Source organism: Sphingomonas sp. 179-A 2A2 NHS, from assembly GCF_045371305.1.
Lineage (GTDB): Bacteria > Pseudomonadota > Alphaproteobacteria > Sphingomonadales > Sphingomonadaceae > Sphingomonas.
In genome coordinates this window covers 557,799-613,588 of record NZ_JBIQDE010000002.1, presented here as the reverse complement: position 1 = coordinate 613,588, position 55,790 = coordinate 557,799, and the positions used below count along the sequence as shown (strand labels likewise).

At 65.9% G+C, this 55,790-nt stretch carries 55 protein-coding genes and 4 tRNA genes (2 of these 59 cut by a window edge); 34 read left to right on the top strand and 25 right to left on the bottom strand.

Annotated features, from left to right (window positions below):
* Together xylB and xylA are read left to right on the top strand one after the other, a co-directional pair.
* A protein-coding gene (xylB, locus tag ACH0AE_RS06235) for a xylulokinase (protein ID WP_294442516.1) crosses the window boundary here: on the top strand, positions 1-987 show its 3' portion. Its footprint begins 465 nt before the window's first position; the window shows 987 of its 1,452 coding nt (coding positions 466-1,452); its start codon lies beyond the left edge, outside the window; it ends in the stop codon at positions 985-987.
* A complete protein-coding gene (gene xylA, locus ACH0AE_RS06230) occupies positions 987-2,309 on the top strand; it encodes a xylose isomerase (RefSeq protein WP_294442517.1) in 1,323 nt (440 codons plus the stop codon). The genes xylB and xylA overlap by 1 nt, the downstream gene beginning before the upstream one ends.
* A gap of 18 nt (positions 2,310-2,327) precedes the next feature.
* Here xylA and ACH0AE_RS06225 read toward each other — a convergent pair whose 3' ends face one another.
* Genes ACH0AE_RS06225 through ACH0AE_RS06205 form a run of 5 tightly spaced genes read right to left on the bottom strand, consistent with a single transcriptional unit; the run spans position 2,328 to position 7,075 of the window.
* Positions 2,328-3,776: a family 43 glycosylhydrolase gene (locus ACH0AE_RS06225; RefSeq protein WP_294442518.1), complete on the bottom strand. Its 1,449-nt coding sequence runs from the start codon at positions 3,774-3,776 to the stop codon at positions 2,328-2,330.
* Positions 3,776-4,456: an acetylxylan esterase gene (locus ACH0AE_RS06220; protein ID WP_294442519.1), complete on the bottom strand. Its 681-nt coding sequence runs from the start codon at positions 4,454-4,456 to the stop codon at positions 3,776-3,778. Before ACH0AE_RS06220 ends, ACH0AE_RS06225 begins: the two co-directional genes overlap by 1 nt.
* 11 nt (positions 4,457-4,467) lie before the next feature.
* The gene (locus ACH0AE_RS06215; RefSeq protein WP_365927657.1) at positions 4,468-4,710 is read right to left on the bottom strand and encodes a hypothetical protein; all 243 of its coding nucleotides are present in this window, start codon (positions 4,708-4,710) and stop codon (positions 4,468-4,470) included.
* Positions 4,662-5,429, bottom strand: a complete 768-nt coding sequence (locus tag ACH0AE_RS06210; protein ID WP_365927660.1) for an alpha/beta hydrolase fold domain-containing protein — start codon at positions 5,427-5,429, stop codon at positions 4,662-4,664. The genes ACH0AE_RS06215 and ACH0AE_RS06210 overlap by 49 nt, the downstream gene beginning before the upstream one ends.
* A complete protein-coding gene (locus ACH0AE_RS06205; protein ID WP_294442520.1) occupies positions 5,429-7,075 on the bottom strand; it encodes a carboxylesterase/lipase family protein in 1,647 nt (548 codons plus the stop codon). The genes ACH0AE_RS06210 and ACH0AE_RS06205 overlap by 1 nt, the downstream gene beginning before the upstream one ends.
* 182 nt (positions 7,076-7,257) lie before the next feature.
* Between ACH0AE_RS06205 and ACH0AE_RS06200 the strand changes: the two genes are divergently transcribed.
* Positions 7,258-9,801 carry a glycoside hydrolase family 9 protein gene (locus tag ACH0AE_RS06200; RefSeq protein ID WP_294442521.1) on the top strand — a complete coding sequence of 848 codons (2,544 nt, stop codon included), beginning with the start codon at positions 7,258-7,260 and terminating at the stop codon, positions 9,799-9,801.
* Positions 9,802-9,961: 160 nt separating this feature from the next.
* Here the strand turns inward: ACH0AE_RS06200 and ACH0AE_RS06195 are convergent, their stop codons facing one another.
* The 3 genes from ACH0AE_RS06195 to ACH0AE_RS06185 all read right to left on the bottom strand — a co-directional run bounded on the left by ACH0AE_RS06195 (position 9,962) and on the right by ACH0AE_RS06185 (position 12,500).
* Positions 9,962-10,864, bottom strand: coding sequence for an HNH endonuclease (locus ACH0AE_RS06195; RefSeq protein WP_294442522.1), 903 nt, complete (start codon positions 10,862-10,864; stop codon positions 9,962-9,964).
* Positions 10,865-11,292: 428 nt separating this feature from the next.
* Positions 11,293-11,367, bottom strand: a tRNA-Gln gene (locus ACH0AE_RS06190).
* 53 nt (positions 11,368-11,420) lie between these two features.
* Entirely contained in the window at positions 11,421-12,500 is a 1,080-nt protein-coding gene (locus tag ACH0AE_RS06185; RefSeq protein WP_294442523.1) for a branched-chain amino acid aminotransferase, read from the bottom strand.
* Between the two features lie 79 nt (positions 12,501-12,579).
* Between ACH0AE_RS06185 and ACH0AE_RS06180 the strand changes: the two genes are divergently transcribed.
* The gene (locus ACH0AE_RS06180; RefSeq protein ID WP_294442524.1) at positions 12,580-13,068 is read left to right on the top strand and encodes a MarR family winged helix-turn-helix transcriptional regulator; all 489 of its coding nucleotides are present in this window, start codon (positions 12,580-12,582) and stop codon (positions 13,066-13,068) included.
* A 24-nt stretch (positions 13,069-13,092) separates the two neighbouring features.
* Here ACH0AE_RS06180 and proC read toward each other — a convergent pair whose 3' ends face one another.
* The 5 genes from proC to ACH0AE_RS06155 form a co-directional block, all read right to left on the bottom strand.
* A complete protein-coding gene (proC, locus tag ACH0AE_RS06175; protein WP_294442525.1) occupies positions 13,093-13,890 on the bottom strand; it encodes a pyrroline-5-carboxylate reductase in 798 nt (265 codons plus the stop codon).
* 5 nt (positions 13,891-13,895) lie between these two features.
* Entirely contained in the window at positions 13,896-14,405 is a 510-nt protein-coding gene (locus tag ACH0AE_RS06170) for a YbjN domain-containing protein (RefSeq protein WP_294442526.1), read from the bottom strand.
* A 72-nt stretch (positions 14,406-14,477) separates the two neighbouring features.
* Positions 14,478-14,726: an accessory factor UbiK family protein gene (locus tag ACH0AE_RS06165; RefSeq protein ID WP_294442527.1), complete on the bottom strand. Its 249-nt coding sequence runs from the start codon at positions 14,724-14,726 to the stop codon at positions 14,478-14,480.
* A gap of 26 nt (positions 14,727-14,752) precedes the next feature.
* On the bottom strand, positions 14,753-15,274 hold the full coding sequence (locus ACH0AE_RS06160; RefSeq protein WP_294442528.1) for a TspO/MBR family protein: 522 nt from the start codon (positions 15,272-15,274) through the stop codon (positions 14,753-14,755).
* Positions 15,275-15,400: 126 nt separating this feature from the next.
* On the bottom strand, positions 15,401-16,135 hold the full coding sequence (locus tag ACH0AE_RS06155) for a TlyA family RNA methyltransferase (protein WP_294442529.1): 735 nt from the start codon (positions 16,133-16,135) through the stop codon (positions 15,401-15,403).
* Positions 16,136-16,313: 178 nt separating this feature from the next.
* Between ACH0AE_RS06155 and ACH0AE_RS06150 the strand changes: the two genes are divergently transcribed.
* A complete protein-coding gene (locus ACH0AE_RS06150; RefSeq protein ID WP_294442530.1) occupies positions 16,314-16,985 on the top strand; it encodes an alpha/beta hydrolase in 672 nt (223 codons plus the stop codon).
* Positions 16,986-17,000: 15 nt separating this feature from the next.
* On the opposite strand, the gene ACH0AE_RS06145 is transcribed toward ACH0AE_RS06150, so the two are convergent.
* The 4 genes from ACH0AE_RS06145 to ACH0AE_RS06130 all read right to left on the bottom strand — a co-directional run bounded on the left by ACH0AE_RS06145 (position 17,001) and on the right by ACH0AE_RS06130 (position 20,235).
* Positions 17,001-17,195 (bottom strand): hypothetical protein, encoded by a 195-nt coding sequence (locus ACH0AE_RS06145; RefSeq protein WP_294442531.1) that lies wholly within the window; start codon positions 17,193-17,195, stop codon positions 17,001-17,003.
* Positions 17,192-19,120, bottom strand: a complete 1,929-nt coding sequence (gene dxs / locus ACH0AE_RS06140; protein ID WP_294442532.1) for a 1-deoxy-D-xylulose-5-phosphate synthase — start codon at positions 19,118-19,120, stop codon at positions 17,192-17,194. Before dxs ends, ACH0AE_RS06145 begins: the two co-directional genes overlap by 4 nt.
* 62 nt (positions 19,121-19,182) lie before the next feature.
* Positions 19,183-19,653 (bottom strand): Fur family transcriptional regulator, encoded by a 471-nt coding sequence (locus ACH0AE_RS06135; RefSeq protein WP_294442533.1) that lies wholly within the window; start codon positions 19,651-19,653, stop codon positions 19,183-19,185.
* A gap of 9 nt (positions 19,654-19,662) precedes the next feature.
* On the bottom strand, positions 19,663-20,235 hold the full coding sequence (locus ACH0AE_RS06130; protein ID WP_294442534.1) for a TetR/AcrR family transcriptional regulator: 573 nt from the start codon (positions 20,233-20,235) through the stop codon (positions 19,663-19,665).
* Positions 20,236-20,335: 100 nt separating this feature from the next.
* Here ACH0AE_RS06130 and ACH0AE_RS06125 point away from each other — a divergent pair, with 100 nt between their 5' ends.
* From ACH0AE_RS06125 to ACH0AE_RS06080, 10 genes are all read left to right on the top strand, one after another.
* Entirely contained in the window at positions 20,336-21,772 is a 1,437-nt protein-coding gene (locus tag ACH0AE_RS06125) for a carotenoid oxygenase family protein (protein WP_294442536.1), read from the top strand.
* Positions 21,773-21,870: 98 nt separating this feature from the next.
* Entirely contained in the window at positions 21,871-22,650 is a 780-nt protein-coding gene (locus ACH0AE_RS06120; protein WP_294442537.1) for an SDR family oxidoreductase, read from the top strand.
* A 69-nt stretch (positions 22,651-22,719) separates the two neighbouring features.
* Positions 22,720-24,093, top strand: coding sequence for a class II 3-deoxy-7-phosphoheptulonate synthase (locus ACH0AE_RS06115; protein WP_294442538.1), 1,374 nt, complete (start codon positions 22,720-22,722; stop codon positions 24,091-24,093).
* 69 nt (positions 24,094-24,162) lie between these two features.
* Positions 24,163-24,238: transfer RNA gene (locus ACH0AE_RS06110), tRNA-Glu, on the top strand.
* A 335-nt stretch (positions 24,239-24,573) separates the two neighbouring features.
* Positions 24,574-24,759 (top strand): hypothetical protein, encoded by a 186-nt coding sequence (locus ACH0AE_RS06105; RefSeq protein ID WP_294443428.1) that lies wholly within the window; start codon positions 24,574-24,576, stop codon positions 24,757-24,759.
* 194 nt (positions 24,760-24,953) lie between these two features.
* Positions 24,954-25,913 carry an ABC transporter transmembrane domain-containing protein gene (locus ACH0AE_RS06100; protein ID WP_294443426.1) on the top strand — a complete coding sequence of 320 codons (960 nt, stop codon included), beginning with the start codon at positions 24,954-24,956 and terminating at the stop codon, positions 25,911-25,913.
* A gap of 441 nt (positions 25,914-26,354) precedes the next feature.
* Positions 26,355-28,025, top strand: a complete 1,671-nt coding sequence (locus tag ACH0AE_RS06095) for a pilus assembly protein (RefSeq protein WP_294443425.1) — start codon at positions 26,355-26,357, stop codon at positions 28,023-28,025.
* A complete protein-coding gene (locus ACH0AE_RS06090; protein ID WP_294443424.1) occupies positions 28,025-28,597 on the top strand; it encodes a TadE/TadG family type IV pilus assembly protein in 573 nt (190 codons plus the stop codon). The genes ACH0AE_RS06095 and ACH0AE_RS06090 overlap by 1 nt, the downstream gene beginning before the upstream one ends.
* Positions 28,588-29,247 (top strand): TadE family protein, encoded by a 660-nt coding sequence (locus tag ACH0AE_RS06085; RefSeq protein WP_365928237.1) that lies wholly within the window; start codon positions 28,588-28,590, stop codon positions 29,245-29,247. The genes ACH0AE_RS06090 and ACH0AE_RS06085 overlap by 10 nt, the downstream gene beginning before the upstream one ends.
* Positions 29,248-29,339: 92 nt before the next feature.
* Positions 29,340-30,596 (top strand): histidine-type phosphatase, encoded by a 1,257-nt coding sequence (locus ACH0AE_RS06080; protein ID WP_294443423.1) that lies wholly within the window; start codon positions 29,340-29,342, stop codon positions 30,594-30,596.
* 16 nt (positions 30,597-30,612) lie between these two features.
* On the opposite strand, the gene ACH0AE_RS06075 is transcribed toward ACH0AE_RS06080, so the two are convergent.
* On the bottom strand, positions 30,613-30,918 hold the full coding sequence (locus tag ACH0AE_RS06075) for a YciI-like protein (protein ID WP_294443422.1): 306 nt from the start codon (positions 30,916-30,918) through the stop codon (positions 30,613-30,615).
* Between the two features lie 117 nt (positions 30,919-31,035).
* Complete coding sequence (locus tag ACH0AE_RS06070) at positions 31,036-33,888, bottom strand: TonB-dependent receptor domain-containing protein (protein WP_294443421.1); 2,853 nt, start codon at positions 33,886-33,888, stop codon at positions 31,036-31,038.
* Between the two features lie 419 nt (positions 33,889-34,307).
* On the opposite strand from ACH0AE_RS06070, the gene ACH0AE_RS06065 reads away from it, so the two are divergent.
* Positions 34,308-36,248, top strand: coding sequence for a PAS domain-containing sensor histidine kinase (locus tag ACH0AE_RS06065; protein WP_294443420.1), 1,941 nt, complete (start codon positions 34,308-34,310; stop codon positions 36,246-36,248).
* Positions 36,249-36,407: 159 nt separating this feature from the next.
* On the opposite strand, the gene rpsT is transcribed toward ACH0AE_RS06065, so the two are convergent.
* Both rpsT and mutM read right to left on the bottom strand, forming a co-directional pair.
* Positions 36,408-36,671 (bottom strand): 30S ribosomal protein S20, encoded by a 264-nt coding sequence (rpsT, locus tag ACH0AE_RS06060; protein WP_046411219.1) that lies wholly within the window; start codon positions 36,669-36,671, stop codon positions 36,408-36,410.
* A gap of 94 nt (positions 36,672-36,765) precedes the next feature.
* Positions 36,766-37,581 (bottom strand): bifunctional DNA-formamidopyrimidine glycosylase/DNA-(apurinic or apyrimidinic site) lyase, encoded by an 816-nt coding sequence (gene mutM, locus ACH0AE_RS06055; RefSeq protein ID WP_294443419.1) that lies wholly within the window; start codon positions 37,579-37,581, stop codon positions 36,766-36,768.
* A 46-nt stretch (positions 37,582-37,627) separates the two neighbouring features.
* Here mutM and ACH0AE_RS06050 point away from each other — a divergent pair, with 46 nt between their 5' ends.
* From ACH0AE_RS06050 to ACH0AE_RS06020, 7 genes are read left to right on the top strand one after another with little or no spacing between them, the layout of a single operon-like run.
* The gene (locus ACH0AE_RS06050) at positions 37,628-38,359 is read left to right on the top strand and encodes a class I SAM-dependent methyltransferase (RefSeq protein WP_294443418.1); all 732 of its coding nucleotides are present in this window, start codon (positions 37,628-37,630) and stop codon (positions 38,357-38,359) included.
* A 34-nt stretch (positions 38,360-38,393) separates the two neighbouring features.
* Entirely contained in the window at positions 38,394-39,944 is a 1,551-nt protein-coding gene (ubiB, locus tag ACH0AE_RS06045) for a 2-polyprenylphenol 6-hydroxylase (protein ID WP_294443417.1), read from the top strand.
* A gap of 1 nt (position 39,945) precedes the next feature.
* Positions 39,946-41,070: a hypothetical protein gene (locus ACH0AE_RS06040; protein WP_294443416.1), complete on the top strand. Its 1,125-nt coding sequence runs from the start codon at positions 39,946-39,948 to the stop codon at positions 41,068-41,070.
* Positions 41,067-42,278, top strand: coding sequence for a bifunctional phosphopantothenoylcysteine decarboxylase/phosphopantothenate--cysteine ligase CoaBC (gene coaBC, locus ACH0AE_RS06035; protein ID WP_294443415.1), 1,212 nt, complete (start codon positions 41,067-41,069; stop codon positions 42,276-42,278). The genes ACH0AE_RS06040 and coaBC overlap by 4 nt, the downstream gene beginning before the upstream one ends.
* A gap of 48 nt (positions 42,279-42,326) precedes the next feature.
* On the top strand, positions 42,327-42,773 hold the full coding sequence (gene dut / locus ACH0AE_RS06030; RefSeq protein ID WP_294443414.1) for a dUTP diphosphatase: 447 nt from the start codon (positions 42,327-42,329) through the stop codon (positions 42,771-42,773).
* A complete protein-coding gene (locus ACH0AE_RS06025; protein ID WP_294443413.1) occupies positions 42,770-43,174 on the top strand; it encodes a hypothetical protein in 405 nt (134 codons plus the stop codon). Before dut ends, ACH0AE_RS06025 begins: the two co-directional genes overlap by 4 nt.
* Positions 43,171-43,932 (top strand): HesA/MoeB/ThiF family protein, encoded by a 762-nt coding sequence (locus ACH0AE_RS06020; protein WP_294443432.1) that lies wholly within the window; start codon positions 43,171-43,173, stop codon positions 43,930-43,932. The genes ACH0AE_RS06025 and ACH0AE_RS06020 overlap by 4 nt, the downstream gene beginning before the upstream one ends.
* A gap of 9 nt (positions 43,933-43,941) precedes the next feature.
* On the opposite strand, the gene galU is transcribed toward ACH0AE_RS06020, so the two are convergent.
* A complete protein-coding gene (galU, locus tag ACH0AE_RS06015) occupies positions 43,942-44,814 on the bottom strand; it encodes a UTP--glucose-1-phosphate uridylyltransferase GalU (RefSeq protein ID WP_294443412.1) in 873 nt (290 codons plus the stop codon).
* A gap of 120 nt (positions 44,815-44,934) precedes the next feature.
* On the opposite strand from galU, the gene wecB reads away from it, so the two are divergent.
* The 6 genes from wecB to aguB all read left to right on the top strand — a co-directional run bounded on the left by wecB (position 44,935) and on the right by aguB (position 50,629).
* Positions 44,935-46,053, top strand: coding sequence for a non-hydrolyzing UDP-N-acetylglucosamine 2-epimerase (wecB, locus tag ACH0AE_RS06010; protein WP_294443411.1), 1,119 nt, complete (start codon positions 44,935-44,937; stop codon positions 46,051-46,053).
* The gene (wecC, locus tag ACH0AE_RS06005; protein WP_294443410.1) at positions 46,037-47,329 is read left to right on the top strand and encodes a UDP-N-acetyl-D-mannosamine dehydrogenase; all 1,293 of its coding nucleotides are present in this window, start codon (positions 46,037-46,039) and stop codon (positions 47,327-47,329) included. Before wecB ends, wecC begins: the two co-directional genes overlap by 17 nt.
* 81 nt (positions 47,330-47,410) lie before the next feature.
* Complete coding sequence (locus tag ACH0AE_RS06000) at positions 47,411-48,196, top strand: metallophosphoesterase family protein (RefSeq protein WP_294443409.1); 786 nt, start codon at positions 47,411-47,413, stop codon at positions 48,194-48,196.
* Between the two features lie 131 nt (positions 48,197-48,327).
* Positions 48,328-48,573 carry a hypothetical protein gene (locus ACH0AE_RS05995; RefSeq protein WP_294443408.1) on the top strand — a complete coding sequence of 82 codons (246 nt, stop codon included), beginning with the start codon at positions 48,328-48,330 and terminating at the stop codon, positions 48,571-48,573.
* A 372-nt stretch (positions 48,574-48,945) separates the two neighbouring features.
* Positions 48,946-49,728: an SDR family NAD(P)-dependent oxidoreductase gene (locus tag ACH0AE_RS05990; RefSeq protein ID WP_294443407.1), complete on the top strand. Its 783-nt coding sequence runs from the start codon at positions 48,946-48,948 to the stop codon at positions 49,726-49,728.
* Positions 49,729-49,783: 55 nt separating this feature from the next.
* A complete protein-coding gene (gene aguB, locus ACH0AE_RS05985; RefSeq protein WP_294443406.1) occupies positions 49,784-50,629 on the top strand; it encodes an N-carbamoylputrescine amidase in 846 nt (281 codons plus the stop codon).
* A 26-nt stretch (positions 50,630-50,655) separates the two neighbouring features.
* Here the strand turns inward: aguB and ACH0AE_RS05980 are convergent.
* Together ACH0AE_RS05980 and folK are read right to left on the bottom strand one after the other, a co-directional pair.
* Positions 50,656-50,731, bottom strand: a tRNA-Lys gene (locus ACH0AE_RS05980).
* Positions 50,722-51,225 (bottom strand): 2-amino-4-hydroxy-6-hydroxymethyldihydropteridine diphosphokinase, encoded by a 504-nt coding sequence (gene folK / locus ACH0AE_RS05975; RefSeq protein ID WP_406875542.1) that lies wholly within the window; start codon positions 51,223-51,225, stop codon positions 50,722-50,724. The genes ACH0AE_RS05980 and folK overlap by 10 nt, the downstream gene beginning before the upstream one ends.
* Positions 51,226-51,248: 23 nt before the next feature.
* On the opposite strand from folK, the gene ACH0AE_RS05970 reads away from it, so the two are divergent.
* The 3 genes from ACH0AE_RS05970 to ACH0AE_RS05960 all read left to right on the top strand — a co-directional run bounded on the left by ACH0AE_RS05970 (position 51,249) and on the right by ACH0AE_RS05960 (position 54,024).
* Positions 51,249-51,911, top strand: coding sequence for a uracil-DNA glycosylase (locus ACH0AE_RS05970; RefSeq protein WP_406875540.1), 663 nt, complete (start codon positions 51,249-51,251; stop codon positions 51,909-51,911).
* A gap of 65 nt (positions 51,912-51,976) precedes the next feature.
* On the top strand, positions 51,977-53,047 hold the full coding sequence (gene gmd / locus ACH0AE_RS05965) for a GDP-mannose 4,6-dehydratase (protein ID WP_406875539.1): 1,071 nt from the start codon (positions 51,977-51,979) through the stop codon (positions 53,045-53,047).
* Positions 53,044-54,024 carry a GDP-L-fucose synthase family protein gene (locus ACH0AE_RS05960; RefSeq protein WP_406875538.1) on the top strand — a complete coding sequence of 327 codons (981 nt, stop codon included), beginning with the start codon at positions 53,044-53,046 and terminating at the stop codon, positions 54,022-54,024. Before gmd ends, ACH0AE_RS05960 begins: the two co-directional genes overlap by 4 nt.
* On the opposite strand, the gene ACH0AE_RS05955 is transcribed toward ACH0AE_RS05960, so the two are convergent.
* Positions 53,990-54,063, bottom strand: a tRNA-Gly gene (locus ACH0AE_RS05955). The genes ACH0AE_RS05960 and ACH0AE_RS05955 overlap by 35 nt on opposite strands.
* A 271-nt stretch (positions 54,064-54,334) precedes the next feature.
* Between ACH0AE_RS05955 and ACH0AE_RS05950 the strand changes: the two genes are divergently transcribed.
* Positions 54,335-54,895 carry a CHAP domain-containing protein gene (locus ACH0AE_RS05950; RefSeq protein WP_294442420.1) on the top strand — a complete coding sequence of 187 codons (561 nt, stop codon included), beginning with the start codon at positions 54,335-54,337 and terminating at the stop codon, positions 54,893-54,895.
* A gap of 85 nt (positions 54,896-54,980) precedes the next feature.
* Positions 54,981-55,790: the 5' portion of a VWA domain-containing protein gene (locus ACH0AE_RS05945; protein ID WP_294442419.1), read on the top strand. The gene runs 369 nt beyond the window's last position; the window shows 810 of its 1,179 coding nt (coding positions 1-810); the start codon lies at positions 54,981-54,983; the stop codon falls past the right edge of the window.

The following is a 55,790-nucleotide window of genomic DNA, read 5'->3' as shown; positions in this document are numbered from 1 at the left end:
CGGTTGCGCATGACCGGTGGGAAAGCGTCCGATCTATCGGATGCCTCGGGTACGCTGTGGGTGGATGTGGCTGCGCGCCGCTGGAGCGATACCGTGCTCGCCGCGACCGATCTCGATGAGCGCGCGGTGCCTCGGCTGTTCGAAGGCACTGAACAGACCGGCACGCTGCGCCCGGACGTCGCCGAGCAATGGGGTATCCCCGCCGTTCCCGTGGCAGCGGGAGGCGGCGACAACGCGGCCGGCGCCGCCGGCGTCGGCGTGGTGCGCCCGGGCAACGCGCTGCTGTCGCTTGGCACGTCAGGCGTAATCTTCGTCGCGACCGATCAATTCCGCCCCAATCCCGCACGCGCGGTTCATGCCTTCTGTCACTGCCTGCCCCAACTGTGGCATCAGATGAGCGTCCATCTGTCAGCAGCATCGTGCATCGATTGGGCGGCGCGGCTGACGGGCGCGAGCGGCGCGGCCGAACTGTTCGCGCGTGCCGAGACCGCGGGGCCGGGCAACCGCGGCGAGATTTTCCTCCCCTATCTCTCGGGCGAACGGACCCCGCACAACGATGCCCGCGTCCGCGGCGCCTTCCTTGGGCTGGACAACGACACCGATCCGGCGACGCTCTCCCAGGCGGTGCTGGAGGGTGTCGCCTTTGCGTTGGCGGACGGACTCGATGCGCTGCGCGACGCGGGCACCTCGATCGATCGCCTGTCGGTCATCGGTGGCGGCGCGCGCTCGGGCTATTGGGGCCGAATAATCGCCGCCGCCTTCGAAGTGCCACTGGTATACCTGCAGGGCGGAGAGGTTGGGCCGGCGCTCGGCGCGGCGCGGCTGGCTCAGCTGGCCGTCGAGGGCGGCGCGCCCGTCGACATCTGCGTCGCTCCGCCGATCGCGCGGCAGATCGATCCCGAACCCTTGCTGATCGAGCGCCTCGCCCCCCGCAGGGCGGCATTCCGCGACGCCTATCCCCGCATCACTCCGAAGAAAGAGCTCTGATGGCATCCGCTACTGATCCATTCGCCGCCCTCCCCTCGATCGCCTTCGAGGGGCCGGAAACCGGCAACGAACTCGCCTACCGCTATTATGACAAGAACCGCGTCGTGCTCGGCAAGACGATGGCCGAGCATCTGCGCTTCGCCGTGTGCATGTGGCACACCTTCAACTGGCCGGGCTCCGACGTATTCGGCGCGGGCACCTTCGATCGGCCGTGGCTGACGCACGGCGACGCGGCCGAGGCGGCGGCGATGAAGCGCGAGGCGGCCTTCGCCTTCGTTCGCAAGCTCGACCTGCCATTCTACTGTTTCCACGATGTCGACGTGATGGAGCCGGCAGCTACCGTCAGCGATTACCAGCGCCGTTTTGCCGATGCGATCGATCATCTCGAACGGTTGCAGGATGAGAGCGGGATCAAGCTGCTATGGGGTACCGCCAATCTCTTCTCCGATCCGCGGTATGCCGCTGGCGCGGCGACCAGCCCGGACCCGGAGGTGTTCGCGTGGGGCGCACTTCAGGTCCGCTCGGCGCTTGAGGCTACGCATCGGCTTGGCGGCGCCAACTACGTGTTGTGGGGCGGCCGCGAAGGCTATGAAACGCTGATCAACACCGACATGCGCCGCGAGCTGGACAACTTCGCGCGCTTCCTCAGCCTGGTGGTCGAGCACAAGCACAAGATCGGCTTTAATGGCACGATCCTGATCGAGCCCAAGCCGTTCGAGCCGACCAAGCACCAGTATGACTTCGACACTGCCACCGTGTACGGCTTTCTTCGCCGCCACGGACTGGAGAACGAGGTCAAGGTCAACATCGAGGCGAACCACGCCACGCTGGCCAGCCACACCTTCGAACACGAGATCGCAACTGCCGCCGCGCTCGGCATCTTCGGCTCGATCGATGCCAACCGCGGCGATCCGCAGAACGGCTGGGATACCGATCAATTTCCCAATTCAGTGCCCGAGCTGACGCTGGCGATGCTCGAGATCATCCGCGCCGGTGGCTTCACCACCGGCGGCTTCAACTTCGACGCCAAGGTGCGCCGCCAGTCCGTCGATGCCGAGGATCTTCTATACGGGCACGTCGGCGGGGTGGACGTGATCGCCAAGGCGCTGCTCAACGCGGAACGCATCATCGAGGACGGTCGCCTCGATCGCTTCCGCGCCGAGCGCTATGCCGGATGGGACGGCGAACTCGGTCAGCTCATCCATCGCGGAGGCACCAGCCTGGCCGACATCGCGGATCTGGCGGCGGCGCGGAACCTTGATCCCAGGCACCGCTCGGGCAAGCAGGAACGTCTGGAGAATCTGCTCAACCGCTTCGTGTGATCGCGCGCTGGTGGCGGCTCATGGCTGCATGAACCGCCACCGGCCAGCGTCGGAACGCGGATCGAACCGCGCAAGCGAGATCGTGCTGGTGCCGATCGCTACCAGCGCGCGATCCTGGCCCTTGGCCTGCGCCTTGGGGGTGATGCGGTAGGTGCCGTCGATCAATTGATCGATCCGCCACAGCTGCGCATCGGCGCCCGAATAAGCGGGTACCGCTTCCACCTCGCCCGCCGCCGTTGCCGCAAGCGCCCGCTGCGCGCCGGCCAGGGTGATGCGGTAGTAGGGAGCGCCCATAAAGCCGCCCGCCTCTGGCACCGCCGTTATCGTCCATTGCTGGTTCGGCCGGACCATATAGGCGGAAAGATCGAGGCGCGTAGCGCCAGGGGGCCATGACGACTGCACGTCCGCAAGCGTTTGGTCCGGAAGCGGTGCCACCGGATCTGTCGGCTTGGCGCGGAAGCTGCGACGGGCATCGAACGGGATGCGGGTGAAATCGACCTGTAGCTGAAGGGCATTGCCGCTCCGCTCCGACTTGATCTCATAGGTGCCCGGTCGCACGTTCGCTCCCGCGACTGGCCAGCCGTCGCGCCACAGTAGCGGCTCGATCGACAGCACGCTGCGACCGCTGCGATCCATGTCGGCCTCATAGTGCATGGAGAATTTCTCCATGTCGTTGCCAAGATCGATGAGCCCGAAGTGCCCCGCGCCGATCATCCGCCCTCGCGCGCTGACAACGAGCTTGCCGCCCCCCTTCAGCAGCGGCACCCCCATGTTGTCGACATATGGCCCTTCGACGTTGCGCGAGCGGCCGACGCGGATGTTGTAGGTGGAATTGGGTCCGTCGCAGCACGTCCCGTGAGTGCCAAGCAGATAGTACCAGCCGTCGCGGTGCAGGAGCGCAGTAGCCTCCATGTCGATTGCGATGTCGACCGGCTGGTTGCCGGCGACGCGCATGCCGGTGCGCGGGTCGAGCTCGACCAAGCGGATCGAGCCGAAATAGGTGCCGTAGCTCAGCCACAGCCGGCCGTCGGCGTAGAGGAAGGCGGGGTCGATCGCGTCATTGTTCTCGACGCCGTCACTCGACGCGATCACCCCCACCTCATGGTACCCGAAGTCAGGCGACTTTGGATCGAGAGACTTCGTCCACATGATCTTGACCTGGCTGGCATGTCCGCCGGACATGCCCCCGCCGCCAACGGCCCACGCGACATAGTAGCGGTCGCCGATCTTGACCACGTCCGGCGCCACGCCGCCACCCGGCCGCACCGGCCCGCTGCGCCACGTCCAGCCATCGTCGGACACAAGCCCGCCGCCGCGGGTCCCAAAGGTGTACCAGCGGCCGTCGGATTCGGTGACGGTGGAGGGATCGTGGATGAAAACCTCCCCGGCCAGTTGCGCAGTGACCGGCGCGGACAGCGCGACGAAGACGAACGCAGCGGCCGCGCGCCGACGGTTGAGCATCGGCATCACTTCACATCCATCTGGAGATTGCGGATCGGCTGCCCGTCCTCGTCGACGAAGCGCACGCAGAAGTCGCTCAACCCTGGTCCGTTGATCACCGCGCCGACGATGACGTTGCGCCCTTTGCGCAGCGTCAGCCGATCGGACAGCACGTCATCCATCACCATCCGCCGATCATCGTACAGGCCCGCGGCCTCGCGACCGTTGAGCCACCAGCGCGACGCGGAATTGGAGCCGACCGCAAGGCGCACGCCGCGCTGCTCGCGGGGGCTGTCGACCACCGTGACCGCCCAGAACACCACGCCATAGGTGGGCTTGCCGAGCGACTGCGCGAAGTTGAACAGCTTCACGTCCCACAATTTGCTGTCGAGTGCATGCCAGCGAAGCGGCTCAGGCTGGCGCACGACCTGGCCGTGGCGTGGCACCGTGCTGAAGCGGCCGGGAAAAGTCGCCTCGTTCAGCGCGTCGCGCACGTAGCTGCCGGTGAATAGGGTATTGGTCGCGTTCGGCTTGGTGACCGGCTCGAGAAGCAGCCAGCGCTGCAGGAAGCCGTCCGCATCGGGCGCCTTGGGCGTGGCATCGGCAGGCTGGAAGAAGGCGCTGAGCGGGGGCACGGCCGGGGCCTGTGCGGGCGCCGGGGCCGCAGCGATAGCGAGAGCGGGGGTGAAGCAAAGCAGCCGAAGCATCTGCGCCATCATCATCGTGCCACTTGCTCCTTCGTTTTTGTCCTAAGGGCAGGCCCACCGGTGATGCCGTTCGCGTCCAGCCACCGCGTGAAGGCGTCGAGCCAGCCGGAACTGGTCGTCCCCTGCTTCCCCAGCCCGAAGCCGTGGCCGCCGCCCTGGTAGAGATGGAACTCGACGGGGCGGCCGGCACGCTGCCACACGTCGATCAGGCCGAACCCCTTGCGCGCGAAGAGCGGATCGTCCGCGGCGAGCACGACGAAGAGCGGAGGGGCGCCGGGGGCACCGTCACCGGCTCCATCGACCCATAGATCGGCGCGATGAAGGCAAGCCGCGTGTCGGGCGCGGCAAGCGCGGTCGCCATCGTGGTCATCGCGCCAGCCGAAAAGCCGATCATGCCGATCCGCGCCGGATCGACGCGCCACTTCGCCGTGTTCGCGCGTACCAGCGCTATCGCCGCACGCGCATCTGCGATCTGGTCGGAAAGCCCGGCGATCGCTGCATCAGGGCTGAGACGCGAGTCCGGGCGACCCGCGCCGGCGAACATCGCTGCCACTGCCTGCTCGAACCCGGCCATGGCGGCCGGTGTCGGCTTCAGCCGATATTTGAGCACGAAGGCGGCAATGCCCCGGTCGGCGAGCGCGCGCGCCACGCGCCAGCCCTCATTCTCCATCGACAGCATCAGGAATCCGCCGCCCGGCGCGACAATCGCCGCCGCGCCTGTGGCCTCCGCAGGATCAGGCAGGAACGGCGTGAGCGTGGCGGCGGACACATTACGCACCATGGCAACGTCATATTGCGCGAACCACGACTCGGGCGCCGCTCCTCCGGCGACGCTCCCGGTGCGGAGCAGGATCGCCTCGTGTTCGGCCGGGGCAGCCATGGGCGTCATGCGTGCGTCCTGCGCCGCCGCCGGCCACGCCAGGACCAGGAGCAGCACAATCAGCGCGAGCCATGCGATTGGTGTTCGCGCCATCAACTCAGCAACACCCGCCGTGCGGGCCCTTCCGGATCGTCAACCATCCGGCAGCGATCGTCGAACACCATCGTCTGGCAGCGCTTCGGATCGGTCGGCGCCCAGTCGAGGCCGGGCTGGCTCGGGTCGCCGGTTCGCGCGAAATTTGCCCACGCCGTCGCCATCGTCCGCGCAAGCCTCTGCGCCGCCGGCGTATTGCCGGTGCCCTGCGCGCACCGCGCGGTGTTGTCGAAGCAGAAAGCGAGATCAGCAGTGTGCCACGCCCCCGCCACGCCGCCGAGTTGCGGCGACTGCCACTGGAATAGGTACTGGAACACGGGCGCGCCGCCCTGCGCATGTTTCAGCCGCACCATGTCCTGCACACGGTTGCGGTTGTGCAGCCCCTGCACCCCGTAAGCGAGCGTGCGAACCGCCTTCTGCGGATGCGCAGCCTTCATCGCAGCGATCAGGCGATCCGCCTTTGCGGCGCCCATCTGCTCGGCCAAGTCGGCGCGCCACTGTGCCGCGTCGGGGTTGTAGCCCCAGCGCATCCCTTCCTCGCTGGTGTTGCCGATCAACATCGGCACATCACGTGAAACGGCGGGTGCCTCGTCGAAGAACGAGCGGACGGTGATCACCTTGCCGTCAAGCGTCGGGTTCCAGCCGACGCGCGGCGTCATCGCGGGCCCCATCATTGGGCGCGGGCCGTTGATCGCCTCCGCCACCTTGTTGCCTGCCTCGAACAGCGGCTGCCATGCGATGCGCTGCAGCGCGCCGATGTCGCGCTGTCCCACCCCGAGTTCGCGCAGCAAACGTCGGGAAAATTCGCGCGACTGCTCCATTGATGGAAGCGCACCGCCGCCGCCTGACTGCGCAGCGGCACGATGGATCAGCCCTTTGCCCGCCGGCATGCCAAGCAGGGTTGTTACCTTCGATCCCCCGCCCGACTGGCCGTAGATCATCACGCGATCAGGATTCCCGCCGAACGCCGCGATGTTCTCGAGCACCCAGCGTAGGGCAGCAATGCAGTCGGTCATGCTGACGTTGACCGATTCCTCGTAAGGAGCCCCGCCGACCTCTGTGAGGTCGAGGAAGCCGAGCACATTGAGGCGGTGGTTGATCGAGACCTGGACGACATCGTGCTGCCGCGCCATCTGCGCGCCGTCGTGGGATGCAAGCTCGTACGACGAGCCGAAACTGAACCCGCCACCGTGGAAGTAGACCATCACCGGGCGGTTGCCCGACAGCGCCGGCGTCCAGATGTTGAGCTTCAGCATGTCCTCGCCAGTGAACCCGTCGGTCCATTGCTGGAGGAAGGTGTGCTCGATGGCGCGGAAATCGTGCGGCGTCTGCGGGCAGTTCGCGCCGTAGGCAAGCGCATTGAGCGGCTCGGTCCAGCGCTTTGGCGCACGCGCCGGCAGCCAACGGTGCTCACCACCGGTATGGTCGCCATACGGCACGCCCTTGAAGGTGAAGACGCCATCGTCGACATAGCCGCGAACGGGCCCGTATTGCGTTCGTGCCACCGCGTCGGCGGGCGTCGAGCATAGATCGGACCGGTCACCCCGCGCGCCGGCGCGCGCAGTGCCGGGGCCGGTCAGCAGGGCGCCGCCACCGATTGCAGACGCCAGCAGGGCTTCGCGGCGATCGAACAGCGCGCCTGTCATCTTCCCTCTCCCCGCACGTGCGACCTTCCCGAGCCGTCACATGACATGTGATGGCAGCCGAAACGTCTGCCGTCAAATGTCCAACAAATAAAGTGTCGATTAGCCTTTCCGCCGCCCGCCGTCGGATTGCCAAGCCTGTCTCTGAACGCCATGGTAGCGGTAACGAAAAGCGGGAGGGGATGATGACCGAAGCGGGCATGCCGTGGTGCGCGGCAGCGGCGATCTGCCTGATCGCCGGTCAGACGCAGGCTCAGGAAGCGCTCCGCCTCGACCGATCGGACTATTTCGAGGCGGCCGGCGTCAACTGGCTGGTCTTCTCGAACGTCAACGAGGGGCTGTTCGCCGACGCAAAGATCTCAGGCGTTGAATTAATCCAGCAGGGCGTCCGCACCGCTACCAACGGCGACGTGCGCCTGTCCCCGACGCCTGGGCAGTGGGATCCCGCGGCGCAATTTGTCAGCCGCCGCGTCGATCAGAAGTCGGGCGTGATCGAAGCCGTGATGCAATACCCGGAGTTCCGTTACACTGTCCGCGTCCAGCGACAGGGCACCGCTATCCGCTTGTCGGTGCTGCTCGATAAGCCGCTGCCCGCCGCGATGGTGGGCAAGGCGGGGCTGAACCTCGAAGTCGTGCCTTCGGCCTATTTCGGGCGATCGTACCTCGCGGACAGCCGCTCCGCGATCTTCCCGCGCTATCCGGCCGACGCGATGACACTGACGCCGGAACGCAACGCGGCGAGCGGGCGCAGCGACGGCCCCGGCGCCGAGCCGCTGCCCTTCGCCAGCGGAAGGCAGCTCGTACTGTCCCCGGAGGACGCCGCTCGCCGGGTGTCGATCACCGCCGGTGAGGGCACACTGGCGCTATTCGACGGGCGCAACCAGGCGCAGAACGGCTGGTATGTCGTGCGCCAGCTGCTGCCCGGCGGCCGCACCGGAAAGGTGTTGGAATGGACGGTGAGCGCGGCAATCGTGCCGGACTGGCTTCGGCCGCCCGTGATCGCGCACTCGCAACTCGGCTATGCGCCGGCCGCCCCCAAAATCGCCACGATCGAACTCGACCGCGACGACAAACGTCGGACGCAGCCCAGGCTGATGCGCGTCTCGGCCGACGGGAAGCTGACGGCAGTGCCGACCGCGGCGGCGCGCGACTGGGGCAACTATCTGCGCTATCGCTACGTTCGGTTCGATTTCAGCGCTGTGAAGGCCTCCGGAACCTATGTCATCGATTATGGCGGTACGCGCACTGCCCCCTTCCCCATCGCGCCGGGGCTGCTCGCCACCTCGTGGCACCTCACCAACGATGTCTACCTGCCGGTGGCGATGGATCATATGACGGTCAACGAAGCGTACCGCGTGTGGCACGGCGATTCGCACCGCGATGACGCGCGGCAGGCACCGATCAACCACGAGCACATCGACCTTTACCGTCAGGGGCCGACCACCGACACCCTGTTCAAGCCGGGCGAGCACATTCCCGGGCTCAACGTCGGCGGCTGGCTCGATGCCGGGGACTTCGACATCCGCACGCAGACGCAATATCAGGTCATTCGCCAACTGGTCGACGCCTGGGAACGGTTCGGCATCGACCGCGACACGGTAAGCGTCGATTGGGACACGCGGCGCGCGGAGATCCACGTGCCCGATGGCGTGCCCGATCTCCTGCAGCAAATCCGCCACGGCGCAGTGCAGCTGCTGGCACAGTTCGACGCGGTGGGGCACGCCATCCACGGCATCGTTGAACCGGATGTCGGACAATATACCCACCTTGGCGATGCCGCGAGCAAGACCGACGGACTAGTCTTCGATTCCACGCTCAAGCCCTACGAGCGCGCTTATGACGCTGCCGGTGGTCGCAGCGGGACGCCCGATGATCGCTGGGCTTTCACCAGCAAAGCCTCGGCGCTGAATTACGGCTCGGCGGCCGCGCTCGCCGCCGCCGCGCGCGCATGGAAGGGCCGCGACGACGCGTTTGCCAGGCGCTGCCTCGATCGTGCCGAGCGCGTGTGGGCGGAGGAGCACAGCCATGCGCCCGACCTGTTCCGGCACGGCAACACGACCGGCGGACCACTCGAAGCGGAGGAATTCGCGGCCGCGGTGGAGCTGCTGCTGGCGACCGGCGATGCCCGCTACGCCGGCCGCGTCGAGGTGCTCGCGCCGCGGATGCTGCAGGCATTCGGCTTCAGCGCGACTACTATGGTGAAGGCGATCCCGGTGATGCCCGCCACATATCGCGAGACGCTCATCCCGGCGGTGAGAAGCTGGGCAGCGGAGGCCGCGAACGTCCGCACTTTGAATCCGTTCGGCGTGCCGATCACGGCCGGCGGCTGGGCCGGCAGCGGCAGCGTGCTCGCCTTCGGCCTCACCGGTGATGCCCTCCACCGTGCCTTTCCTGAATTCGTCGATGCGAGCGCCGTGCAACTGGCGCTCGACTTCATTCACGGCCACCACCCGGCATCGAACCGCTCCTTCGTCTCGGGCGTGGGCGCGGTCTCCAAGGAAGTCGCCTATGGCAGCAATCGCGCGGACTTCAGCTTCATTCCGGGCGGCGTCGTGCCCGGCGTGCTGCTGCTCAAGCCCGATTATCCCGAGAACCGCGACGACTGGCCGTTCTTCTGGGGCGAGAACGAATATGTCGTGCCCGAAGGCGCCATGTACCTGACGCTCGCCAACGCCGGGCGTGCGCTGGAGAAGCAAACGAACACGGTGCCACCGGCTGCAAGCAAGTAGGGCGACCTTCCGGACCGGTCATCAGAACTGTGACCAAGACGGCGACACCCGTGCGTCTGCTCGTTACAGGTGAAGCGCGATCCCGAGGCCTATCCGGCGGCGAACGCGCTTGTGCGCTTTGCGGCTGAGCCGCCCGCGGACTCGCGTTCGCGTGCAGGCGTTAGAGCTTGAAGCAGTTCTCGCGGTGCCAGCGGACAAACTGCGGATGCGGACAGTCGCTGAGCCGTGGAGGCAGAATCGCACGCCTAGTCGGGTTGATTATCGCGCGGATGCTGTTCGGATCGTTCGCCTGGCGCGAGATCATGATGCTCGCGTCATCCGCCAGGCTGATCAGCCCTCGGTCGAACATCCAGTGCGCGGTACCGGATAGTGCCAGCCCATTGCTGAGGATGTCCGGCCCGTTCGCCTCGACCGGTCTGATATGCGCCGCTTCCACTTCGGCGCGGCCGCCTCCGTTGATGAGCTTGAGCCCGGTGATGGCGCACCGCTCGCCATAAGCACGTAGCACGATGCGACGGAACACGCGGTCACGCACCGCGCGCGAGACGAGCATGTCGACCCGCGCGCGCGCTTCGTCGAAGCCAAATGGCGTCCGCTCCTCACGGACCATTGGCAGCACATCGGGTAGTCCGACGCGCGGCAGAAGTGGAGCTGCGTCCGCCAGTCCGGTATCAACGATACGGTTGAAGTCGTATACGGACAATTCGCGCACCGCCGCCTGGGCACGCCCCGATATGCGCCCGGCCTCGTTGAGTATACCGCGTTCGATCACGTCTCCGTTTGCGACGGCAAAGGGCACCGGGGTGGAAAAGTCGAGATAGCTGCCCACCTCGATCAGCGCGAAATACATGCCCGGCGCGCTAGCGTCGGGAACGACCTGCGCCACCTTCGCGACAGCGAAATACCCGCGAGTGTTAGGCACTTTGCGCGGCTCGTAATAGATGATCCAGTCGCCGATGCATGCCCGGACCCGGCTGAGATACTGCCGCGGGAACTGATACCGCTCGGCCGGCGTGTCATTGTAGATCGAGTCAGAACGATGAATGAAGACACCGAAAGCCATGACAATGCTTAGCGCAGCGTGTCGCCGCTTCAATTCAGCTCAGATGCGATTGCAGCTCCCGCAATCCCTCGTCTGAAGCCTCGACGACGATATGTCGGTTGTCGCGAACGTGCCGTATACGTTAGCATTCCGGGAACGGAAAGGCCTGCATGTCAGTGCCGGGTGACAGTTGATCTCCCGAGCAGCGAGGACCTGCTAGCGGCCGCCAGTGCGCGTTCTGCTTAGCGAAGCGGGTACACTCGGTGCGGGCAGGTAACGGCTAAACCTCGCCTTGGGTTTTCGCCCACCCTTCTCTGTGTCTACACCGAGAACATGCTGAGGCGCGGCCCAGAGCGTTCATCTTCCCCGCCAGTCACATGGTGCAAGCGCATGCACTTGCCCTCACTGAACTGGTGTCAGCCACTAAGATTGGTGACTTATCTGTGACCTGGCTGGGGCGGCAGGATTCGAACCTGCGAATGCCGGTACCAAAAACCGGTGCCTTACCGCTTGGCGACGCCCCAACAGACGCGCGGCCCTATAACCTGGCGGCGCGAAGTGCAATTGCCTGATTGCGTCAGGCGATCGGGTGAATCCAATCGTGCGGGTCTGGCGCAAAGCCGCGCTGCATCGCGCTCAGCTGATCGAGGAAGCGCTGCGTCGTCTGGCCCGTGCCGCCGGTGCCGATGGTGAAGGCATAATTTGGCCCGGCAACCGAGCCGATCGGCGTCACCACCGCGGCGGTGCCGCAGGCGAAGCTTTCCGTCAGCCGGCCGCTCGCCGCGTCGGCGCGCCACTGATCGATGGAATATAGCTCCTCGCGCACCGTCAGGCCCGCGTCGCGCGCGATCGTTAGGATCGAATCGCGCGTGATGCCGGGCAGGATCGTGCCGGTCAGCGGGGGCGTCTGGATCGATCCGTCGTCGAACACGAAGAAGATGTTCATGCCGCCCAACTCCTCGATCCAGCGGCGCTCGGCCGCGTCGAGGAACACCACCTGGTCGCAGCCGCGCCGGATCGCTTCGGACTGGGCAACGAGGCTGGTGGCGTAATTGCCGCCGCACTTGGCAGCGCCCGTCCCGCCGGGGGCCGCGCGCGTATAATCATGGCTGACCCACAAGGAGATCGGCCGCACGCCGCCCTTCCAATATGAACCGGCAGCCGAGGCGAGCACCATGTAGAGATATTCGCCCGCCGGCTTCACGCCCAGGAACACCTCGCTCGCGATCATGAACGGGCGCAGGTAAAGCGATCCGCCCTCCACCGCGGGGAACCAGTCGGCATCCGCTTTCACCAGTTCCTCGATCGAGCCGATGAACAACTCGTCCGGCAGTTCGGGCATCGCCATGCGCCGCGCCGAATCGCGGAAGCGACGTGCGTTTGCTTCGGGGCGGAACAGCGCCATGCTGCCGTCGGCGTGGCGATAGGCCTTCAGGCCCTCGAAGATTTCCTGCGCATAATGCAAGACGGCGGTGGCGGGATCGACCGTCAGCGTGGTGCGCGCAGTGATCTTCGCATCGTGCCAGCCCTGTTCCTCGCTCCACCGGATGATCGCCATGTGATCGGTGAAGACGCGGCCGAACCCGGGATCCGCAATCCGCTCCGCACGCTCGCTGGCGGGGATCGGCGCGGGGTGGGGCTCGAACGCGAAAGACACGGCAGAAGGCTCCTGCGAAGCGTAAAAGGCCAAGGTTGGCGGTTGCGGTCGGGTAGGCCCGATGGCAAGGCGGGTCAACATGGCTGCCACGACGTCCTCCGCATCCCCGCTGTTCTTGCGCGAACCCGAGATTCGCCGCGGAATCGAGCTGCTTTACTTCGGCAACTCTCACGTCACCCGATCGATCGACGAAGGGCTCGCGCGGCGAGGACTTGGCCGGGCCCATCATCGCGCGCTCTACTTCATCGCACGCAAGCCGGACATGGCGGTATCCGATCTGCTGGGCCTGCTGAGCATCACCAAGCAATCGCTCGGCCGCGTGCTCGGCGAACTGACCGAGCGCGGCTATGTCGAGGCGCGCGCGGGCGAGCGGGATCGGCGCCAGCGGCTACTGCGCCTGACGGAGTCCGGGGCGGCATTCGAGGCCGAGCTGTACGACGCGCTTCGCGAGCGCTTTGCGGCCGCCTATTCGGAAGCCGGGCAAAGCGCCGTCAGCGGCTTCTGGGCGGTGCTAGAAGGACTGATCCCGCCGGCTGAGCGCGACCGCGTCGCCGCGCTGCGCGGCTAACGATACAAATAGCAACGCCGGCGTTCAGCGCCGCGCGGCTGCCGCCAGTTCGGCGTTGCGATCGCAGCTTGCCCGCAGCGTCGCGGCGAGCAGCTTGTTCAGCGCTTCATCGCGATCGAGCACGTTGAGCCCTTCGCGCGTCGACCCGCCCGGGCTTGCCACGCGATCAGCCAGCACCGCGGGCGCTTCACTGGCCTGCGCGGCCATCGCGGCCGATCCCTCTACCGTCGCGAGCGCCAGGCGCGCCGCCTGATCTTCGGGCAGACCAAGCGCGGCGCCGGCCTTGGCCAGCGCATCGATGAAGCGGAACACGAACCCCGGACCACAACCAGACAGCGCCGTCACGGCATCGAAGCTTGCCTCGTCGGCGATCCATTCGACCTTTCCGAGCGGCGCCACCAATGCATGCGCCGTGTCGCGCACCGCCGCGTCCGCCGTGACGCTGTGCAGCGCCGTCACCCCGCGGCCAATCGCCACCGGCAGGTTTGGCATGGCACGCACGATCGCGTCGGCCTGGATCTTGGCGGCGAGCGTCGCCTCTTCCACACCGGCAAGGATCGACAGCAGCAGTGCTGGGCGCACCGTCGCGATCGAGGGTGCGACGGCGTCGAGCAGTTGCGGCTTCACCGCCAGCACGATCACCTGGGGCGCTGTGCCGCTCGGAGACGCTTCCAGCACCGTCACGCCTTCCGGGACCGTCGGGCGGCCCGGATCGATTACCGTCACCGCCTGCGGCGACAGGCCGGCATCGATCCAGCCGCGCAGCATCGCGCCGCCCATGTTCCCACAGCCGACCAGCCACAGCGAACTTGGCAATGACATATGGCTCAGGCCTCGCCCTGCGTTTCGATCAGCGCAGCCGCGATGGCGTCACGCGGCGTCTTGCCGCCCCAAAGGACGAACTGAAACACAGGATAGAAGCGCTCGCACTCCTCGATCGCGGTCTCGATCAGCAGTTGCGCTGCATCCAGCGTCAGCGTCGGCTCGTCCCCGTCGTCCTGCCCGATCACCGCGGCGTGCCGATACAGCAGGATGCCGCTGGACGACCAAAGCTCGAAATGGCCGAGCCACAATTGCTCGTTCGCCAGCCCGATCGCCTCATAGATCGCAGGGCGCGAACGCTCAGCTACCTTCACGTCCGGGAAGGCGAGGAACTGCAGCACCGCGTCCTCCTCCCGCCACAGCGCGCGAAGCTCATATTCGGTCCAGCTGCCCTTCACCGTGGCGCTGATCTCCTCGTCCTGGCGGTCGTACGACCAGCCATGGGCCGAGAAGTAGCTTTCCAGCATATCAAGCGGTGCTTCGGGTTCGTTATCGCGGTCGGCTTCGTCGAGCATCAGTGCCTTATCGCACGAGTTGCGGCGGCGATGCAAAGCACCGCCTGCCGGAAGAGCAGTTTGTGACGGGGATTAGCCCTGCTGCTTGGCCTCAAGCGCGTCGAGCCGCGCACGCAGCGCATCGGCCTCGTCACGCGCGGCGACGGCCATCGCCTTCACGACCTCGAATTCCTCGCGGCTGACGAAATCGAGCCCGCCAATCCATTCGCGCGCCCGCTCGCGCGCACTCGACTGCGCCTCGCGCCCCACCCCCGCAACGGTGCCCGCGGCCCCGTTCACGAGCTTCACCAGATCTTCGAACAGCCGGTTTTCGGACTGCATGCGCCAAGCCTTTCGGAAGAGAATAGTCAGCCGATGACTTGGTAGGTTCGCGCGCCCGGCACAAGGCTTTGTGCATCGGGATTGAGCCGGCCGAACTGCCAATTGAGCCCGGCGGCGAAGCTCAGCCACACCATATAGGGCACCATCAGCCACGCCGCGGACCGCCGGATGGCGGCAAAGGAGAAGGTGGTGACGATCGAGAGGAGCAGGATCGTCAGGATCACCCCCAGCGCCAAGCCCACCATGTGCGCGCCGAAGAACAGCGGCGTCCAGGCAAGATTCAGCGCGAATTGCAGCGCGAACAGGCCGACGGCCACGCCCCGCCGGCGCGCCCCCCGAGCATTGAGGATCGTTGCCAGCGCCAGGCCAAGCAGGATGTACAATGTCGTCCAGGCGACCGGGAAAACCCAGCCGGGCGGCGTCAGCGCCGGCTTCGACAGCGCCTGATACCAGGCATTCTCCTCACCCGAGGGGACCAGCCGGCCGGACAGGAAGCCGAGCAGCACGATCAGCGGCACGCATACGATCGCCCAGCGCGCGAACGACATCCGCAGCTGCTCTTTTGACGCGATGCCCCCCACGTACCCTCCGCGATCGTTTCCCCGGCCTAATCATGCGCGCCGCCGGGCGTAAACCGCCGCCAGCGCGCCAACTGCCTCATTACTGGACAGGGTTCAGCCGCGCACCGCCGCCAGCAGATATTCCACGTTGCCTTCCGGGCCGGTGATCGGGCTTTCGGCAACGCCAACCACCTGCCAGCCTTTCTTGGTAAACCAGGCCGCCACTTCGTCGCAGACACGCTGGCGCACCTCGGGATCGCGCACCACCCCGCCCTTGCCTACTTCCTCGCGCCCCGCCTCGAACTGCGGCTTCACCAGCGTCACCACCCGCGCAGCGGGCTTGGCGAAGCCCAGCGGCACATCCAGCACCTTCGCGATCCCGATGAAGCTGGCGTCGCATACGATGAGGTCGACCGGCTCGGGAATATGCGCCTCGGTCAGAGTTCGCGCGCTGGTCTGTTCATGCACGATCACGCGCGGATCCTGGCGCAGCTTCCAGGCGAGCTGGTTCGTGCCGCTGTCGACCGCATAGACGCGCGCCGCCCCGCGGCTCAGCAGCACGTCGGTAAAGCCGCCGGTGGACGATCCGACATCGATCGCGACCGCGCCCGTCACGTCCCAGCCGAAATGATCGAGGCCGTGCGCCAGCTTGATCCCGCCGCGCGACACCCAGGGATGATCGCGCCCGCGCACGTCCAGCACGGCATCGTCCGCCACTGCCTGCCCCGGCTTCTCGATCTTGCGATCACCAAGGAACACGAGGCCCGCCATGATCAGCGCCTGGGCGCGCGTTCGCGATTCGGCGAGCCCGCGATCGACGAGCAACTGGTCCACACGGGTCTTCGCCATGGCCGCTCTATCGGGGTGAAATCGGTTCGTCGCAACCCATGGGCAATCCGGCTACGCAGAGGAACAGAGTCATTGCCCATGGATTTAGTGGATTATAGAAGGGTTGGTGAGGTCGCGCTGCCGGGGGTCCCCCTAGAGCACCGGTAACGCGGCCTCGCCGGCCGAAAGGAGCACCGACATGGGCCATTATTCGTCCGACCTGCGGTTCAGCCCAACCGTCCTGACCGTGCCTGGACTTGGCAATTCCGGCCCCGCGCACTGGCAAACATTGTGGGAACAAAGCCGGCTGGATACCCGCCGGGTGGACCTGGGCATGTGGGATACGCCGCATCGCAACGCCTGGGTGACGAAGCTCGACCAGACGATCGCGCAGGCGCAGGCGCCCGTCATCCTCGTCGGCCATTCGCTGGGCTGCCTTGCCATCGCCTGGTGGGCCTCGCTGAGCCCGCAGCCTTATGGCTGGCCCGTGGCCGGCGCGCTGCTGGTCGCGCCATGCGACGTCGATCGCGCGACGATCCCCGCCGAGCTCTCCACCTTCGCGCCCGCGCCGCGGGCGCCGCTGCCCTTCCCCTCGATCCTGGTCGCCAGCACCGACGATCCCTGGATCGATCTGGATGCGGCGCACAGCCTCGCAGTCGACTGGGGCAGCCACTTCATCGATGCCGGCGCCGCGGGCCATATCAACGCCGCAAGCGGCCTTGGCTGGTGGCCGGAGGGACAGGAACTGCTCGGCCGCGTGATCGAGGCGGCTGGCGGCCCGCACGGCGAGGTACGCACGCCGGGTGACGCGCGCGCGATCCTGGCGCGGCGATTATCGGATCAGCGGGCCGGATCGTCTCCCCGGGCCTGAGCGCTGACGGATAGCTCAGGGTTGTGAGGAAGAGCTTCCGGTCGAAGAAGGCTGGGCGTCGGGTTCCGCGCTACCCGCCTCTTCCTCCCGCGCGCGCATTTCGGCAAGCCGGCGCACGTCACGCATGCGTCGCCACAGCGCGACGTTAAACGCGCTGATCGCCACCACCATCAGTAGGGTGGCGAGGATAACCTTGGTCCAGCCGCTCACGCGCGGGCGCCGAGAGTCCCTGCCCCGGTCTCGTTCCAGCGCAGTGCCTTCAGCACCGTGCCGACGATCCCCTCCGCATCCAGCCCGGCGGCGGCATATTGCGCTTCCGGCTTGTCCTGGTCCTGGAACACGTCCGGCAGGCGCAGCGTGCGCAGCTTCAGCCCGCCGTCGATCAGCCCCTCGTCGGACGCCATCGTCAGCACGTGTGCGCCGAGCCCGCCAATTGCGCCCTCTTCGATGGTCACCGCCACCTGGTGCGTCGTCAGCAGCCGGCGGATCAGCGCCTCGTCGAGCGGCTTTGCGAACCGGAGGTCGGCGACCGTGGTAGACAGCCCCTTGGCCTCCAGCTGGTCCGCCGCCTTCAATGCTTCCGCAAGGCGCGTGCCGAGCGACAGGATGGCCACCGTCTTGCCCTCGCGCACGATGCGGCCCTTGCCGATCTCCAGCTTCTCCGGGATCGTGGGCAGCGGCACGCCGACCCCGTTGCCGCGCGGGTAGCGCACCGCGATCGGGCCCGAATCATGCTCGACGCAGGTGTGAGTCATGTGAACGAGCTCGGCCTCGTCGGCCGCGGCCATCACGACGAAGTTGGGCAGGCTGGCGAGATAGGTGATGTCGAACGAACCGGCGTGCGTGGCGCCGTCTGCGCCGACCAGCCCGGCGCGGTCGATCGCGAAGCGGACCGGCAGGTTCTGGATCGCGACGTCATGGACGACCTGGTCGTAGGCGCGCTGGAGGAAGGTGGAGTAGATCGCGCAGAACGGCCGCATGCCCTGTGCGGCAAGGCCAGCCGCGAAGGTGACGGCATGCTGTTCGGCGATGCCGACGTCGAAGGCACGTTCGGGATGCCGCTTGGCAAAGCGGTCGATGCCGGTGCCGGATGGCATGGCAGCGGTGATCGCACAGATGCGCGGATCTCGATCCGCTTCGTCGGCCAGCGCATCGCCGAAGACGTTCTGATACGCGGGCGGCCCCGGTGGGGCCTTGGCCTGCGCGCCCGTGATCACGTCGAACTTCTGCACGCCGTGATATTTGTCTGACGCAGCCTCCGCGGGGGCGTAGCCCTTGCCCTTCTTCGTCACAACATGGACGAGGATCGGGCCTTCCTCCGCGTCGCGCACATTCTCGAGCACCGGGATCAGATGTTCGAGATTATGCCCGTCGATCGGCCCGACGTAGTAAAAGCCGAGCTCTTCGAAGAGGGTGCCACCCATCGTCATGCCGCGGGCGAACTCATCGGTCTTGCGCGCGGCATTGTGGATCGGACGCGGCAGACGGCGCGCGACGCGCTTCATCAGCTCCCGCACCGACAGGAATTCGCGGCTCGAGACGATGCGCGACAGATAGGCCGAGAGGCCACCAACAGGCGGCGCGATCGACATGTCATTGTCGTTCAGGATCACGACCAGCCGGTTGCCCGCCGCCTGGGCATTGTTCATCGCCTCATAGGCCATGCCGGCAGACATCGCGCCGTCGCCGATCACCGCGATCGCCTTGCCCGGGCGATCGGCAATCTTGTTGGCGATCGCGAAGCCGAGCGCAGCGGAGATCGATGTCGAACTATGCGCCGCGCCGAACGGATCGTACTCGCTCTCGCTCCGCTTGGTGAAGCCGCTGAGCCCCCCGCCCTGCCGCAGCGTGCGGATACGATCGCGCCGCCCGGTCAGGATCTTGTGCGGATAACACTGGTGGCCGACGTCCCAGATCAGCCTGTCCCGCGGCGTATCGAACACATAATGGATCGCCGTCGTCAGCTCGACCACGCCCAGCCCGGAACCCAGATGTCCGCCCGTCGTGCCGACGGCGCTGATCGTCTCGGTGCGCAGCTCGTCGGCAAGTTGACGAAGCTGATCGGGCGCGAGCTTCCGGAGGTCTGCCGGTGTCGTAACAGTGTCGAGCAGCGGCGTCTGAGGCAGATCGGTCATCCTGCTGCGCTTACTCCAGCATGCCGATCGTGTCGAATGCTACCGACTTGGCCCGTTTTGATTTATTGTGCGGCGCTGCACACGGCGCACCGGCCACGCACTTCGATGACGGGGCGAACCGGGCTGAAACCAGCCGCTTCCGCCGCGCTCCGCACGCCGCCGGTCACGCGATCGTCGTCGAGGTGGGTCGTCTGGCCACAGCCATCGCACACCAGGAAAATGCAGTCGTGCAGGCAATCGGGATGCGCGTTCGCGACATAGGCATTCGCGCTCTCCACCTTGCGGGCGAGGTTCGCGCCGACGAACAGGTCGAGGATACGATAGACGCTGTTCGCGGCAACCCGGCGCCCTTCCGACTTCGAGACCGCGTCGGCGATGTCATAAGCGCTGGCCGGCTTGTCGAACGCGGCAAGCGCGCTGAACACGGTCGCCCGCATGCTCGTCCATTGTTCGCCGGCACGCTCCAGCGTCGCCTGCGCCGCCTGGGCCAGATCCGCTCCCTGCGGCTCGTGATGATGATGAGGGTGCGCCATGATGTGGATTTAGGTCTCCCGGCCAGTAGCAGCAAGCATGACGTGCAGGTCGACCACGGCGTCGATCTCCGCATCGTCGATCGTCACTTGCCGATCGAGCAGCAGCATGGCGAGTCCGTGGACGAGCGACCAGCTCTGCAGCGCGAATATTGCCGGGTCGGTTCCGTGCGGCGCCAGCACGGCGGCATTGGCCCGCAGCATCGACACTGCCGCGTCCGGGCCATCCATGCTCACCGGGCTTGCCTGCGGCGTTGCAAAGATCAGCCGGAACAGCCCCGGGTTCGCCAGCGCAAAGCGGACATAGGCCGCCCCCGTTGCCTTGAACCCGGCCGCCCCGCCCCCCGCCGCGGCGGATGCACGCCGCTGCGATTCTGCCAGCCGCTCCAGCCCAACCTCGGCCAGCGCTGCCATCAGCGCCTTCTTGTGGGGAAAGTGGCGATAGACGGCGGTTGCGCTGACGCCGACGGCGCGCGCCAGCTCGCGAAGCGACAGATCGTCCGACCCGCGAAGCTCGATCGCCGCAAGCCCGGCGTCGATCAGCGCCGTCCGCAAATCGCCATGATGATACGCCCGCGCCGCCATGCACCTGCGTTAGCGGCCCGGCGCGGCCAATCGCAAGCTCAATGTTGACGGCGTACACATTGCTGATATGTGCACGCCATAAACATCGGGAGAGACTCGCGTGGCAAACTCCGTGGAAAGCGTGATCCGTTCCGCCGTCAGCAAGGGCCTCGGTGTCGTGGCGGATTTCAATCGCCGCCGCATGACGGCCGCGCCGCATCCATATCTCGAGGGGATCCACGCTCCGATGAAGGAGGAGCTGACGATCGTCGATCTGCCAGTCACCGGCACGATTCCCGCGGCGCTCGACGGGCGCTATCTTCGCATCGGCCCCAATCCCGTGAACCCCGATCCCGCCGGCTACCATTGGTTCACCGGCGACGGCATGGTGCACGGTATCACCGTCAGCGGCGGCAAGGCCTTATGGTATCGCAACCGCTGGATCCGATCCCGCAGCGTCGGCGCTGCGCTCCGGCAGCCCGCTGCTCCCGGTCCGCGGCATGGCGGCTTCGATACGGTGAACACCAACGTGGTCGAGATCGGCGGCCGCACCTGGGCGCTGGTCGAAGCCGGCAGCTATCCCGTCGAGCTTGACGAGGAACTCGGTGAACAGACCTACAATCCCTTCGACGATACGCTGCAAGGCTCGTTTACCGCGCACCCGCATCTCGATCCGCTGACGGGTGAGAACCACGCCATCGCTTATGAGGCGACCGATCCCGGCGCGATCCGCCACATCGTGATCGCCGCTGACGGCAAGGTGGTGCGGGAGGAGCCGATCGCCGTCGCCAACGGACCCTCGATCCACGATTGCGCGATCACTAGCCGCTACGCGATCATCCTCGATCTGCCGGTCACCTTCTCGATGAAGGCGCTGATCGGCGGCCACCGGTTTCCGTATCAGTGGAACCCCGATCATCAGGCCCGCATCGGCCTACTGCCGCGTGCCGGCCGTGCCGCAGACGTCATCTGGTGCCCGGTACCGGCCGCCTATGTCTTCCACGTCGCCAATGCGTTCGACGATGCGGACGGCAAAGTGGTGCTCGACGTCTGCGCCTATGAAACGATGTTCGATCATGCGACCGGCGGCCCGAACGGGCGCAATCGCGGATTGGAGCGCTGGACGATCGACCCCGTGGCTCGGGAAGTCACGATCCGAACGCTCGATCCGGCGCCGCAGGAATTTCCCCGCCCGGACGAGCGGCGCTTCGGCCAGCCCTATCGCTACGCCTATACGATGGCGCTGCCGGCGGATGAGGCGGACGAGTTCGTCGGCGCTACCGCACTCTACAAGCATGATCTCGCCGCCGGCACGCGCGAGACGCATGATTTCGGCGCCGGCCGCCATCCCGGCGAGTTCGTCTTCGTGCCCGCCCACGCCGATGCTGGCGAAGACAAAGGGTGGCTGATCGGCCTCGTCGTCGATCTGCCGAATGAGACGACGGACCTGGCCATCATCGACGCGCGCGATTTCAGCGCCGAACCCCTCGCAAGCGTACGCATCCCGCACCGCATCCCGCCCGGCTTCCATGGCAACTGGCTCCCGCGGCGGGCCTAGCCATCGCTCCGCCCCGCCACGTTATCCGCGAACCCCGGGGATGACGCGGCAGCGCAAGCTCGCCTAATCACCTCCCGAACATACGGGAGAGAATCGCCATGGACCTCGGCCTTTCCGGCAGGACCGCCATCGTCTGCGCCTCCAGCCACGGCCTCGGCCGCGCCTGCGCTACGGAACTTGCCCGCGCCGGCTGCCGGATCGTCATGAACGGCCGGGACCGGGAAGCACTGGAGGCGGCGGCGGCGGCGATCCGCGCCGAGACCGGTGCCACGGTGGAGGCCGTCGCCGGCGACATCGGTGACGACGGGGTGCAGAGCGAACTCATCGCCGCGGCGGGAACGCCCGACATCCTCGTCAACAACAACGGCGGCCCGCCGCCACGCGGTTTTCGCGATCTCGATGCGGACGCGATCCACGCCGGGCTCGACGCCAACATGGTCACGCCCATCCGTCTGGTGCAGCAAGTGATCGACGGCATGGTCGAGCGCCGCTTCGGCCGGATCGTGTGCATCACCTCCGCGTCGGTGAAGGCGGTGACGCTCGGGCTCGACCTCTCGAGCGGCGCGCGGATCGGGCTTCACGGCTTCCTGGCGGGCGTCGCGCGCGAAGTCGCCAGCGCGAACGTCACGATCAACTTCCTCCTGCCCGGCCTTTTTGCGACGCGCCGGCTCGACGGGGTGATGGCCTTTGCCGCGAAGTCGCAAGGCGTGGATGCGGAGACGGCAGCGGCGCGCGGGCGGGAGCGGATCCCCGCCCGGCGCTTCGGCGAACCGGCCGAATTCGGCGCCGCCTGCGCCTTCCTCTGCTCCGCCCAGGCCGGCTACATCACCGGCCAGAGCCTGCTCATCGATGGCGGCGGCTATCCCGGCGTGTTATAGCGCCAAAGCTTAGCTTGTTTGCGTGGCGCGCCGTTTTCCCGCATGGCCGCGCGCCGAAAGGAACTGATCATGGCCGCCAATTGGGCCCCGAACAGCTGGACGTCGCACGAGGCACGCCAGCTGCCAGACTATCCCGACGCCGCTGCGCTGAACGCAGCCACCGAGACGCTGCGCAGCTTCCCGCCGCTGGTTTTTGCCGGCGAGGCGCGCAATCTTACCACCGATCTCGCCCGCGTCGCGGCCGGCGAAGCGTTCCTGCTACAGGGCGGCGATTGCGCCGAGAGCTTTGCCGAGTTCCACCCGAACAACATTCGCGACACGTTCCGCGTCATCCTGCAGATGGCGGTGGTACTCACCTTCGCCTCGAAGCTGCCGGTGGTGAAGCTCGGCCGCATGGCGGGCCAATTCGCCAAGCCGCGCTCGGCACCGACCGAGACGATCGACGGTGTCGAACTGCCCAGCTACCGCGGTGACAATGTCAATGACATCGGCTTCACCGCCGCGTCGCGCATTCCCGATCCGCAGCGCATGGTGCAGGGCTATTCGCAGTCCGCCGCGACGCTGAACCTGCTGCGCGCCTTCGCGCAGGGCGGCTATGCCAATCTCGCGCAGGTGCACCGCTGGACGCACGACTTCATGGGCCGCAGCCCGTGGGCGAAGAAGTACGCCGAAACCGCCGATCGCATTGGCGAGGCGCTCGATTTCATGGCTGCCTGCGGGATCGATCCCGAAACGGTGCCGCAGCTCGCCCAGACCAGCTTCTACACCAGCCACGAAGCGCTCCTCCTCCCCTATGAAGAGGCGATGACGCGGCAGGATTCGCTGACCGGCGACTGGTACGATACGTCCGCGCACTTCCTGTGGATCGGCGATCGCACGCGCTTCGAGGGTTCGGCGCATGTCGAGTTCCTGCGCGGCATCGGCAATCCGATCGGCCTGAAGTGCGGCCCTAGCCTTGAGCCGGACGTGCTGCTGCGCCTGCTCGACACGCTCAATCCGGGCCGCGTTCCCGGGCGCATCACGCTGATCACCCGCTACGGCCATGACAAGATCGAAGCCGCCTTCCCCAAGCTGCTGCGCGCCGTCACGCGCGAAGGTCACCCGGTGGTTTGGAGCTGCGATCCGATGCACGGCAACGTCGTGAAGGCCGCCAACGGCTACAAGACGCGGCCGTTCGACCGTATCCTCGCCGAAGTGCGCGGCTTCTTCGCGATTCACCGCGCCGAAGGCACGCATGCAGGCGGCATCCATGCCGAGATGACGGGCCAGAACGTCACCGAATGCACCGGCGGCGCCGTGGACGTGACCGAGCAAAGCCTGGCGGATCGCTATCACACCCATTGCGACCCGCGCCTCAATGCCAGCCAGAGCCTGGAATTGGCGTTCCTGCTGGCAGAAATGCTGAACGCCGAGATGGCCGAGCGCCGCAAGGTCGCGGCCTGATCGAATAAGGTGCCGCGCCGGGTTGACGACCCGGCGCCACCCCCGTAGAGGCGCGCTTCCGCTTCGCACGGCCCCTTCGTCTAGCGGTCTAGGACGTCGCCCTCTCACGGCGAAAACACGGGTTCGAGTCCCGTAGGGGTCACCAGCGGCGGATTTCTGCCCCTGTCTGAAAGCTGCATCCGACCTCGGAATGCCTCTCCTCCGATCATGCGCTCAGCTGGGCCGGCGGGCGATTTTCCGTGCTCTTGCCAACTTACCGTAGTATCAGGCAGTCGCCCTCAACAGATCATAAAAGCGCGTCTGCAATTTAACTGAGCCACTCCTAAGCACGCGCCTGCAGGGTTCTTTAGCAGGACGTGGACGTGAACCGGGCGTCCCATCGATCGCGCCTCGCAAGTTGAAGTCTTTAAGAAGAAGTGAGACTTTCACTTCGGCCGCATAACGTCGGCCCTGGTCCGCCCGGAACATCGCGAAATCGTAATGGCCGGAACGGCCGCGGCGCCGAACAGATTTGGCAGCCGCTGTATCGCCGGAGTTGAAGCCGATGCTGCCGATGTGCGGCCGGTCGCGACGGGCTTGATCATGAAGGTGCTCGTCCGCCGCCTCTCTTCCTTGATCGGGGCGAACTACCGCTGGATGGCTAGCATTTCGTTCCGGTCGGCGTGACAGACCTATTCACCTGCACCCGGCCTACCTGCTGGAATATCCATGGTTCCACACGCCTGCGCTGCATCCTGACCCGTTTTGGGGCGCCATGAGTCTCTGGTAGAGGCGGGGCGCAGCGTGATACGAACCAGGCTGTTGTCGAGTCAGTCAACGCGAACCGCGGGGATGATCCGGCCGGGGTGGGATCAGTTGAGATGGCGTCGATCGCGGGGGGGCCGAGCCGATCGCGGCTTGGCGAGGCAGTTGCCCGTTACAAGACCGCATTCGTAACGGTTGGAATACTGAGCGCGGTGCTGAACGTGCTGCTTCTCGGCGGCTCGATCTACATGATGATGGTCTATGATTCGGTGCTGCCGAGTCACAGTCTTCCGACGCTGTTCAGCCTTTTGGCGATGGTCTGCGTTGTCTATCTATTCCAAGGCATGTTCGATACGATGCGCACGCGCATCCTCGCAGACGTGGGCAGCGCCATCGATCGCGAACTGGCGCCCGAAGTCCAGCGGATCATTTCGGATAATGCGATGCACGGCGGCAGGCAGTTCGGCGACGGGCTGATCCCGATGCGCGACCTTGACCAAATCCGCTCGTTCCTGACCTCCGGCGGGCCGGCAGCGCTGATCGACCTGCCGTGGATCTTGTTTTTCCTCGGCATCCTGTTCCTGCTGCACTATTGGCTGGGTGTGACCGCGCTGCTCGGCTCGATCATCCTCATCGCGCTTACCATCATCACCGATCGTCGAACGCGAGAGCCGATCGCCCAACTATCGCAGATCGGCGCCGTGCGCAGCGGCATGGCAGAATCCAACGTCCGCCATGCCGAAGTGCTGACCGCGCTCGGCATGCGCAATCGGATGCGCGAACGCTGGCTGACGGTGAACGGTCTGTTCCTGGCCGCCAACGACAAGTTGAGCCGCACGGTCGGCACGCTCGGCGGCATCAGCAAGATCTTTCGCCTGCTTCTCCAGTCGCTGATTCTCACAGTGGGTGCGCTGCTCGTCATCGACGGCAAGGCGAGCGGCGGCGTGATTTTCGCATCCTCCATCCTGTCGGGCCGTGCGCTGGCGCCGGTCGATGCGGCGATCGCCAACTGGCGCGGCTTCGCCTCCGCACAGCTCGGTTGGCGGCGCATCAACGAGACGCCAAAAAAAGCATAAAGGAAGTCACAAGCCGACGTGACTGCCTTGATCTAGCCGACATTCGTGCCGGCTCCACACGCTTGCTACGCGCGTCTGAAGGGCTGTCGTAAGACACATCTCTTCGCGCCTACGGACGGATTGGCGCATGTCCACTATCGGTCGTGCTCACCAAGACGGCCGACTTCCAGTCCCCGCATCCCGTCGGTGACACCACGCCCAGATGATAGCGGCCGCCGGAGCCATTCTGAACGAAATGGACGCTGATTTGCCGACGGGCGCGCCTCAGTTCTGATCGCGGCCTGATCAACACGGTCGCGGCGCTTGTCGGGCGCGAGAGCGCTACCCTCAAGCTTGGCTACCCTTCGTTCACCATAAAGATTCAAGGTTATTTAGCCGCCCGGCGGCATCCAGCCACTCAGGCTTATGATAATGTTGAATCTCAGGAAACTCGCGGCTTTCGTGTCGCGGCTGGCCCGAGACAAGGCCGGCAACACGCTGGCGATCATGGCCGCCGCGATGATCCCGCTGTGCGCGATCATCGGCTCGGGCGTGGACATGACGCGCGCCTATGTCGCGCAGAACCGCTTCCGACAGGCGTGCGACGCCGGCGCCCTCGCCGGGCGACGCCTGCTCGCGGGCACTACGGTGTCGCCGGCAGTACGCGACGAAGCGACCAAATACTTCGAGTTTAACTTCCCGCGGGGCCAGTTCCAGTCCGCGTCCTATACGCTCGCCATGACGGTGCCGACGCTCGGCACGCTGCGGATCCAATCGGAAACGACCGTACCCACCACGATCATGAAGATGTTCGGCTTCGAGACGCTGCCGATCACCGCATCCTGCTCCGCGACGCAGGACTTTGTGAACACTGATATCGTGCTGGTCTTCGACCTCTCCGGGTCGATGAACTGTGCCCCGGGCGTGAGCGGCAATTGCGGCAATGTCAGTCAGTCCGGCTCCAAGCTGCAGGCCCTCAAGTCCGCCGCGAAATCGCTCTACACGACGCTTGAACCGGCGCAGGTCCAGCTTGCCGAGAACAACCTCCGGCTGCGCTATGGGTTCGTCAACTACTCGAGCAACGTGAACGTAGGGCAGGCCGTCTATCAGAAGAACTCGTCGTATTTTGTGAACAGTTGGATCTACCAGTCGCGTAGCCCTGTTTACACGACCCAACCCCGTACCGAGTCGACGACGAGCCGCGCCGCGTGCGAGTCTCAGGGGGGCGTGTACTCGACGTCCTGGTTCGGGCTGATCAAGACCTGCACGTTCCAGGACCAGGTTCTATCGGGCTACACCTATGGGCCGGTCCGACATGATCTGACCACCTATCTCGCAGGTGGTACACCATACCTTGCCAGTATTGACAGGAATTCCACGCGCTGGGCGGGTTGCATCGAGGAACGCGATACGGACCCAGTGACGATCAACGGCGGCAGCGCCACCAGTGCGCCGGCGTCGGCCTACGACCTCGATATAAACTTGATCCCGTATAACGACGCTACCCGCTGGCGCCCGTCCTGGCCGGACACCGAATTCCGCCCCGGCGCCTCGACCAGCGTCATCAACAACGATTTCTATTGCCCCACCGCGTCGCGCCGGCTGCAGAATTACTACAATAACAAGGCTTCGTTCGACAATTACGTCGATGGCCTGACGGCAATCGGCAGTACCTACCACGATATCGGCATGATCTGGGGCGCGCGGTTCATCTCGCCTAAAGGAATCTTCGGCGCCACGCCCGAAGAAACCAACGATCTCACCACGCCTGACAATCCGGTGAAGCTGCGTGGGTTCGGCGTGAAGCGATACATCATCTTCATGACAGATGGTGATATGTCGCCGAGCGACACCTACTCCACCTACGGCATCGAGTCCCTCGACAAGCGCGTGACCAACGGCGCTAGCAACCAGATGAACCGCCACCTTCAGCGGTTCCGCATGGCGTGCAACGCGGCCAAGGCCACCGGTACCGAGATCTGGGTGATCGCCTTCGCCACCACGCTGACGGCGGACATGCAGAACTGCGCCTCGAAGCCGGAACAGGCCTCGGGCCTCTCCACCAATGCCGCGCTGATCGCAAAGTTTCAGGAGATCGGCTCGAAGATCGGCTCGCTGAGGCTCAGCCAGTGATGCGCCGGCTCGCTTCGGACACGCGCGGCGCGACGATCCTCGAATTCGCGCTGATCATCCCTGTCGTCTGCACCCTGCTCGCGGCGGGGTTCGAGCTTGGCTATCGCGTCTATCTGAACTCGATCCTGCAGGGTGCCCTGCTCGAAGCCTCGCGCCGCGCCACCGTGGGCGATCAGACCGGCGACCAGATCGATCAGATCATCAAGGATCGCGTCGCGATGCTGTCCAACGCTGCCAATGTGAAGGAGATCAAGAAGGAGAGCTTCTACAACTTCACCAATGTCGGAAAGCCCGAGAAGCTTACCTTCGACAAGAACAACAACGGCATCTACGACGCCGCCGACGATTGTTACGAAGACGCGAACAACAACAATCAATATGATGTTGTGTCGAATTCCGGCCTGGGTACGGCCGACGACATCGTGCGCTATACCGTGCGTGTCGAATACCCAAACATCATGCCGGTCAACGGCCTCTTGGGCTGGGGCCGGACGCAGACGATCAGCGCGTCGACGGTGCTGCGCAACCAGCCCTTCACGTCCCGCGCGATGCCGACGATCCGGTGCCCGTGATGGTGGTGCGCGCCATGCTGCGGCGGCTGAAGGACAACACGCGCGGCCTCGCCCTGATCGAGTTCGCGCTCGCGCTTCCGCTCGTCCTGACCATCATCCTCTACGGTCTGGAGATCGCCAATTACGGCCTCGCCATGCTGCGCGTGCACCAGATCGCGGCGACCACCGCGGACAATGCGGCGCGCGTGCGCGATTCGATCAACGAGGCGGACGTCAACGAAGTGCTGCTCGGCGGCAAGATCGTCGGCGATCAGATGGGCTTTGCTCAGCGTGGCCGCATCGTGATCAGCGACGTCGTGCCGAACGGCCTCACCAACAGCGCCAAGGGCCAGCGGATCCTGTGGCAGCGCTGCACCGGCGCGCTCAACACGCAGGATTCGCAGCCGCGCTACGGTACGGAAGGCAAGGGACGCACGGACGGATCGCTCCAGGCGATGGGCATGCCAGGCCGGCAGATCGCCGCCACCGACGGATCGGCGATGATCTTCGTGGAGGTGACCTACGCGTACCAGCCGATCATCTCCGACGCGCTGCTCGGCGCACAGACGCTTCGCTCCGAAGCGTCCTTCTCGGTCCGCGAGCGGGAGGCCGAAACACTGAACGCCTCACCCGGCGCAACCCCCAGCCTTTGCACTACCTACGCCGCCTGAGAGCTGCGTTCCGCGGGGCACCTATGCCTCCTATCCTCCCTGGGCATCGGCACGTATCCTCCACCCACAACAACGAAGGCGCGCCCCCAACCGTGAACCATCTCCGCCGCCTCATCGCCCCGCTGCTCGCCGCATTCGCGCTTGCCACACCGGCCGCCCTGTCGGCGGCTCCACGCACAGATGGCACGGCTGGTAGTGTAGCGCCCTTCGCGCTTCCCCGCGGATGGCAGGTTGAGCGCATGGTGATCCTCATGCGGCACGGCGTGCGCTCGCCGGACGCGGCGCCGCCAGCGATCCCCGGGCTCCCCGCCCCCTGGCCAGGCTGGCCCGATACACGCGGCTTGCTCACGGATCATGGCGCCCGGGCCATCGCGCTGCTCGCGGCCTCTGACCGCCTCTGGCTGCGTCGCTACGGGCTTGTTCCGGCGAACGGCTGCCCGGCTGCTGGCCGCGTCGCGATCCTCGCCAACAGCTTCGAACGCACCATTCGCACGGCGCAGGTATATGCCGCCAATGTCGCACCTGGCTGTGCGCTCGCGACGGTGCACAAGCCGCTCGGCCAGCCCGATCCGCTCTTTCCCTCGGCGGCCAATCGCAACCTCGTGGTCGATCCTGCGCGTGCCGACGCAGCGGCGCGAGCCGCGATCGGCAAGGGCGGCCTTGCAGCATGGGACCGGCGCCTCCAGCCGCTGCTGGCGCGGCTGAACCGGATCCTATGCGGCAGCAGCGCAGCCGATTGCGGCATCCGCGGAGGATCCACACTGGAGCCGGCGACCACCAGCCGCCCCCCGCGCGTTCACGGATCGATCGAACGCGCCGCGAAGGCATCGTCCGCGCTTCTGCTGCAATATGCCAATGGCTGGCCGGCGTCGCGGGTGGGCTGGGGCCGCGCCACGGGGGCGGACATCACCGCTCTGACCACGCTGGTGAACGTCCCCTACCAGATCACCGTTCGGCCGCCGTATCTGTCGAGCCTCGAGATCGGAACGCTCAAACGCCGCATGGCCCTCGCCCTCTCCCCCTCGCAACCGGCACGCCTCACCGTCATCGTCGGCCACGACGGCACCATCGCCAGCCTTGCCGGCGACCTCGGCCTCCACTGGAAGATCCCGGGCTTCGCTGCCGATTTCCCCTCGTTCGGCGCGGGGATCGGCTTCGCGACGCTCCGTGGCCCCGGTGGCCAGAGCCGCGTCGTCGCCTTTTTCCGCGGCCAGTCGCTCGAACAGATCCGCGGCCTCGCACGTACGCCCGCTTACGCCCAGGTCCTGCCGCTGCGCTGCGTGCAGCCTTCCGGTGGCGACTGCCAGCCCGCTGCCTTCACCAGGACGCTCGTCGGCCCGCCGCGCTGAGCCACGTCGTGGCCCGTCAGCCGCCGTGCGGCCGGATCGGCGTCGCCGCGCGCTCGCCCACCACCGTCGTCCACGGTACTGTCCGCCATCCGGTCACCAGCCCCTCGCGCACGTAAGGATCCGCCGCGGCGAAGGCGGCTGCTCGCGCTTCGTCGGTGAACAGCAGCAGCGCGGATTCCACCGGATCGCCGATCGCGCCGCCCAGCACCAGCGCGCCCTCATCGGCCGCTTCCCACGCCAGCGCGAGATGCGCCTCGCGGAACTGCCCGCGCCGCGCCAGATAATCAGGCGCCAGGTCATAGATCAGCAGAATGTGGCGCACGCGGCCCTCCGGATGGTGTGAGCCTCGCCCCTGCCCCACCGTCGCAGCCAAGGCGAGCCCAGTCCGCCAAACCGCGGGAGAGGGAGGACGCCGCCCGGCGCCCTCCCGGCCGCCCCGTCAGAACCCGTAGCTCAGCCGCGCATAGCCGAAACGGCCAGGCACGTCGTAGGTCGTCGGATCGTAATTGTTGAGGCTGCACGAGAAGCAGCCCGGCGGGTCGGTATCGAACACATTGTTGATGCCCAGCGTCAGCCCCAGCTGCTGGTTCAGCCAGCTCGGGCGGAAGGTCAGTTGCACGTCGCCGTAGAAGCGGCTCTTCAGCTTGTTGCCATCCGCAATCTCGCGCACGTCGTCGATGTAGCGGCCGGTGAACGCCGCCGCGACCGGGCCGATGTCCCAGTCCAGCGTCGCCTGCCCCTTGAAGCGGGGGTAAGCCTGGTCGGGGCTGCCGCGCTCGGTGCCGGTGTAATCGATCACCGTGACGCCGGCGGTGGCGGGCACCTCCTCCTCGTACTTCAGCAGGTAATTGCCGCTGATCGAGAGGCCGAAGGTGCCGGCCCCCGTCTCCCGCGTGCGGGCGAGGAAGGTGAGGTCGAGCCCGCGCGTGCGCAGCCCGCTGGTGTTCAGCAGCACACCGTTGATCGACGTGATGAAGCCGCTCGGCGCTCGCACCACGGCCGCGCAGGACAAGGGATCCCCGATCTCGGCGCAGCGGCTGAGCAGCACGTCCGCCGGGATCGAGGTGATCGCTCCCTTCACCTTGATGTCATAGTAATTCACCTCGAGGCTGAGCGAGCGGAAGAAGCCGCTGCGCGCCCATTCCGGGCTGTAGGCGCCGCCGAACAGCCACGTCCGCGCCGTTTCCGGCTGCAGTTCGCGGTTGCCGCCGGTGATCACTGGCAACTGGCCGGTCGGCTCGGCATAGCTGCCGTTCGCCGGCACGCCATTGGCGGCGCAATTCGCCCGCACCGTCGCCGATGTCTGGTAGGGCGATCCGGCGATGTTGCTGCACGGGTCCGCCAGCGGCTGATCGAAGCGGGACCGCGCGCCGAACAGCTCGCCGATCGACGCCGCGCGATAGCTTTCGGCATATTGGCCGCGCAGCAAGAGGTCCGCCACCGGCTTCCACAACGCCCCGCCGCTCAGCGTCGTATTCCCGCCGAAGGTCGAGAAGTCGGAGTGCCGCACCGCGCCGTTCAGCTCCACCAGGTTCAGGAACGGCGTGTCGCGGATCAGCGGCACGCGAAGCTCGCCATAGACCTCGTCGACGTTGAACGATCCGCGCGCGGCCTGCGCCGGGATGTCAGCGCCCAGCCCGGCCTGGATGATCGGATCGGGGTTGAAGCTGCCGAACTGGTCGCGATGCTCGTAACCGAAGGCCAGCCCCACCGCGCCGCCCGGCAGGTCGAACAATTCGCCCGACACGTTCAGCGTATAGTCGGTCAGCCGCTGCTCGCTGCGCGATCGTTCGTCGAAGCCGATGAAGCCCAGCATCTGCGGCGTGACGGAGCCGACACCGCCGAAGAAGTTGAACGGCACGCATTCGCCGGTGCACTGGCTCACCGGCCCCAGCGCCTGCTGCAGCCGCGCCGCGTTGATGTTGCCGGTGAACAGCTGGTGCGCATTGTTGAAGCCGAACACGGCGTTCGCGTCATAATACCAGTTGCGGCCGAACAGCTCGAACTTGCCGTCCGCCGTCGCGGTGACGGACCATGTGTCGACGCTCTGCGAATAGGTGCGCTGACCCGCCTCGATCAGGCGGCGGAAGATGGCGGTGTAATTCTGCCCCGGGATCAGCGTGACGCCGAACGGATTGTACGGATTGGTGGCGTCGATCGAGAGCGTATCGAGCAGGTTGCCGTTGCCCACGTCCGGCCCGATGCCCAGCGGCAGGAACGCCGCCTGGTTCTGCGACTTGCGATGGTTCCACACCGTGCGCAGCTGCAGGTTGAACGCGTCGGTGAACTCGGCGCGCGCGTTCAGGAACGCGCCGTACCGCTCGTTCGGCGTCAGGAAGTAATTATAGGGCGCGAAGTTGAACCGGTCCGCCGCGGTGAAGGCGCGGAAGTCGCCCGTGGCCAGCGTCGGATCATAGACGGGACGGCCCGTCAGCACCGGCGCGCGCAAGGTGATGTCCTGGCCGTTGACCAGGAAGCGGCCGAGCGCGCTGAAGCTCGAACAACCGCCGATCGGATCGGTGCAACTCGTCTGCCCGGGGTTGGGGAATTGCGAGATCCCCCGATCGGCCGCGCGCACCGAATCCTGCTTGGTGTAGAAGGCGCCCGCATCCACCTTCAGTCCGCCGGAGCCGCCGCCCCAGCTCAGATGGTAATTCTGCGTCTCACCGTCGCCTTCGGACAGATATTGGCCATATTGCGCCATCGCGCGAAAGCCCTTCTGCCCCGATCGCGTGATGATGTTGACGACGCCGCCGATCGCGTCCGACCCGTACAGGGCGGATGCGGCGGATTGCAGCACCTCGACCCGCTGGATCATCACGTCCGGAATGGAATTGAGGTCGACCGATCCGGGAATGCCGCTCGCGCTAGATCCGTTCACGTACCGCAGGCCATCGACCAGCACGAGCGTGCGCTTGGAGCCCAGATAGCGCAGGTCGATCCCTGCCGAACCGGCGCCGACGCCGCCACCGTCCGGTGGGCTGCCGAGATTGCCCGAATTGTTGAACTTGGTGTTCAATCCGCCGGACGAGGCGGGGAGCCGCTGCAGCACGTCCGCGATCGAGGACAGGCCGGTCTTCGCGATCGCCGCTTCGTCCACCGTCACCACGGGGGATGGATTATCCAGCGGATCGCGGCGAATGCGTGATCCCGTCACGACAATGTCGGATCCGCTTTCTGCGGCTTGATCTGCGGGCGTATCTTGAGGCGCTGCCTGGGCCGCTGCGCCGCTGGGCAAGAGGAAGATCGCTGCGATCGCGCCTGCACTTGCCGTCGTGAACCAAGTCTTCATTCGGGTACCCCCGTTGCTTGACGTGCTTCCCTCTGCCCAGATGCTGCGCTCCTCGCTGCGCCGCGGCAATCTGCCCCGTGGTCGACCATGAACGAATTGTGACGCGATGTTGCCATATAGTCACTTAACCGAGGCGCTTGTGTCCTTCGCCAACATTTACATGCGCAGCGGAAAGTCTTCGCCGGTAACGCAACAAATCCGCTCGCTGCTTTCGCGCGACAACGGCCCGGCGCATACGCGCCGCGACGCCGCACAGGCCCGGATGCCGCGCAGTGTCGCAGCGCAGCGCACGCCTTAATCTGCGCTAGTGAAACACCCTCTCACGCAGGCTAGCGTCCGCCCCCGATTGGCGGCACTGTGCCGGGCCCGTTCGGCACTTCACCGTCGGTCGCAGGTTCGACCTACCATCGAGAGCTTCTTTGACGCACCAACCCAGTCTTGATGCCGTGGGCGGCGATCGCCGCTTCGAATTGCTAGTGAACGCGGTGAAGGACTACGCCATCTACCTGCTCGATCGTGATGGCAACGTCGCCAGCTGGAACGCCGGCGCCGCCCGTTTCAAGGGCTATACCGCTCAGGAGATCATCGGGCAGCATTTCTCGCGCTTCTATACGGAGGAGGATCGTGCGATCGGCCTCCCCGCCCGGGCGCTGAAGACGGCGGCGGAGTGCGGCACCTTCGAGGCGGAAGGGTGGCGCGTGCGCAAGGACGGCACCCGCTTCTGGACCAGCGTGGTGATCGATCCGGTGATCGACGACGACGGCAACCTCTTGGGCTTCGCCAAGGTCACCCGCGACATCACCGACAAGCGCGAGGCGCAGAAGAAGCTCATCGCCAGCGAACAGCGCTTCCGCCTGCTCGTGCAGGGCGTGAAGGATTACGCCATCTACATGCTCGACCAGAATGGGTATGTGACGAACTGGAATCCGGGCGCGCAGGCGATCAAGGGCTATTCGGCTGACGAGATCATCGGCCAGCATTTCTCCAACTTCTATACCGAAGAGGATCGCCAGGCCGGCGAGCCGGAGCGCGCGCTGCGCACCGCCCGCGAAGCGGGTAAATATGAGGTCGAGGCATGGCGCGTCCGCAAGGATGGCACGCGCTTTCGCGCCGGCGTGCTGATCGATCCTATCTACGATTCCGGCAAGCTCATCGGCTTCGCCAAGGTGACACGCGATCTCACCGAACGATGGCAGGCGCAGCAGGAGGTGGAACGCGCCCGTGAAGCCATGGCCCAGGCGCAGAAGATGGAGGCGGTCGGCCGCCTGACCGGCGGCGTCGCGCATGATTTCAACAATATGCTGACGGTGATCCGCTCATCGGCTGACCTGCTCAAGCTGCCCAGTCTCCCGACCGACAAGCGGGATCGCTACATCAGCGCCATCGCCGACACGGCCGATCGCGCCGCCGCCCTAACGTCGCAGCTGCTCGCGTTCGCGCGCCGTCAGCCGCTGAAGCCCGAGATCTTTGACGTCGCGCAGCGGGTCGTCGGTCTCCAGCAGATGATGGAGACCAGCGTCGGCCCGCTGATCCGCATCACCATCGATGCCGACGGCGAAGGCATCGTCAACGCGGATCTCAACCAGTTCGAAACCGCGCTGCTGAACCTCGTCATCAACGCGCGAGACGCCATGCCCGCGGGCGGAGAGTTGACCATCAAGGCTGCGACCGTGGATGCCTTGCCGCGCGTCCGCGGCCACGCTGGCGCGGCTGGCAAGTTCGTCGCGGTCACGGTCGCCGACAATGGCAGCGGGATCGCCGCGGAAACGATCAAGCACATCTTCGAACCCTTCTTCACCACGAAGGGGCTGAACAAGGGCACCGGCCTCGGCCTCAGCCAGGTGCACGGCTTCGCCAAGCAATCGGGCGGCGAGATCGACGTCGAGAGCCGGATCGGCATCGGCACCGTCTTCACGCTCTATCTGCCGGTCGCCCGCGCCGATCAGATTGCCGCCGCGGCGCCGTTCCAGCCGGCCCGCCTCGGCACGCTGCGCACCCTTCGCGTCCTTCTGGTCGAGGACAATGAAGTGGTGGGCCAGTTCGCCCGCGGCCTGCTGGAAGAGATCGGCCAGATCGTCACCTGGGCGCAGAACGGCGAAATGGCGCTCGGGCTGCTCGAGACCTCGGCGGACAAGTTCGATCTCGTTTTCACTGATGTCGTGATGCCGGGGATCAACGGCCTCGATCTGGCGCGAACCATCGCCGACCGCTGGCCCGGCCTCCAGGTCGTGCTCACCAGCGGCTACAGCCACGTGCTCGCCGAAGAAGGTGACCACGGCTTCGGCTTCCTGCGCAAACCCTATTCGCTGGAAGGGCTGCTGGCGCTGCTGCGCTCCAGTGCCGAGTCGCTGGTCGATTAACGGGGGCGCCGTCTCGTGATCCCAGGCCTGGTCCGGGATGACGCTTCTGCCTCTCAGTCCGTCGGGCGCCCCCCGAACGACAAAAAGCCAGGCGATCCGAAGATCGCCCGGCCCGATGTCGTGTCCTGCCGCGCCGCGAGTCGCGGCGCTGCGCGTTCGTCAGGCGAGAGCCGACAGACGCTTGGTCAGGCGCGAGAACTTGCGGCTGGCGGTGTTGCGATGAAGCACGCCGCGCGCAACGCCGCGCTGCAGCTCCGGCTGGACCGCGGCGAGGGCCGCCGATGCCGCCGTCTTGTCACCCGCTGCGAGCGCTGCCTCCACCTTCTTCACGAAGGTGCGGATGCGGCTCACGCGCGCACCATTGATCTCGGCCCGGCGCTGGTTGCGGCGGATGCGCTTCTTCGCTTGCGGCGTGTTCGCCATTTACAGTCCTCGAAATATCGGTCGATGAAAAAAGGGCGGCGGGAACACCCATCGCCCTAGAAGTCGCGCCACTTAACGCCAATGCCGCAAATGGTCAACTGCGCTGGCAGGCCGGGCACCAGAAGGTTGATCGTCCGCCTTCTGCATATCGCTGCACCGTGCCGCCGCACGCACAAGGCTCTCCTTCCCGGCCATAGACTGCGAATTGCTTGGAGAAATAGCCCAGTTCGCCGTCCGGCCGGGCATAATCGCGAAGCGTCGATCCGCCCGCCTCGATCGCCGACAGCAGCACCGCGCGGATCGCGTCCACCAGCCGGTCGAGCCGCGCCCGGCTGATTCGCCCGGCGGCGCGCTTGGGGGAGATTCGCGCCAGATACAGCGCCTCGCAGACGTAGATATTGCCCAGCCCGGCCACGATCCGCTGGTCGAGCAGCATCAGCTTGATGGACGCTCGCCGCCCGGCCAGCGCCTCGTGCAGGTACGCGCCGGTCAGTTCCGGCCCCAGCGGCTCGGGCCCCAGCGCCGCGAAGGCCGGGAACGCGGGCAGCTCGGCGGTGGGCCACAGGTCGACCGATCCGAACCGCCGCGGATCGTTCAGCGCCACGCGCCGCCCGGCCGTGGTGTCGATCACCAGATGGTCGTGCGGCAGCAGTTCGCTCGGATCCACCCGCCACCGCCCCGACATGCCGAGGTGGAAGATCATCGTCTGCCCGCGATCGGTATCGATCAGGCCGTATTTGGCGCGCCGCGCGAGACTTGTGATACGGGCGCCGGTCATCACCTGGCGGAGTTCCGGCGGGAATGGCCGGCGCAGGTCGCCGCGCCTCGTCTCGATCGCGGCGACGGTCGCGCCGTCCAGCACCGGGCGCAGGCCCCTCACGGTGGTTTCGACTTCGGGTAGCTCAGGCACGTAACGCCCCTAGCCCCCCGCCCTGCGCCCCGCTAGAGCCGCGCACATGAGCGAAACCGTCTCCTTCGGCTACGAAGACATCCCCGCCACGGAGAAGACCGCGCGCGTCGGCGGCGTCTTCACCAATGTCGCCAGCCGCTACGATCTGATGAACGATGCCATGTCGGCCGGCATGCACCGTTTGTGGAAAGATCGCTTCGTGCGCCGGGTCAAGCCGCGCGCCGGCGAGGAGATCCTCGACATGGCCGGCGGAACCGGCGACATCGCCTTCCGCCTCCAGCAATCGGGCGCCTCGGTGACGGTGGCGGACATCAACCCCGCCATGCTCGAAGTCGGCATGAAGCGCGCGCAGGAGCGCGGCATCGACGGCCTCGTCTGGACGGAAGCCAATGCGGAAGTGCTGACCTTCCCCGACAAGTTCTTCGATGCCTACACCATCGCCTTCGGCATCCGGAACGTGACGGACATTCCGGCGGCGCTACGGGAGGCGCACCGCGTGCTTCGCCGCGGCGGCCGTTTCTTCTGCCTCGAATTCTCGACGACCACCTGGCCGGGGTTCAAGGAAGCGTACGATGCCTATTCGCACCATCTGGTGCCAAAACTCGGCCAGATGCTCGCGCAGGATGCCGACAGCTACCGTTATCTGATCGAATCGATCCGTCGTTTTCCGGATATGCCCACCTTTGAAGGCATGATTCGCGACGCCGGCTTCGTGCAGACGAAGGTGGAGCCGCTGCTCGGCGGCCTCGTCGCGATCCACAGCGGCTGGAAAATCTGATGCATTCCCCGCTGCTTGGGGGCGCTGGCGCCCGTTGACCCACCCGCTCGTCCATAGCTGGCGGCTGCTCACCTGGGGCCGCACGCTCGCGCGCCACGGTGCCCTGAGGGGCCTGGAACGCGATCCCAACACCCCGCCCCGCGTCCGCCGCCTCGTGCGCCTAGCGCGCGTCGGTGCCTCGGTGCCCGATCAGCCGCGCTACGCCGACGCCTTCGAGGCGCTCGGCCCCGCCGCGATCAAGTTCGGCCAGACGCTCGCCACCCGCCCCGACATCGTCGGTGACGAGGCCGCGCTCGATCTCTTCCGCCTGCAGGATGCGCTGCCGCCGCTTCCGTTCGAGGCGATCCGTCCGCAGATCGAGACCAGCCTCGGCCGTCCGATCGAGGCGATGTTCTCCAGCTTCGATCCGGTGCCGGTCGGCGCTGCCTCGATCGCGCAGGTCCACCGCGCCATCACCACCGATGGCCGCGCGGTCGCGGTGAAGGTGCTGCGTCCCGGCGTCGAGGAAGAGTTCGCCCGCGCGATCGAAACCTACGAATGGGCCGCCGCCCAGATCGAGGCACAGGACCGTCGCGGTGGCGGCGGCGAGATCGCACGGCTCCAGCCGCGCCTCGTGATCGCCACCTTCAAGCGCTGGACGGCGCGCGAACTCGATCTCCGCCGCGAGGCCGCTTCCGCCAGCGAGCTTGCCGAGGCGATGACGGCGGAGCCTGCCTTCCACGTTCCCGCGATCGACTGGCCCCGCACGTCCGGCAAGGTGCTGACGCTCGAATGGGTCGACGGCATCAAACTGTCGAACCGCGCTGCGCTCGTCGAGGCCGGCTATGACCTGCCGCTCCTCGCCAAGACGCTGGTGCACGCCTTCCTGCGCCAGGCGATCGCCGAGGGATTCTTCCACGCCGATCTCCATCAGGGCAATCTCTTCGCATTGCCGGGCAACCGCATCGCCGCGATCGATTTCGGCATCATGGGCCGCATCGATCGCCGCGCGCGCATCTGGCTGGCCGAAATCCTCTACGGCCTCATCACCGGCAACTACCGCCGCGTCGCCGAAATCCACTTCGAGGCGCAATATGTGCCGGCGCACCACGACGTCGCAGAGTTCGCGACGGCGCTGCGCGCCGTGGGCGAGCCGATGCGCGGCCTGCCGGTGAAGGACATGTCGATCGGGATGATGCTGGACAGCCTCTTCTCGATCACGCGCGATTTCGACATGGTCACCCAGCCGCACCTCCTGCTGCTGCAGAAGACGATGGTGATGGTGGAGGGCGTCGCCACCGCGCTCGATCCCGATATCAACCTGTGGGACACGGCGCAGCCGTTCGTCGAGGACTGGATCCGCACCGAGCTGGGGCCGGAAGCCGCGGTGGCCGATCGCATCGTCGCCGACGTGAAGACGCTCTATCGGTTGCCCGAACTGGTCCGCCGGATCGAGGCCCGCTTCCCCCCGCCCGGCGGCGCGCCCCCTGCCCCGCCGCTGCGCGAGATTGAGATCGTCCGCATCGGCGGCGGCTGGCGCTATGCTGCGGTGGCGCTCGCCACCGCTGCGCTCAGCGTGGCCGCGACGTGGATGGTGATCGGCTGAGATGCCGGCGGCGCCCGGCCGACCGATCTGGCTTGCCGCGCCGTCCCGCTTCGCGGGCTGGCCGGCGAAGCGCGCGCGCGCCGCGCTCGTCGTCCTCGCCCTGCTGATCGCTGCGCTCACCATTCAGCCATACCGGCCGCCCCCGCCGCCCGACGCGCCACCTGCGGTCGAGAACAAGGGCAGCGAGTCCGACCTCGCCCTCTACGAAACCATCGTCGACGATGTGCACCATGGCGCGGACTATTATCAGGCCACGGCGCGCGAACTGCGTGCGCGGTCCGGTTATCCGCTTCGCCCCTTCGTCACCTTCCGCATGCCGCTGCTGGCGCAGGTGCAGGCAACGCTGCCGCTTGCGGGCACTATCCTCCTCCTGTGGTTGCTCGCGGCTGCTACCGCGACCGCATGGCTGGTGCGCCTCAGTGAAATCCTGCCGCATCGGGCGCCGCGCATCGTCGCCGCACTGCTTCTCGCCGGCGGGCTCATCGTCTCGGTCCAGCCGGAACTCACGGCCTCGCACGAGATCTGGGCGGCGCTGCTGATCGCCTGGTCGCTGGCAGTGCGCCGCCGCGGCGAGTGGGTGGCGTCGGTGGCGCTCGCCACGATCGCGATGCTGATCCGCGAAACCGCCGCGCTGTACGTCGTGGTCATGGCGGGCTTCGCGCTCGTGACGGGCCAGCGGCGCGAATTCCTCGGCTGGTGCCTGGGCCTCGGGGCGTTCGCCGCCGCAGTCGTCGCTCACGCTATGGCGGTGGCGCAGGTCACGGGCCCGCTTGATCTGGTGTCCGATGGCTGGTCCGGCCTGAACGGCTTGTGGTTCTACGCCATGACGCTGCGTCACGCGACGGTGCTTGAGGTGTTCCCCTTCACGCTGGTCGCCCCGGTCATTGCGCTGGCGCTGTTCGGCTGGACGGTGCCGCGCGATCCGCTGACGATGCGCATGGCCGTGGTGCTCGCCGCCTATGGGATCCTGATCGCCGGCTTTGCCCGGCTCAACAACTTCTACTGGGGCATGATGGTCGCCCCGGTCGTGCTCGTCGGGCTGGCCTTCGTGCCGGACGGGCTGCGCGATCTCTACCGCGCTGCGCTCGACAGGCGCCGCATTACCGTGACAAGAACCGCATCATGAGCCGGATACTCCTGATCGTCGGCGGCGGAATCGCGGCCTATAAGGCCTGCGAACTCATCCGCCTGCTGCGCAAGGCCGGCCACGGCGTGCGCTGCGTCCTGACGGAAGGGGGCAGCCACTTCGTCACCGCCATGACGCTTGCCGCTTTGTCCGAAGAGGAAGTCCACACCACTTTGTGGGATCTCAAGGACGAGGCCGAGATGGGCCATATCCAGCTCAGCCGTCAGGCAGACCTCGTCGTGGTCGCGCCAGCGACGGCTGATCTGATGGCGCGCATGGTCGCCGGCCTCGCCAATGATCTGGCCACCACGTTGCTGCTCGCGACCGACAAGCCGGTGCTCGCCGCGCCAGCGATGAACGTGCGCATGTGGCTCCACCCGGCAACCCAGCGCAACGTCGCACAGCTTCGCGCGGACGGCGTGACCGTAATGGAGCCGGATGAGGGCGCAATGGCCTGCGGCGAATATGGGCCGGGCCGCCTCCCCGAACCCGCAGCGATCGTCCGCGCGATCGAAGAGCGGCTCGCCGCTCCGCGCGAGGCAGCTTCGATTTACGACACGAGGGCGCAGCCACTCGCGGGCAAGCACGTGCTCGTGACAGCCGGCCCCACGCACGAGCCGATCGATCCCGTCCGCTACATCGCGAACCGCTCGTCCGGAAAGCAGGGCTTCGCCATCGCCGGCGCGCTCGCGGCGCTCGGTGCGCGCGTATCACTCATCGCCGGTCCGGTGACGCTGCCGACCCCCGCCGGCGTCACCCGCATCGACGTGGAAACCGCGCGCGAGATGGCGGCTGCCGTGGATGCGGCGCTGCCGGCCGACGCCGCCGTTATGGTCGCTGCGGTCGCGGACTGGCGCGTGGAGTCCAGCGCCGATCAGAAGATCAAGAAGGCCACCGGGGCGACGCCGACGCTCGCTTTGGCCGAGAACCCGGATATTCTCGCCACGCTAGGCCGCAGCGATCGGCGCCCGCGCCTGCTGGTCGGCTTCGCGGCGGAAACGCAACAGGTCGTGCCGCATGCGCAGGCGAAGCTCGCGCGCAAGGGTGCGGATTGGATCGTGGCGAACGATGTCTCCGGCGATGTCATGGGCGGAGACGCAAACACCGTGCACATCGTCTCCGCGGACGCGGTCGAGACATGGGATCGGGCGCCGAAGGCCGCGGTCGCCGAACGGCTCGCCGCAAAGATCGCGGCTGCGCTACAGTAATAAGCGTCGCCCGCGCCCATATTCGCGCGCCTATCAACCGGAGATACAATGACTGACCCGATCAGGATCCAGATCCTGCGCCTGCCGCATGGCGCTGGGCTCCCGCTTCCCGCTTATGCCACCGCCGGCGCCGCCGGGATGGACGTGGTCGCCGCGGAGGATCTGACGCTCGCGCCGGGCAAGCGGGAAGCCGTCGCAACCGGCTTCGCGATGGCGATCCCACCGGGCTATGAGGTTCAGGTGCGCCCCCGCTCGGGTCTTGCGCTCAAGCATGGCATCACGTGCCTGAACACGCCGGGCACGATCGACAGCGATTATCGCGGCGAAGTGAAGGTGATCCTCGCGAACCTTGGCGAGGAAGATTTCCTTGTCCGGCGCGGCGAACGGATCGCGCAGCTGGTGCCGGCACCTGTGCTACAGGCAAGGCTGGACGAGTGCGAGGCACTCGATGATACGGATCGCGGCGCCGGAGGTTTCGGGTCGACAGGACGATGATCGCACTCACGACGATACTTGCCGTGCTGGCACAGGCGCCGGAGCAGGTGACGGCGGCCGCCCCGCCTGCCGTGGAGCTGGCGGAGGCCCCGGCGGATTTCGCTGCCCTGCCGGAACTGCCGCTCCAGCGTCCGTTCGCTGACATGCGCCCGCTGTCGCAGTTCGTCCGCGACGAAGTGCGCGCCGGCCGCTGCTCCGCGACCGACAGCAGCATCCGGGTGGATCTTGCGGTGCTGATCGCCGCCAACGGCCAGGTCCGGCGCGTGCGGCCGCGGGCGATCGCTTGCCCCACCGTCGAACAATATGCCTCGGGCGTGATGTCGCGCATGGCCCGCAACAATGTGTCGGCGCCGGGCGAGGATCGCTGGTACCGCGCGGCGCTCGTCTTCGCGTGGAACTGACGCTCGGCGCCGAGGAGCGTGCCCGTTACGCCCGGCAGATCATCCTCAAGGAAATCGGCGGTGCCGGCCAGCGCCGGCTGAAGCGCGCCTGCGTCGCCGTAATCGGCGCGGGTGGCATCGGCTCCCCGGCGATCGCCTATCTGGCCGCTGCCGGGATCGGTCGCCTGGTCATCATCGACGACGATTCGGTCGACCAGTCGAACCTCCAGCGCCAGATCCTGTTCGACACCGCCGATGTCGGCCGCCCCAAGGCGCAGGCTGCGGCTGAGGCCGCCCGCGCCCTCAACCCGCATGTCGAGACGCAGGTGATCGCCGCCCGAATCGGGCCGGACAATGCCGCCGCGCTCCTCTCCGGTGCCGACGTCGTCCTCGACGGCTGCGACAATTTCGCCACCCGCCTTGCCGTCGCCGACGCAGCGCTCGGCCTGCGCATCCCGCTCGTCTCCGCCGCGGTCGGGCAGTTCGAAGGTCAGCTGGCGGTCTATCGCGGCTGGGAAGCGGACAAGCCATGCTACCGCTGCCTCGTCGGCACCTCGCCCGATCGCGAGGAGGGCAATTGCGCCGAGCAGGGCGTGCTCGGCCCCGTCACCGGCGTGCTCGGCAGCATGGGCGCGCTCGAGGCGATCCGCGCCGTCACCCCCTTCGGCGAAGATGCCGCCGGCCGCCTCATCCTGCTCGATCTGCTCGATCTGCGCTTCCGCACCGTGCGCCTGCCGAAGGACCCGGCCTGCCCCGCCTGCGGTCCCTCGGCGCGCTGAGGCGACTTCCTACTTCAGCAGATCCTTCGCGAAGGCACGCACCGGCGGGCCGATGTCGTCACGCGCCAGCGCCAACGCCAGGTTCGCCTGGATGAAGCCCACCTTGTCGCCGCAGTCATAGCGGTGCCCGTCGAAGGTGAAGCCGTGGAACGGCTGCTTGCCGATCAGTTGCGCCATGGCGTCGGTCAGCTGGATCTCGCCGCCCGCGCCGCGCGTCGGATTGTCGAGGATCCGCATCACTTCGGGTTGCAGGATGTAGCGCCCGGGCGTCATCAGGTTGGAGCGGGCCGTACCCGGCGCCGGCTTCTCGATCACTTCCAGCACCTCGGTCAGCCGCCCATCGACAGCGCCGGGGGTGATGATGCCGTACTTGCTCGTCTCTTCCGGCGCCACTTCCAGCGCGCCGATCAGATTGCCGCCGACGCGCTGATAGGCCTCCACCATCTGCGACAGGAAGCACGGCGTCCCCACCATCAATTCATCCGGCAGCAGGACCGCGAACGGCTCGTCGCCGACGATCTCCCGCGCGCACCAAACGGCATGGCCCAGCCCCAGCGGCTCCTGCTGGCGAACATAGACCGGCGAGCCCGGTTTCTGGCGGATGCCGTCGATCGCGGAGAGGCTCTTGCCGCGCTCCCTCATCGTCGTCTCAAGCTCGTAGGAAATGTCGAAATGATCCTCGAGCGCCCCCTTCCCGCGCCCGGTGACGAAGATGATCTGCTCGATCCCCGCCTCCAATGCCTCCTCGACGGCATATTGGATCAGCGGCTTGTCGACGACCGTCAGCATCTCCTTGGGCATCGCCTTGGTCGCCGGCAGGAAGCGCGTTCCCAGCCCCGCAACTGGGAATACGGCCTTGCGTACCGGCTTGATCGACGACATCGGCTGACTTCTCCCCCTGTTGAGGCGCGCAGGAATAAGGCGAGGCGCTCGCGCGGCAAGCACGATTTGCCCCGTTGCGGTTAGTCGCCCCTTAAACCTGTCCGGCTACGAAAAGGTGTCATGAAGGTTCTCGTTATTTTCGGCACCCGGCCTGAGGCGATCAAGCTCTTCCCCGTGGTACGCGCGCTCGCCGACACGCCGGGGCTCGTCGTCCGCACCTGCGTTACGGCGCAGCATCGCGGCCTCCTCGATCAGGTGCTCGCGATTGCGGGCCTCGCGCCGGACGTGGACCTCGACATCATGGAGCCGGGGCAGACGCTCGATCGCCTCACCGCCCAGTTGCTCACCGGCATCGGCGAGGTGCTCGATCGCGAGCAGCCCGATCGCGTCATCGTACAGGGCGATACCGCCACCGCCATGTGCGGCGCGCTCGCCGCTTATTACCGCAAGATCCCGGTCGCCCATGTCGAGGCGGGTCTTCGTTCCGGCAACATCTACCATCCCTGGCCGGAGGAGGTGAACCGCCGCATCGTCGCCCCGATCGCCGACCTCCATTTCGCCCCCACCGACACGGCCGCTGAGGCCTTGGCGCGCGAGAACGTCCGCACCGCCGTCCACGTCACTGGCAACACCGTGATCGATGCGCTTCACTGGACGGGTGATCGCATCGCCGCAGATCCGGCGCTCGCCGCCGGCCTCGACGCGATCGCCGGCCGCTTCGCCGGCAAGCGGATCGTGCTCGTCACCACCCACCGGCGGGAGAATTTCGGTGGCGGCATGGCGTCGATCGCCCGCGCCATCGCGCGCATCGCCGCCCGGGAGGATGTGGCCGTCCTCTTCCCGATGCACCCCAACCCTAACGTCGTGTCGGTGATGGACACGATCCTCGGCGAGCATGCCAATGTCGCGCGTATCGATCCGCTCGATTACCCGCACTTCATCCGCGCGCTTGGCCTGTGCCATCTCGCGCTCACGGATTCAGGCGGCGTCCAGGAGGAAGCGCCCGCGCTCGGCAAGCCAGTGCTCGTGATGCGCGACACCACCGAGCGGCCAGAGGGCGTCGCCGCCGGTACTGCGAAGCTGATCGGCGCGGACGAGGATCGGATCGTTTCCGAAGTCTTCACTCTTCTCGATGACAAGGCCGCCTACGCCGCGATGGCCCGCGCCCACAATCCGTTCGGCGATGGCCACGCCAGCCAACGGATCGCAAGGATCGTCGCCGATGCTGTCGGGAACTGAATTGAACGTCGTCGTCCTCGGGCTCGGCTATATCGGCCTGCCCACCGCCGCCGTGATCGCACGAACCGGCGCACAGGTGCTCGGCATCGATGTTGATTCCTCGGTCGTCGAGACGATCAATTCGGGCAAGGTGCATATCGAGGAAGTCGACCTGGACGGCCTCGTGTCCGGTGTGGTCGCGCGCGGCAATCTGCGCGCCTCGACCCAAATCGAGCCGGCCGATGTCTTCGTCATCGCAGTGCCCACGCCCTTCGGAGAGGACCATTCGCCCAACATCGGCTATGTCCTGAAGGCCGCAACGACGGTCGCCGCCGTGCTCAAGGTTGGCGACACGGTGATCCTCGAATCCACCTCGCCCGTCGGCACGACGGAGCAGGTGCGCGATCTTCTCGCAAAGCTTCGGCCCGATCTTCGTGCCCCCGGCCTCGGCGACGGCGCCGATTACGCGGTGGCTTATTGCCCGGAACGCGTTCTCCCGGGCCGGATCCTCGTCGAACTCATTGACAATGATCGCGTCATCGGCGGCATCACGCCGCGTTGCGCGCGCAAGGCGCTCACCTTCTACCGGCGCTTCGTGCGTGGTGCCTGCGTCACCACCAATGCGCGCGCCGCCGAGATGACGAAGCTGACCGAAAACGCCTTTCGGGACGTGAACATCGCCTTCGCCAACGAGCTCAGCCTCGTCGCCGAGAAGATGGGCGTCGATGTGTGGGAAGTGATCCGGCTCGCGAACCGCCACCCGCGCGTCAACATCCTCCAGCCCGGCCCCGGTGTCGGCGGCCATTGCATCGCCGTCGATCCCTGGTTCCTCGTCAGCGCCGATCCGCAGAACACGCCGCTCATCCGCACGGCCCGCGAAGTGAACGACGGCAAGACCGATCATGTCATCGTCAGCGCCACCGCACTGATCGAAGCGAACCCGGGCGTGCCGGTCGCGTGCCTCGGCCTCGCGTTCAAGGCGAACATCGATGACTTTCGGGAAAGCCCCGCGCTCAAGGTCGCCGCGACTCTTGCGCAGCGGTTCGGCAGCAGGGTGCGGATCGTGGAACCATACGCGACCGCCCTGCCGCCCGCATTCGACGGCACTGGCGCGGCCCTCATCGACATCGACACCGCGATCGAACGCTGTCCGCTGATGATCGTCCTCGTCGATCATGATGTGTTCCGCTCGGTTCCGCTTGAGGAACGCGCGGCGAAGCAGGTGCTAGATACCCGCGGCATCTGGCCGGATCAGCCGCCACCGCGCAGCGCAGAGCCGCTTCGACTGGCCGTATAATCTATGCAGGCCTTCCGCTCATGTTGCGGGCGCGAAGAACGTCAGGTAAGGGCCGCGCTTTCCTGAAGTAATTGCTTGCCTATGCTTTCGCGTTTGCTCTCGCGCCGCCGTCCCGAACCGATCCAGGCGCGACTGCCCGAGGGGCGCCGCATCTATGCCATTGGCGATATTCACGGCCGGCTCGATCTTCTCGATCAGCTGCTGGAACAGATCGCTGCAGACGATGCTGCGCGCGGCCCCGCGTCTACCGGGCTCATCTTCCTCGGCGATCTGGTCGATCGCGGGCCCGATTCGGCCGGCGTGGTCGAGCGGGTCCGCGCCTTGTGCGCAGAACGCTCAGACACGCGCTGCCTTGCCGGCAACCATGAAGAAATCTTTCTCGGCTCCTATGAAGGAGATACCGATCTACTGCGTTTGCTGCTGCGTGTCGGCGGGGAGGAAACCCTGCTGAGTTATGGCCTCACCGCGCAGGAAATCGAGGAGACAACAGCGCCCGAGCTGGCGGCGCTGATCGCAAAGCGGCTTCCGGCGGAGCACATGACGTTCATTCGCAATCTTGATGATTACATTGTCGAGGGCGACTATGTCTTCGTGCATGCCGGTATCCGACCGGGAGTCCCGCTGGAGGCGCAGCAGAACAGCGACCTTCGCTGGATTCGCGGGCCGTTCCTCACCCACAGCGGAAGCCACGGCAAGTTCGTGGTACATGGTCACACGATTACCGAAGAGGTTCATGAGTGTGACAACCGAATCGGGATCGATACCGGGGCCTATCGCAGCGGGCGGCTGACCGCCTTGGGGATCGAGCGCGACCGTCGCTGGCTGCTGCAGACCGAAACTCAACAACCAGTTGCTGGGAACGACTGATATTGTAGCTCGTTTTCCTTCCTATTTGTCGTTTCTTAGTTGAATAACCCCCGAATCATCGTGTTTTGTACGTTGCGTTGCACCACATTCTCTGCCAGATGGCGTGCGACGGACAATAAAGGGAGTTCGTAATGAAGCTTCGTGGTTACATGGCGGCCGTTGCCGCTGCTTCGCTGGCAGCCGCTCCGGCGATTGCTGCTCCGGCCAACTCGGCCTCGAGCCTCTCGGTTGCCAAGGCTGCACGCGCCAGCGCGCCGACTGCCAAGGGTGAGAAGGTCGCTGGCGGTGGCGTGATCGTCGCCGTTCTCGCGGCTGCTGCCGTGATCGCGGGCATCGTGATCATTGCCGACTCGGACGACGATTCGGACAGCAACTAAGTCCTTCTTGGATTTGGTAAGGAAATAGCGGCCTTCGGGCCGCTATTTTTTTGTCTGCCGCAGATGGATTGATCAAGATCAAGCTCTTTGACCGTCCGACATCGTCGTGCCCCGGTGGAAGGAAAACGATCAGGGCATCGCCACTCTGCTCCTGGCCTACGCCCGCCCGCTCCTTCGTCCGCGCCAGGCGCTGTCCTACATCGCACGCGCAAGGCATGATCATCGCGGTGATCGCCCCCCCGGCTCTCAGCACCGTTGCGAATGTTGAAGATGTTGGAGAAAAAAGCGCCAGAGCCTCAACTTCCTCAACATTCGCGCTGGTCGCAGCGCCGCCAATCCCCACAAGAATCAGAAACAACTGGAGAGAGAACAATGCCTTACGCCCCATTCGACCTTACCGGCAAAGTGGCGCTGATCACCGGCGGGAATGGCGGGATCGGCATCGGCATGGCGGATGCGCTCGCCCAGGCCGGCGCTGATGTCGTCATCTGGGGAAACAACCCGACGAAGAATGCCGCGGCTGAGGCACGCCTGTCGGCGCATGGCGGGCGCGTACTCGTCGAACGTGTCGATGTCGGCGATGAGGCTGCCGTTGACGAAGGCGTCAACCGCGCGGTCGAGACATTCGGTCGGCTCGATTTCGTCGCTGCCAATGCCGGTATCGGCGAAGGTGCCGAATCCTTTCACTCGATGACCACCGAACTGTGGCGCCGCGTGCTGGCGGTGAACCTCGATGGTGTGTTCTGGACGTTGCGCGCCGCCGCCCGCCACATGGCCGAGCGTGCTGAACGCGGCGATATCGGCGGCTCGCTGCTGGCGACCTCCTCGACGTCGGCGGTACACGGCGCCCCGCGCAATCAGGCCTATGCCGCAACCAAGGGCGCCCTGCTGCCGATGATCCGCGGGATCGCGGTTGAATATGCCCGGCATGAGATTCGCGCGAACGCGATACTCCCCGGCTGGATCGCCACCGACATGACGTCCCGCGCGCAGGGCAATCAGAAGTTCAACGACAAGGTGATCACCCGCGTGCCGATGCGCCGCTGGGGAGAGCCGGAGGATTTCGGGGGGCTTGCCGTCTATCTCGCCTCCGATGCCTCGCGCTTCCACACGGGTGACACGTTCACCGTCGACGGCGGCTACACCATCTTCTGATGCCAACCTCCTTCAACGCTGGCGGGCGGCGGCGGCTTTCCCTACATGGCCGCGCATGACCGCAATCACCGTCGCCGCGCTTCAGCTCGCCTTCTCGAATGATATCGATGCCAACATCGCCAATGTCTCGCGCCTGGTGCGCGAGGCGGCGGCCAAGGGTGCGCAGGTCATCCTGCCCCCGGAGCTGTTCGAAGGCGAATACTTCTGCCGGGTCGAGGACGAAGGTCTTTTCGCCAATGCCAAGCCAACGGCCGAGCACAAGGCGGTGCGCGCGATGCAGTCGCTTGCGGCTGAGTTGAAGGTCCATATCCCCACCAGCTTCTTCGAAGCGGATGGGCCGCATTACTACAACAGCCTCGCGATGATCGGTCCCGATGGCGCCGTCCAGGGCGTCTATCGCAAGAGCCACATCCCCGATGGCCCGGGCTATGAGGAGAAGTTCTACTTCCGCCCCGGCAACACCGGATTCAAGGTCTGGGATGGCCCCGCGAAGCTCGGGGTCGGCATCTGCTGGGATCAATGGTATCCTGAAACCGCGCGCGCGATGATGCTGATGGGCGCGGAGGTCCTCTTCTATCCGACCGCCATCGGCAGCGAGCCGCACGATACCTCGCTCGACACCGCCCGGCTGTGGCGCCGCGCGATGGTCGGTCACGCGGTCTCGAACGTCGTGCCGGTAATCGCCGCCAACCGCGTCGGCACCGAACACGATCAGACCTTCTACGGCACCAGCTTCATCTGCGACGAGCGGGGGGATATTCTGGCGGAGCTTAATCGCGAGGAAGAAGGCGTGATCACCGCCACGCTTGATCTCGATCGCGTCAAGCGCCACCGCGCCGCCTTCGGCTTCTTCCGAGACCGCCGCCCCGAACTCTACGGCCGCCTGGTCGCGGACATCTGATGGCGTAAGGGCGAGCGGAGAAATGCTGGTGGGTCCGCCGGGGCTCGAACCCGGGACCTCTCGATTAAAAGTCGCTTGCTCTACCGACTGAGCTACGGACCCGCACCAGCGCCGCTGCGACTAGGGAGCGGGCGCCGGCGGGTCAACCGGCTGTGAAGCTGACGGACCGTAAATCCGCTGATCGGGTCACGCCAATCCGCCGCGAGATCGAGGAGCGGGGTCAAAACGAAGTCACGCTCCCGGAACGCCGGATGCGGAATTGTCAGGCCGGGCCCCTCGAACGCACCCCCGGACCACAGGATGATGTCGAGATCGATGACGCGAGCGCCCCAGCGCTGCCCAGGCCGCCGTCCGAATCGCCGCTCGATCCGCTTCAGCCGTCGCAGCAGCTTCTCTGGCCTCGCGCGCGTTTCCACCAGAGCCACAGTATTCGCGAAGCGCCGGGTGGACGGGCCCATGGGCGCACTCGACCGGATTGCGGCGGCTGTCACGCGCCCCTTGATGTGTTCCAAAGCAGCCGCGATTTCCGCTGGCGGCGTTCCGTGCCGGCCGCGACGATTAGAACCGGCGGCGATGACATAGGTTGAGCGCTCCATGCCGCTCAGCCTATCGCGCGTGCATGAACTTCGCACCATCCCCCCTGCCCCGCACGGAGCCGCCCAGCAACTGCGCGCTCTGTCCTCGCCTCGCGGGGTTCCGCCAAGCACTTCGTGCTGAGCATCCGGACTGGTGGAATGCACCCGTGCCCGCCTTCGGCGACCCGGACGCCTGGCTGGTGATCGTCGGGCTGGCGCCCGGAAAGCATGGCGCAAACCGTACCGGCCGACCCTTCACCGGCGATTACGCGGGCGTGCTGCTCTACGACACTTTGGCAAAATATGGACTCAGCGATGGTACCTTCGATGCGCGCCCAGATGATGGCCTGAAACTTCGCGGTGTGATGCTGGTCAACGCTGTCCGCTGCCTCCCGCCCGAGAACAAGCCCACCCCAGAGGAGATCCGCACATGCCGCCCCTTCCTCGAAGCGCCGCTAGAGGCGCTGACGAGGGCGCGTGTCTTCATCGCGCTGGGACAAATCGCACATCAGTCTGCAGTAAAAGCCTTGGGCGGAAAGCTGCCAAAAGCAAAATTCGGCCACCTTGCGGAACACAGAATGCCGGATGGACGCGTCTTGATCGATAGCTATCACTGTTCGCGCTACAACACGAATACGGGACGTCTCACGACACCGATGTTCCAATCGGTATTCGACCGAGCAGTATCATTGCGAGATTTCACCTAAACCAAGACTTGCGACCATCCATTTGCGTGTTAACCATAGCCCGCAAATAAATGGGGGCGCGCGCAATGGCTGATCCAAAGATTGCGTTGATAACAGGCGCAACAGGACAGGACGGCGCCTATCTGTCCGAGCTTCTTCTTTCCAAGGGTTATGAAGTGCACGGCCTGAAGCGGCGCTCCTCCTCGTTCAACACGGCGCGAATCGAAAATATTTACCAGGATCCGCATGAGGAGGCCCGTCGCTTCCACCTCCATTATGGCGACTTGACCGATTCCACGAACCTGATCCGGCTGGTCCAGCAGATACGCCCCACCGAAATCTACAATCTCGCGGCACAAAGCCACGTGGCAGTCAGCTTCGAGACGCCGGAATATACCGCGAATGCGGACGGGATCGGCACGCTTCGCCTGCTCGAAGCGATCCGCATTCTTGGCATGGAAAGACAGACGCGCTTCTACCAGGCGTCCACCAGCGAATTGTACGGGCTGGTACAGCACGTCCCGCAGCGCGAATCGACACCGTTCTACCCGCGCTCCCCCTACGGGATTGCGAAGCTTTTCGCCTTCTGGACGGTCGTGAATTACCGCGAAGCCTATGGGATGCACGCGTCAAACGGCATCCTGTTCAACCACGAAAGCCCATTACGCGGGGAAACCTTCGTCACGCGCAAGATCACCCGTGCGGCAGCGGCGATCAAGCTTGGGAGACAGGATCGGTTGTGGCTCGGAAATCTCGACGCGCAACGCGACTGGGGCCATGCACGCGAATATGTTCGCGGCATGTGGCTCATGCTGCAGCAGGAGGAGCCGGATGATTACGTGCTCGCTACCGGCGAGTGCACCACCGTCCGGGCATTTGCGGAATGGGCGTTCGAGGAAGTGGGCATTCGGCTGCGATGGGAGGGCAGCGGCGCGGACGAGAAGGGTTTTTGCGAACGGAGCGGCGATTGCGTCGTCGAAGTTGACGCACGTTACTTCCGCCCCACTGAAGTCGACCTTCTGATCGGGGATTCCGCAAAGGCCAAGCAGCGCCTCGGCTGGTCTCACGATACTTCCGCGCGCGAACTCGCACGCGAGATGGTCCATGCAGACCTCCTCGTCATGCGGGACGCGCCGATCGCTCGAGATGCTTGGTGACGAGCGACGGATACGAACTGAGAGGAAAGCGCGTCTTTGTGGCCGGCCATGGGGGCATGGTCGGCTCAGCAATCGTCCGCCGGCTCGTCAATGAAGGTTGCGCAATCATCACCGCGCCCCGGTCAGAGCTTGACCTCAGCGACCAGGCGCAGACGCGCGCTTGGTTCAACGCAGCCAAGCCGGACGCGGTCTTCTTGGCCGCGGCGAAGGTCGGCGGGATCCTGGCTAATGCCGCCCATCCAGCCACGTTCCTCTACGAAAACGTGATGATCCAGGCCAATGTGCTCGAAGCCGCTCGCCGTAGCGGGGTCGAGAAGCTGCTCCTCCTCGGCTCTTCCTGCATCTATCCGAAGCATGCGACGCAGCCAATCAGCGAGGACGAACTCCTCAGCGGGCAACTTGAACCGACCAATGAATGGTACGCTATCGCCAAGATCGCCGGCATCAAGCTGGCCCAGGCGATCCGCCGGCAGCATGGATGCGACTTCATTTCGGTAATGCCATGCAACCTCTATGGCCCGGGCGACGATTTCGACCTTCAATCAAGCCATGTCCTGCCGGCCCTGATCCGCAAGGCGCACCACGCCAAGACTTGCGGTAAATCAGCTATGAAGATCTGGGGCACCGGAGAACCGCGCCGCGAGTTCCTGCATGTCGACGACCTCGCCGACGCATGCGTCTTCCTCATGAACCACTATTCCGGCGAAAGCCCGATCAACGCCGGGTTCGGCCGCGACATATCCATTTTGGCGCTGGCCGAATTGATATGCCGCGTGATCGGCTTTGAAGGTCACATCCGGCGAGACGCTACGAAGCCCGATGGTACACCGCGCAAACTGATGGATTCCGGCCGGCTCGTCGCGATGAGATGGCGACCGACCATTACGCTCAAGGCCGGAATTGCAGACACGTACCGCTGGTTCTTGCGCAACATTGAAGCCGTGGAGCGGGTGAAGGGAATCGAACCCTCGTCGTAAGCTTGGGAAGCTTCTGCTCTACCATTGAGCTACACCCGCACACCATGAAGCGCATGCTCCCGGCCGGCCCGACCCGATGCCGGGCAACCCGTGGTGCGAGGCGATTATCGGAACGCACGCGGAGGCGCAAGCTCGGCGGCGCAACATCACGCATGGAAAGGCCCGGCAAGAACCTGATTCGCCTGCGTCCTGATCGCATCCGTTGAGATCGTTACGCTTCCGAAATCCTCATCACGAGGGCACCCTAGTGCTTCGTTAACCAAAGCCGGCAACCTTCCGATTAGATCCGGCTGGTTACCAATGGCGCGTGATGAAGCGCTCCCCCCTCGCTCTCGTCGCGGCGTTCGCTTGCGCCTTTGCCATCCCGGCCGAAGCGCGTTCGCTGCTCGACTATGTCGGCCAATGCGTGCCCTTTGCGCGCGAGGCCTCTGGAATCCAGATCTACGGCGATGCCTGGACCTGGTGGGATCAGGCGGAAGGACGATACCGCCGCAGTGGCAAACCGCGCGTCGGCTCAGTCATTGCCTTTGCCAAACAGTCTCGGCTCCCCTTGGGTCACGTCGCCGTCGTCAGCCGTATCGTCGAGGACCGCGTGCTGATGCTCACGCACGCGAACTGGTCGCGCTTCGATGGGCAGCGCGGCCGCGCCGAGCAGGACGTGACCGTGTTCGACGTCAGCGAACGCAACGACTGGAGCGAAGTGAAGGTCTGGTTCCGCGACGCCGGCGGGCTGGGCGGCACGATCTACAAGGTCCATGGCTTCATCTACTCGCCCAATCAGCCGCGCGAGGAACTGACGAGCCGCAACCCGGATTATGTCGGCGCGCTGATCGATGCCTATGTGCCCCGCGCCAGCGGCGCGCTCCGCTGAGGGGGCCGGTCGCAACTTCGGGCTGTCACCACGCGCTCACATCTGCCATCACGCTGCGAAAAGCAGATGATGGGGCGGATAGCCGATGTTCCTCAACTTCCTAGACGAGCTACGCGTCGCCGGGATCCCGGCCAGCATGAAGGAGCACCTTTTGCTTCTGGAGGCGCTGGACAAGGAAGTGATCGATCGCACGCCGGAGGATTTCTATTACCTCTCGCGCTCAGTGTACGTGAAAGATGAGGGCCTGCTCGACAAATTCGATCAGGTATTCGCCAAGGTCTTCAAGGGCATTGAGACCAGCTTCGCGCAGGAAGGGGCCGAAATCCCGGCAGACTGGCTGAAAGCCGTTGCCGACAAATTCCTGACGCCCGAGGAGATGGAAGCAATCAAGTCGCTCGGCTCGTGGGACGAGATCATGGAGACGCTGAAGAAGCGCCTCGAGGAGCAGCAGAAACGCCACCAGGGCGGCAACAAATGGATTGGTACCGGCGGCACCTCCCCATTCGGCAATTCGGGCTACAATCCCGAAGGCGTTCGCATCGGCGGCGAATCGAAGCAGAAACGCGCGTTGAAGGTGTGGGACCAACGCGAGTTCAAGAACCTCGACAACACCAAGGAACTGGGCACCCGCAACATCAAGATCGCGCTTCGCCGATTGCGTAAGTTTGCCCGCGAGGGCGCGCAGGACGAGCTGGACATCGACGGCACGATCGACGGCACGGCGCGGCAGGGCTGGCTCGACATCCGCATGCGCGCCGAACGACGCAATGCGGTGAAGCTGCTGCTGTTCCTCGACGTCGGCGGATCGATGGACCCGTTCGTGAAGCTCTGCGAAGAATTGTTCTCAGCTGCGACCACAGAGTTCAAGAATCTCGAGTTCTTCTACTTCCACAAT

Coding starts and splice junctions, on each gene's coding strand:
- ACH0AE_RS06155 (WP_294442529.1), bottom strand. CDS start 16,135: ATGGCGAAGACCCGTGTGGACCAGTTGCTCGTCGATCGCGGGCTCGCC.
- ACH0AE_RS06090 (WP_294443424.1), top strand. CDS start 28,025: ATGCGCCGGCTCGCTTCGGACACGCGCGGCGCGACGATCCTCGAATTC.
- ACH0AE_RS06200 (WP_294442521.1), top strand. CDS start 7,258: ATGACCGAAGCGGGCATGCCGTGGTGCGCGGCAGCGGCGATCTGCCTG.
- ACH0AE_RS05970 (WP_406875540.1), top strand. CDS start 51,249: ATGAACTTCGCACCATCCCCCCTGCCCCGCACGGAGCCGCCCAGCAAC.
- ACH0AE_RS06195 (WP_294442522.1), bottom strand. CDS start 10,864: ATGGCTTTCGGTGTCTTCATTCATCGTTCTGACTCGATCTACAATGAC.
- ACH0AE_RS06000 (WP_294443409.1), top strand. CDS start 47,411: ATGCTTTCGCGTTTGCTCTCGCGCCGCCGTCCCGAACCGATCCAGGCG.
- rpsT (WP_046411219.1), bottom strand. CDS start 36,671: ATGGCGAACACGCCGCAAGCGAAGAAGCGCATCCGCCGCAACCAGCGC.
- ACH0AE_RS05995 (WP_294443408.1), top strand. CDS start 48,328: ATGAAGCTTCGTGGTTACATGGCGGCCGTTGCCGCTGCTTCGCTGGCA.
- ACH0AE_RS06050 (WP_294443418.1), top strand. CDS start 37,628: ATGAGCGAAACCGTCTCCTTCGGCTACGAAGACATCCCCGCCACGGAG.
- ACH0AE_RS05990 (WP_294443407.1), top strand. CDS start 48,946: ATGCCTTACGCCCCATTCGACCTTACCGGCAAAGTGGCGCTGATCACC.
- ACH0AE_RS06025 (WP_294443413.1), top strand. CDS start 42,770: ATGATCGCACTCACGACGATACTTGCCGTGCTGGCACAGGCGCCGGAG.
- ACH0AE_RS06130 (WP_294442534.1), bottom strand. CDS start 20,235: ATGGCGGCGCGGGCGTATCATCATGGCGATTTGCGGACGGCGCTGATC.
- dxs (WP_294442532.1), bottom strand. CDS start 19,120: ATGACCGATCTGCCTCAGACGCCGCTGCTCGACACTGTTACGACACCG.
- aguB (WP_294443406.1), top strand. CDS start 49,784: ATGACCGCAATCACCGTCGCCGCGCTTCAGCTCGCCTTCTCGAATGAT.
- ACH0AE_RS06180 (WP_294442524.1), top strand. CDS start 12,580: ATGGCTGCCACGACGTCCTCCGCATCCCCGCTGTTCTTGCGCGAACCC.
- wecB (WP_294443411.1), top strand. CDS start 44,935: ATGAAGGTTCTCGTTATTTTCGGCACCCGGCCTGAGGCGATCAAGCTC.
- ACH0AE_RS06135 (WP_294442533.1), bottom strand. CDS start 19,653: ATGGCGCACCCTCATCATCATCACGAGCCGCAGGGAGCGGATCTGGCC.
- coaBC (WP_294443415.1), top strand. CDS start 41,067: ATGAGCCGGATACTCCTGATCGTCGGCGGCGGAATCGCGGCCTATAAG.
- ACH0AE_RS06225 (WP_294442518.1), bottom strand. CDS start 3,776: ATGCCGATGCTCAACCGTCGGCGCGCGGCCGCTGCGTTCGTCTTCGTC.
- galU (WP_294443412.1), bottom strand. CDS start 44,814: ATGTCGTCGATCAAGCCGGTACGCAAGGCCGTATTCCCAGTTGCGGGG.
- xylA (WP_294442517.1), top strand. CDS start 987: ATGGCATCCGCTACTGATCCATTCGCCGCCCTCCCCTCGATCGCCTTC.
- ACH0AE_RS06115 (WP_294442538.1), top strand. CDS start 22,720: ATGGCCGCCAATTGGGCCCCGAACAGCTGGACGTCGCACGAGGCACGC.
- ACH0AE_RS06205 (WP_294442520.1), bottom strand. CDS start 7,075: ATGACAGGCGCGCTGTTCGATCGCCGCGAAGCCCTGCTGGCGTCTGCA.
- folK (WP_406875542.1), bottom strand. CDS start 51,225: ATGGAGCGCTCAACCTATGTCATCGCCGCCGGTTCTAATCGTCGCGGC.
- ACH0AE_RS06220 (WP_294442519.1), bottom strand. CDS start 4,456: ATGCTTCGGCTGCTTTGCTTCACCCCCGCTCTCGCTATCGCTGCGGCC.
- proC (WP_294442525.1), bottom strand. CDS start 13,890: ATGTCATTGCCAAGTTCGCTGTGGCTGGTCGGCTGTGGGAACATGGGC.
- wecC (WP_294443410.1), top strand. CDS start 46,037: ATGCTGTCGGGAACTGAATTGAACGTCGTCGTCCTCGGGCTCGGCTAT.
- ACH0AE_RS06100 (WP_294443426.1), top strand. CDS start 24,954: ATGGCGTCGATCGCGGGGGGGCCGAGCCGATCGCGGCTTGGCGAGGCA.
- ACH0AE_RS06070 (WP_294443421.1), bottom strand. CDS start 33,888: ATGAAGACTTGGTTCACGACGGCAAGTGCAGGCGCGATCGCAGCGATC.
- dut (WP_294443414.1), top strand. CDS start 42,327: ATGACTGACCCGATCAGGATCCAGATCCTGCGCCTGCCGCATGGCGCT.
- ACH0AE_RS06105 (WP_294443428.1), top strand. CDS start 24,574: ATGGCCGGAACGGCCGCGGCGCCGAACAGATTTGGCAGCCGCTGTATC.
- ACH0AE_RS06150 (WP_294442530.1), top strand. CDS start 16,314: ATGGGCCATTATTCGTCCGACCTGCGGTTCAGCCCAACCGTCCTGACC.
- ACH0AE_RS06120 (WP_294442537.1), top strand. CDS start 21,871: ATGGACCTCGGCCTTTCCGGCAGGACCGCCATCGTCTGCGCCTCCAGC.
- ACH0AE_RS05950 (WP_294442420.1), top strand. CDS start 54,335: ATGAAGCGCTCCCCCCTCGCTCTCGTCGCGGCGTTCGCTTGCGCCTTT.
- ACH0AE_RS06040 (WP_294443416.1), top strand. CDS start 39,946: ATGCCGGCGGCGCCCGGCCGACCGATCTGGCTTGCCGCGCCGTCCCGC.
- ACH0AE_RS06165 (WP_294442527.1), bottom strand. CDS start 14,726: ATGCAGTCCGAAAACCGGCTGTTCGAAGATCTGGTGAAGCTCGTGAAC.
- ACH0AE_RS06160 (WP_294442528.1), bottom strand. CDS start 15,274: ATGTCGTTCGCGCGCTGGGCGATCGTATGCGTGCCGCTGATCGTGCTG.
- ACH0AE_RS06170 (WP_294442526.1), bottom strand. CDS start 14,405: ATGCTCGACGAAGCCGACCGCGATAACGAACCCGAAGCACCGCTTGAT.
- ACH0AE_RS06210 (WP_365927660.1), bottom strand. CDS start 5,429: ATGGCGCGAACACCAATCGCATGGCTCGCGCTGATTGTGCTGCTCCTG.
- gmd (WP_406875539.1), top strand. CDS start 51,977: ATGGCTGATCCAAAGATTGCGTTGATAACAGGCGCAACAGGACAGGAC.